This is a genomic window from Bathymodiolus thermophilus thioautotrophic gill symbiont (assembly GCF_003711265.1).
Lineage (GTDB): Bacteria > Pseudomonadota > Gammaproteobacteria > PS1 > Pseudothioglobaceae > Thiodubiliella.
Window position 1 is genome coordinate 2479873 of the sequence record NZ_CP024634.1, and the last position, 57078, is coordinate 2536950.

A 57078-nucleotide genomic window follows, 5' to 3' on the forward strand; every position below is an offset into this window, starting at 1 on the left:
CAATTGCCACACACCATCAAATGCAGCTTGAGAAGCGCTAATAATATCATCGGCTAAATCCTGATCATTGCTCATCAGTCCAGAACGATGCTTGCCAAGTGCCATAATTACTGCCCCTGTAAGCGTCGCAACATCAATGACCACATCAGGATTATATTTTTCAACATAAGTTAACGCATCACATAAAATCAAACGCCCTTCAGCATCGGTGTTAAGGATTTCAATGGTTTGCCCTGACATACTTTTAACCACATCACCCGGCTTAGAGGCATTGTGTGCTGGCATATTTTCAACTGCTGGCACCACAACGGTTAAATTAACTTTGAGCCCCATCTCAACCACTGCTCGCATGGTACCAAGTACAGATGCTGCACCGCACATATCATATTTCATTTCATCCATTGCCGTGCCGGGCTTTAGCGAAATACCACCACTGTCAAAGGTTACGCCTTTGCCCACTAACACAATCGGATTCGCATTGCCGTTGCCGTTGTAGCTCAAACTGATTAACTTAGGTGGCTCAATAGAGCCCTTAGAAACTGACAAGAGCGACCCCATTCCCAATTTGCTCATCTCTGCTTCTTCTAAGATTTCACATGTCAAACCAAATGTTTTGGCCAAATCTTGTGCTGTATTTGCCAAATAAGTTGGCGTGCAAATATTCGGGGGCAGATCGCCCAATGTGCGTGTTAACGCCATACCACTTACAATTGCTAACGCTTTATCAATATCGGCTTGCTTGCCATGCTCAAAGGTTACGCTTTGTAAAGTATGCTCTTCGGGTGCGTTTAAATCAATTTTTTGCACTTGATAATCATTATTTGCCATCGCTTGGGTAGCAATTTGCACAAAATCATCAACTTCAAGTGTGGGCACAAATAAAGCTGTTATGCCAAACTGATTAGCCGTTTTCGCTAAAGTTAGCGCCAATTCTTTTACCGTTTTACCATTAGGTGTCTGACCCCCAAGCCCAATCGCCAATTTGTTAGTCCCCTCAAACACTATTTTGTTTAATTTAAGCGCTTCGTCAAAGGCGACTTGCGTCCCTACAGTGGATTTATTAATTCTAAAGTTCATTATTGTGCAACCGTTGCTATAAAATGCGTATAATTTTATCATCTTAATTACTTCCATATAAAAACTATGCTCAAGAAAATATTACTTTCCCTCGTTATCCTTAGTACTCAATCTATTGCTGGCAATAACGATATTATTAAAAACCTCTCGCCTCTCTTTGGAGTAATTGACAAGCAAGATATTATTAAAACACCTCTTGACGGCATATATGAAATAATTTTCAAAAATCCCATCAGTTCGCAATTCATTTCAGCTGATGGCAAGTACTTAATTAAAGGCGATATTATTAACCTAAAAACGCTTACTCCTTTAGATTCTAGCGCTCGTGTTAATGCACTCAAAAAAGACCTACTTGACACTATTAGCGACAAAGACAAAATTATCTTTAAAGCCAAAGAGGAAAAATATGTCATTCATGTCTTTACCGATGTTGATTGCCCATTCTGTAAAAGACTACATCAACAAATGTCCAAGATGAACGCCTTAGGTATTACAGTAAAATATCTTGCCTCACCATTGGCATCGCTACACCCAACTGCACAAGGGAAAATGGAAAAAATTTGGTGTGCAAAAGACAAAGCGAAAGCAATGAACGACTATAAAATCAAAAACATTGTTCCTGATGTTAAAAATTGTAGCAATCCAGTGGCACAACAATTATCATTATCCCAACAATTGGGTGTGAATGGTACACCTGCTATTTTCCTCTCTGACGGTACACATATCCCAGGCTATATGCCAGCTGAAAAGCTGCTAAAAACCATTAAACAAAAACTTGGAAAATAACACTCGAACTGTTGCCCTACAAGCGATTTACTCAGTTGTTTTAGAAAAAAAATCACTCTCTGCTTTTGTTTATCCAGAAGAAGTGAGTGCCTTAACAAAATCTTTGGTTTTTGGTACTATTCGTTTTTACCATCAGCTTAATGACATTGTTTCTGGATTGTTAAAACATTCACTAAAAAAAGAAGATTTGGACATTCATTGTCTGATGTTGCTCGGTGCTTATCAAATACTGCATTCTAATGTAGCAGCCCATGCCAGCATTTTTGAAACCGTTAATGTGACCAATGAACTTGACAAACCTTGGGCAAAAAAATTAGTCAATGCCATTCTTAGGGAAATCGATCGACAAAAAAGTGTATTACAAAAACAAATACACTACTCACATCCAACTTGGCTGTTAAAGAAAATCAAACAATATTATCCTAACGATTTTGAGCAGATATTTCAGCAAAATAACACTCAAGCACCCATGACACTTCGCATTCACCCTGATTTTCATAAACAAAGCTTACTTGCGGTTGCACCACAAGCTCAAATTTTAGACAAAGCAGTCAATGTTTATGCCATTCAAGACTTTGACAAAGGCGCCTGCTTTGTGCAAGATGCATCAGCACAATTAGCTGCACCACTACTTGATCCAAAAAATGACGATTTAATCCTAGATGCCTGCTGTGCACCAGGTGGAAAAACCACTCATCTTAGCGAACTTGCACCGCAATCTAAAATTATCGCACTGGACAATAACCCTGATAGGCTTAAGCGTGTACAAGAAAATATTGACCGATTTAAGATTAAGAATATCACACTTCTTCAAGGCAAAGCACAAAATCAAGACTGGTGGGATGGCAAGTTATTCGACAAAATCTTACTTGATGCACCCTGTTCAGCCACTGGTGTTATTCGTCGTCATCCCGATATTAAACTCTTACGAAAGCCTAAAGATATTAGCGCCTTAGTAGATTTACAAAAAAACATTCTAAACAATCTATGGATGCTACTTAAACCAGGTGGAACGCTATTGTATGCCACTTGTTCCATTCTAAAAAACGAAAATGAAACTCAAATTGCGCAGTTTTTACAAACCCATGATGAGGCAATAGAAGAAGAAATCACCCTTGACTGGGGCTATAAAGCCACTCATGGCAAGCAACAAATCCCCTGCTATGAATTTGATGGTTTTTATTATGCTAAATTAAAAAAAATTAATCATTAAGTGTCATTCCTTTTATAGGGTTTTACCATTTTCGAAAATAAAATGAATAATATGAGAGCTTTGCATAAATATGAATGATTAGCAAAATTCAATTTTTTTCCCACTTGGTAATTTTCTTAAACCTTGCCCTAGTAGAGCTAAGGCTGGGTTTAAAAAATTACCGAGTCGGTGAAAAGTGGATTCTTGATGATTATTTATACAAAGGTCTCAATATAATACTTGGGATGAGGGCAAGTGCCAGATTGTTTGGTTTATTTTTGAAAATAGTGTTCTTTGTTTGACAAATAACAAAAAACAAAGAGCCTTGGAGTTGGACAACAAAATAGGCGCTTAAAGCGCCTATTTTTTTTATTGAGTCAACGAACTAAATATTACTTTTCTAAAGCAATATCCAACACTTCATCAATCCACTTAACTTTAATTACCTTAAGTTTGCCTTTAATTTTTTCAGGCACTTCAGAAAGTTCTCGTTCGTTATCATTCGGGATAATAACCGTTTTAATGCCACCACGAAGCGCAGCAAGCATTTTTTCCTTCAATCCGCCAATGGGTGTAATTTCTCCACGAAGAGTAATTTCTCCAGTCATAGCAACATCAGCTTTAACTTTACGACCCGTTAATACTGATACCAAGGCTGTGCACATTGCTGCCCCTGCACTGGGGCCATCTTTTGGCGTGGCACCGTCAGGCACATGGATGTGAATATCCAACTTTTCCTGAAAGTCATTGGCAATTTTGAGTTCTTTGGCACGAGTGCGGGTAACGCTCATTGCTGCTTGGATGGATTCTTTCATCACATCACCGAGTTGGCCTGTGTAATTAAGTTTGCCTTTGCCTTTATAAATAGCAGCTTCAATGGTGAGTAAATCGCCACCCACTGATGTCCATGCCAAACCTGTTACTTCACCAACTTGGTTGTTCTCTTCTGCTAAACCAAAACGATGTTTATGTACGCCAAGATATTTTTCCAATGTTTTGTCGCTAATAATGGCTTTGGTTTTGCGTTTTTTCAATACTACCTCTTTGACCACCTTTCGACAGATAGTACCAAGGGTTCTGCTTAAATTACGCACGCCTGCTTCACGGGTATAATAACGAACAATATCAAGAATAGCAGAATCTTCAAAGGCAATTTCATCAGTGCTAATGCCGTTATTTTTCATTGATTTTTTAATTAAATGACGCTTGGCAATCTGCACTTTTTCATCTTCGGTATAACCAGACAGTTCGATAATTTCCATCCTATCTAATAGCGGTTGTGGCAAATCTAATGAATTGGCCGTTGCCACAAACATCACTTGAGACAAATCATAATCCACCTCTATGTAGTGATCGCTAAAAGTGTGATTTTGCTCCGGGTCTAACACTTCTAACATTGCACTAGAAGGGTCGCCTCGATAATCTGATGCCATTTTGTCAATTTCATCAAGCAAAAATAGTGGATTTTTTACTTTTACTTTTTGCATTTTTTGAATAATAGAGCCCGGCATTGCACCAATATAAGTGCGCCTGTGTCCACGAATTTCCGCTTCATCCCTAACGCCACCAAGTGCCATACGCACATATTTACGATTGACTGCTTTGGCAATTGACTCACCAAGAGAGGTTTTACCAACACCTGGAGGGCCTACTAAGCATAGAATATTTGCTTTATTGTGGGTAACACGCGTTTGCACTGCAAGATGTTCTAGAATGCGCTCTTTAACTTTATCTAAGCCATAGTGGTCGTCATCTAAAATCTTTTGTGCTTTGGCTAAATTTTTATTGATGTGTGTTTGTTTTTTCCACGGCATATCACAAAGATTTTCAATATAAGTGCGAATGATTGAGGCATCGGATGAGTGCGATGACATTCGTGAGAGTTTTTTCAGCTCCCCTTCTGCCTGCTTTTTGGCGTCTTTTGGCATCTTGGCTTTATTGATTTTTTCCTGCAAGTCTTCAATTTCATTTTCATCTTCTGCTTGCCCCAATTCTTTTTGAATGGATTTCATTTGCTCATTCAAATAATAATCACGCTGATTGGATTCCATTTGTTTGCGCACACGAGACTGGATTTTTTTCTCAGTGCCTAAGACATCAATCTCACCCTGAATGGCTGATAAAATTTTATCCAATCGAGTTTGTGTATCACTACTACTCAAAAGTTCTTGCTTCTCGGCAGTTTTAAGGGTCAAATTAGCAATAATAATATCGCTAAAACGCTCAACATCGCTCACATCTTTGAGCATATTAAGCACTTCTTCTGGGATTTTCTTATTAAGTTTAATGTAGGATTCAAAGTTTTCTAATGCTAAACGCATCATCGCCTCAACTTCAACATTTTCACCGATCTTGAGCGTGAGTTCACTCACTTTAACTTCAGTATAGCCGTCAGCTTCAATAAATTCTTCAATCTCAGCACGCTTAACACCTTCAACCAATACCTTGATGGTGCCATCAGGCAACTTCAACATTTGTAAAATAGTTGCTAAAGTGCCAACTGTGTGTAAATCTTGATTTTTCGGTTCTTCGGTTTTCTCGTCTTTTTGTGCCACTAAAAAGATATATTTATTGGTACCCATTGCTTGAGTAATAGCATTAACAGAACTTTCTCTACCAATAAAAAGTGGCATTACCGTATGCGGAAAAACCACCACATCCCGTAATGGTAATAGTGGCACTAACTCCTGATTCAAATTTATTGCACTTACTGTGTCTTCTGTTCCCATAATAGCGTTACGCCTTTTAAACTTAGTAATTTAGATAGATAGTGATGAGTTACATTAATTTCAAGTACCCATTGCCCAAAATCATCCACTTTTTCATTATGGATATAGCCAATATTGTGAATTTCACTGCGAATATAGGCACTTTTTACATCAATTTGTATTTTAGCACGCGTCATCATACCACTCAATTGTTCAGCTAATGCTTGATAAAGAAACTCAATGCCATCACCTGTATGCGCAGAAATCCACACACGGAAAATTCTACCATTTTCATCTCTATCCAATCTGGGTTCAAAATTGTCCAAACAATCAATTTTATTCATCACCAAAATACTCGGGACTTTGTCGGCCTCAATGTCAAAAATAATGGCCTGTACTTGCTCGATTTTCTCCAGCTTATATTCGTCAGCGGCATCAACTATATGCAATAACACATTTGCCTGTCGGGTTTCTTCTAAGGTTGACTTAAAGGCTGCCACTAAATCGTGTGGTAAGTTTTGAATAAAGCCAACTGTATCAGCAATTACCGCTTCACCAGATGCAGGTAATATCACTCGTCTAATAGTGGAATCCAAAGTGGCAAACAATTGATCGTTAGCGAACACTTCTGCCTTGGTTATGTAATTAAACAGCGTGGATTTTCCAGCATTGGTGTAACCTGCTAAGGCAATCATTGGCAATGCATTTTTAAGGCGTGATTTTCTACCTAGGTCACGCTGTTTATGTACTTTTTCTAAGCGCTTGCTAATGTTTTTAATGCGAACGGCAATCAATCTTTTATCTGTTTCAAGTTGTGTTTCACCTGGACCCCGAAGACCAATGCCACCTTTTTGTCGTTCTAAGTGTGTCCAGCCACGCACCAATCGTGTCGATAGATGCCTCAATTGTGCTAATTCTACTTGTAATTTACCTTCAAATGAACTTGCTCTAAGGGAGAAAATATCCAAAATTAAACCTGTTCGGTCCATCACTTGACACTCAAGGTCTTTTTCTAAATTGCGTTCTTGCGATGGCGACAGTTCAGAAGAGAAAATAACCAAATCTAACTCCAGTTCTTTCACCAATGCCGCCAGTTCTTCTACTTTACCTGAGCCAATAAAATGTTTGGCTTTGGCATTATTGCGAGCGACCTTTAAGTCTCTAATAACATTCAGTCCAGAAGATTTTGCCAATTCTAAAAATTCATCCCTGCCATTGTGAATGTGTCGATTGGTAGGAAGTTCTACATAGACCAGCAGCGTTCGTTCGCCTTGACCAACTGCTTCTTTTTGTTTATCAAATAATTCCAAAGTTTACTCGGTGTTAAGTGCTTATGATGCTTTTTTAGGTTTATCGATTTTGGTAATGGCTTTGGGTTTTTTAGCCGACTTATACATCATTAGTGGTGATTTTTTCTTTTCAACCACAGTTTTATCAATAATAATTTCTTTGACATCGCTGAGTGATGGTAATTCAAACATGGTATCGAGCAGCATATCTTCCAGAATAGAACGCAATCCTCTGGCGCCTGTTTTACGCTTAATGGCTAATTTAGCAATTGCCAATAAGGCTGATTTTTTAAAAGTTAATTTAACATTTTCCATGGAAAATACTTCTTGGAATTGCTTAACCACTGAATTCTTAGGCTTGGTTAGAATTTCCATTAACGCCCCTTCATCCAATTCGGTGAGTGCCGTTTGCACTGGCAAACGACCCACCAATTCTGGAATTAAACCATACTTAATTAAATCTTCTGGCTCAATCAAACCGAACAAATCAGTCAGCGTTTTTTCTGCTTTTAGGTCTTTTACATCCGCAGAAAAACCAATGCCTGTGGCTTTTTCAACACGCCTACCAATCACTTTATCTAAGCCATCAAACGCACCACCACAAATGAATAAAATCTTTGAAGTATCCACATCAATAGTTTCTTGATTTGGATGCTTGCGTCCGCCTTGTGGTGGCACTGATGCGATAGTACCTTCAATCAGTTTTAACATGGCTTGTTGCACGCCTTCACCTGATACATCACGGGTAATAGAGGGTGAATCTGAGCGACGGGAAATCTTATCAATTTCATCAATAAAAATAATACCTCGCTCTGCACGCTCTGCATCAAAATCACATTTTGACAACAAACTCTTAATCACATTTTCAACATCATCACCCACATAACCTGCTTCGGTTAAAGTTGTTGCATCTGCAACGGTAAATGGCACATCCAAAAGTCGTGCTAAAGTTTGGGCCAATAATGTTTTGCCTGAACCTGTAGGGCCAATCATTAGAATATTAGATTTATCTAGCTCAACATCGTTAGAAATATACCCATTTTTTAAGCGCTTGTAGTGGTTATAAACAGCAACTGATAAAACTTTTTTTGCATGCTCTTGACCAATCACATATTCGTTTAAAAAATCACGCAATTGTTTAGGCGTATAGTTCCAATCTTGATGATTGTCAATGACTTCTTGCAAAACTTGCTCTTCAAGTAAAGTATGGCAAGATTCAATACATTCGTTACAAATATAAACCTCTGGGCCAGCAATTAAGCGATCCACCTCGGATTTAGCTTTTCCACAAAACGAACAATTCAATTCTTCAATATTCTCTGCCATAATTGCGCCCCCTATTTTGATTAACGCTGAGTTAAAACTTTGTCAATTAAGCCATATTTGGCTGATTCAGCCGCTGACATAAAATTGTCTCTATCGGTGTCATTTTGAATTGCTTTGATAGATTGACCCGTGTGAGTTTTTAAGATGTTGTTGAGTTTTTCTCTAACTTTAAGAATTTCTTGCGCATGGATATCTATGTCACTGGCTTGGCCAGAAAAGCCACCCAATGGCTGGTGAATCATCATTCTTGCATTTGGCAAGGCAAAGCGTTTGTCTTTGGCGCCAGCGGTTAATAACAAAGCGCCCATACTTGCTGCTTGACCGATACAAAGTGTTGAAACATCAGGCTTAATGAATTGCATGGTGTCATAAATAGCCAAACCTGCAGAAACCGAACCCCCTGGCGAATTGATATATAAATGAATGTCTTTCTCAGGGTTTTCAGATTCTAAAAATAGCATTTGCGCAACAATGACATTCGCCATATAGTCCTCAACTGGGCCAACCATAAAAATAACGCGTTCTTTTAAAAGACGCGAATAAATATCATAGGCACGCTCACCACGGGCAGATTGCTCTACCACCATTGGAATTTGATTTAGATTCTGAATTGTCATTATGCTTGTGCTTGGGTTGCTTCTTCAAAAGTTACTTTTTTAATCGTTACCTTGGCATCTTTTAAGATTAAATCTTGTACCATTTTCTCTACAACCATCAACTCAATGGAGGTCATTCTAGAGGGGTCTGCCTTGTAGTAATCTAACATTTGTTGGGCATTTTCACCGTAAGATTTTGCCATTTCTGCTAATTTAGCATCTAATTGCTCTTTAGTGGCTTCAATCTTATTGTCGGTTGCAATTTGGTTAATCAACAAACCTAACTTAACGCGTCGCTCTGCTTCAGGATTAAAAGTAGATGCTGGCATATCACCTTTAGCAGGTATACCTTGCTGCTGTAAACGCTGTTGCATTTCTTGCAATAAACTTTTTGCTTCTTGATTAATGCTGGCTTGTGGCACATCAAAACTATTGGCTTCCAACAACACGCCAAATAAAGCATCTTTGTTTTGATTGCCCAAACGATTAGTCACTTCAACGCTCATTTGCTTTTTCATACTTGCTTTTAAAGCATCCATATCTTTTTCACCAAATTTTGCCGCAAACTTGTCATCTAATTCTGGTACTGTAGGCTCAGCAACTTCTTTCATCTCTACTTCAAAAACCACAGCTTTGCCTGCTAATTGTGGTGCATGATATTCTTTTGGAAAGGTTAAATCTAGCGTGGTAGAGTCACCAGAAGTAATTCCTTTAAGTCCTTCTTCAAAACCTTTAATCATTGACCCTTTGCCCAACACCATTTTAAAATCACTGGCAACGCCACCTTCAAAAACTTTACCGTCAATCATACCTTTGAAGTCAATTGTTACTTGGTCGCCTTTTTTAGATTTACGCTTAACTGCCTTGTATTCCATGGCTTGCTCGGTCAAGCCTTTTAAAGTTTTGTCCTCGTCAGCTTGAGTAATTGTTACTTCCGACTGTTCTACTTGTAACTTGGAAAAATCAGCAACCTTAATTTCTGGATAAACCTCAAATGTGACTGTGTAAGTAAAAGTTTTCTCTCCTTCTGCATCAATTTCAGTAATGTCTGGTCGTGAAGCGGGCGTTACCTTTACCTCTGTCAATGCATCAAATAAAGTGTCATTGACGATTTCATTAACCGCATCTGAACTGGCACGGGCGCCAAATTGTTTACGCATAATGGCAATAGGTACTTTGCCTTTTCTAAAGCCATCAATGTTGACTTGTGATGCCATTTTTTGCAAAACTTGATCTGTTTTTTTCTTAAACGCATCAATTGGTAATTCAACAGTGAATGATCTTTTTAGTCCGTCTAGTGTTTTTAATGAAGTTTTCATTTTATTATAAATCCAATTTTTTTCTTAATAAAGGGTCTATTATACCCGAATTGCAAGTAACAAAAAAGGCGACAAGACTGCCTTTTTTAAACATTTGAGAATAATTTATTCTAAGCCAGAAGAAATATAAGCAGCAATAGCATTAATCTCTTTACTGGTTAAATTCTTAGTAAAGTTAATCATCATACCTTCGTAATCATTTGTTCTGCTTGGCAGGGTCTCACCTGTTTGTATATTAAATGAATGTTGACGGAATAATTTAAGTTGCTTAGATAAATATGCCGCATGTTGTGATGCGAGCGCTGGAAAGCCTGCTGACGGTATGCCCCTGCCTTTGGGGCCATGACAAGCAATACAAGCTGTAACACCTGATTTTTTCTTGCCACCACGATAAAGGGTTCGACCTAATTTAAACAAAGCATTCGATACTGGCACACCTTTAGAAGTTTTTTGCGTGGCAAAATAGGCTGCTAAATTAGCCATATCTGCTTCACTTAACGGTGCAACTATACCTGCCATCACGGTATCAATACGAGCGCGAGATTTAAAGTCTTTAAGTTGTTTTAGTAAATAGCCTTCACTCTGTCCTGCTAATTTTGGAAAAGTAGGCACAACTGAATTGCCATCAGCACCGTGGCAACCAATACAGGTTATCGATTTTGCTTTACCTTTAACTGCATCACCTGCAGCGAAAGTAGAAGTTGAAAACAAAGCAAACGCTGCCAAAAAAATTAGTGCTAATTTATTCATCATGTTTTTTCCTTTTTTACAAAAAAATAAGCCGACATTATACTTAATATCGGCTTATCATAATACAGAATTTAATGCTAAATTACTGCTTAGCCAACCAATCGGCAATTATTTGCTCTTTACCTTTAGACAATGCTGCCATAGCACTCATTGTTGGGTCTTTACGCGCACCAGATTGGAAGTCTTTTAACTGTTTAACAATATAAGCAGCTTGTTGGCCAGCAAGATGAGGGTAAATTGGGGCTATTGATTTTCCTGCAACGCCATGACAACCAGCACAGCCGCCAGCAGTATAAGCCGCCTTGCCATCTGCTTGAACCATAGAACTCATTGACATTACTGTCGCTGCTACTGCTAAAACTTTTTTTGTTGTTGTTAAAAACATACTATCTCCTTAAATTTAAAAATATATAATGGTAACCTGAAATTACCAATTGTAAATTATACGCTTACTCAAACTAAATGAACAATAATTATCATCGAGCAAAATTCCTACTTTCTTGTCCTTCACTCAAAGGCACGCCACCAGACCAAGGTTATGAAGTGATTTTCGCAGGTCGTTCAAATGCAGGGAAATCCAGTGCTATTAATACCATTACTTTACAAAAAAAGTTGGCAAAAGTTTCACGCACACCGGGGCGAACTCAGCATTTGGTCTTTTTTGAATTAGATGAAGATCGCCGTTTGGTTGATTTACCTGGTTATGGTTATGCCAAAGTGCCTGAACATATTAAAAAACAATGGCAAATTGACATGGGTGAATATTTTGCAAAACGCCAATGTTTAGTAGGCGCTGTGCTGGTTATGGATGTTCGTCGTCCGCTAACGCCATTTGACCAAATGATGTTAGATTGGTGTGTGAATGTTAATTTGCCCACGCAAATCATTCTAACCAAATCTGACAAAATTAAAAAAGGCGCTGCTAGCAATGCATTGCTTCAAGTTAAACGCGCAATTGAGCCCTATCCTTATGTCAATGTGCAGTTATTTTCCAGTTTAAAAAAACAAGGTTTGGACAGTTTGGGCGCTAGACTAGATACTTTTTTTGCTTATGTGGATTAACGCTGATACAAGCAACATCACCCAAGATGATACTATTATCTTAGCAAACAACCGCCAAGTATTGGCATTTAAAAAAACTTGGGGTGGGCAAAAAGGCAATTCCGCTTTACCAAAATCTCTATCTTGGTATCAATACTTACAAGAAACTTGGCGTATATTGCAGCCCAATTCAGAAAAACGCTTAATTTCAAACAGTGAATCTCGCACGCTAATTGAACGCTCAATGTTAAAGTTGGGACAGACTGAAATCGACAGTCGTTTATTAGACGAAGTCATTAAGAACAATGATTATTGCCAGGCACATCTAATTGAATATACTCAATTATCACAAACAGGCATACAAAATTACGAATTGTTTGTTACTTGGATGCAAGATTATCAACAAACCAAACTTAGTCACCATTTATTAGACGCCAATGATTTGCCTGCCTTGCTTATTGAGCAAAGTGCCGAACTTACTCAACCCTATATTTACGGCTTTAAAACACTCACACCTGTGCAAGCGCTATTATTAGATAAAATTGGCTATCAAACACTTGAAGAAGGGCAAAAACAACCGCAGAGTGACAATCAAATCTTTCAAACAAGTTACGATGAAATATTGTCTGCTGCCAAATGGGCAAAGGCTTTAAATGTACAGCACCCAAACAAGCACATTGCCATCGTCTGCCCAACTTTGAATCGTCAACACCATCAAATTAAGTCTATTTTTGACCAAGTATTTACCAACACGCTAATTGAAACAGGGCAAAAATCCTACAATATTTCTTTGGGTTTGCCGCTGAATGATTACCCCTTAATTCGCCATCTTCTTGCTGTCTTAAAACTTTGTGAGCAATTGCAAAACAACCGTATTGATACCGAAGTGTTTAATGCTGTTATTACTTCACCTTATATTGCTTACGCACAAGAAGAGCAATCAGCTCGTGCTTTACTGGTAAACCGTGTCTTGTTTTTTTCAAAAACCTGTTTCAAATTTTCTCATTTGGAAAAACACTTGGATATGACGCCACAAGTAAAAATAATGCTTGAATCCATCATTGCACAAGCATCCAAGAAAAAACAAACGCACGATCAATGGTTATTGTTGTTTGATAACTACTTACAGATTTGGGGCTTTGTTACCGACAGAACCCTGTCCAGCACTGAATATCAATTATTTAACAAATATCAAACTGCCCGTTCTGAGCTTAATCAACTGGCACAATTTGGTGGAAAAATCAATATGGCAGAAGCCCTTTTTGATTTAAAAAAATGGCTTTCGCAAGTAATTTTCCAAGCACAATCAGCAAAAACCCCCATTCAAATACTCGGCAGTTTGGAGGCAGAGGGGCTGGTTTTTGATCACGCTTGGGTGTTAGGAATGACCGATGGATTCTTGCCCGTTGCACTCAATTCACCCCGCTTTATTCCCAGCGATATCGCCCAACAGCACCAAATTCCACACAGTAGTTTTGCATTAATTACCAAAGATGCACAAGATACCTTTAATAATTTAGCAAGTTTATCGGACACGGTTATTTTTTCTTATGCCAAAACCCATTCTGAAAGTGAACAACAGCCATCACCTTTGCTTAAATTTAATAAGGAAACTCAAGCGTGCAAACACAAATATCAAAATGTAGCATTAGCATCATTATTAGATGCCGAAGCCAATTCTTTATTGGACACCCAAATAAATAATGGCGTCAATGTTTTAAAAGACCAAATGGCTTGCGAGTTCAAAGGCTTTGCACATCGGCTTAATACCCAGACCTTTAACCGTCCACACATTGGTTTAAATAGAATGGAACAAGGCAATATTATTCACCTTGTCTTACAATATTTTTATCAAGAAATCACCACGCAAGAGGCACTTTTATCGTTGAGCAACGATGCTTTGGATGCACTGATTCAACAAAAAATAATGGCTGCTCTTAAATACTACGATGAATCTGGTTTCAAAAAAATAGAAAAAATAAGAGTTTTAAGACTGATTCATCAATTTGTCAAAATTGACAAACTAAGAGAATCATTTACCGTCTTATCCACTGAGGAAAAAATTAAAACCAATGTTGCTGGATTAGAATTCACCACCCGACTAGACAGGCGAGACGAAATGAGCAACGGTGATAAAATTATTTTTGATTACAAAACAGGGAAAACCGTCGTCGGTCATTGGTGCGCTCAAGCCATTAAAGAACCACAATTACCCATCTATGCAATCAGCAAAGACACGCAGGGTATTGCTTTTATCCAATTGAACGCCGATCAAGTGAGCATCAAAGGTTTGTCAAAAGATGAGGAATCCCTCCCTAAGCAATCTACTAGAAATTCCTGTAAAGAATGGAATGAACAGGTTGTTATTTGGAGAGAATCACTAAGTACTGCCAGCCAAAATTTTCAACAAGGCAAAGCACAAATTTTGCCAAACAAAACCGCTTGCCAATATTGTGAATTTGATTCACTATGCCGCATTGAAAAATAACACCAATACACCCCAGTGCTTCGATTTTTTTTAAAACTCCAGCAAAGAAATAACTGATATCAACATCTAAAATTTTAAAGATTTTTTAATGCATTGAGGTCTTTGCATAAGTATGGATGATGACGATAAGGTCAGTTTGCAAATGCGACACTGGCACTATTGGATTTAGTGTGCAATCGGTTTGTCAACAAAAAGATAATCTCTAAGCTCTTTATCAAAGGTCTTATCCTTGCGTCTAATCCACTCTAAAATCATTGACGCATGTTCTTTTTCTTCATCACGATTATGCGCTAAAATTGCCGATAATTCTTTGTCTTGACACGCATCAATACGCTGATTGTACCAATCAATTGCCTCTAATTCCTCCATTAAAGACACAATTGCTTTGTGCATGTCTTTGGTTGCCTGGGTTAAGTTTTCTTCTGCTTCGTGGTAGCCTTCATTTGCCATAATTTTCTCCTAAAAAACCTTTGCATAAATATTGTTCCAATTCATCAGCACCGCCAATATAATCTCCGCCAATGAAAATCTGTGGTGTGCTGCTTTTGCCACTCATTGCACGCAGTGAACGAGAAGTAATACCCGCCCCTAACTCAATAACTTCCACATAAATCCCTTGTTTATTTAATAAATCTAAGGCTCTTTGACAATGCGGACAGCCTTTGCGACTAAACATTGTGGCTGATTTTGGCACAACAGCATCAGCATTAATATAGGTGAGCATGGTATCTGCATCAGAAACTTCAAATGGGTCGCCGTCAACTTCTGGCTCAATAAACATTTTGTCAATCACGCCATTTTTAACGAGCATTGAATAACGCCATGAACGCTTACCAAAACCCAAATTATTTTTATTCACCAACATCCCCATACCATCGGTAAATTCTCCATTGCCATCGGGCAACATTGTGATATTTTCCGCTTCTTGGTCTTTTTTCCATTCATTCATTACAAAAGTGTCGTTCACAGATACACATACGATTTCATTAACGCCATTGTCTTTAAAAATTGGGGCCAGTTCATTAAATCTTGGTAGATGTGATGATGAACAAGTGGGTGTGTAAGCACCCGGTAATGAAAATACGATAACCGTTTTATTGTTAAAAATATCACTTGTTGTAACATCTAGCCATTGGTGCTTATCTTGCGTTTTAAAAGTTATAGATGGAATATTATTTCCGGTTTTATCAGTTAGCATAATTGCTCCTTTTGATTAACAAGTATCATCTTACATAAATTTAATTATTAAGTAAAATGAATAATATTGATTATAATAATCGATAAAAACGATTGTAAAATTGGCAATTTTTTAAACTCAACATTGACCCTAACTAGGACAAGGTTTGATAAAACTGCCAATTTGGCAAAGATTGAATTTTACTAATCATCCATATTTATGCAAAGGTCTCATTAAGTTTATTTTTATAATCAAACGCTAAAAATGTTTATTAAGGTGTTTAATATAGCCACTTTCAATCCAACTGGTATCACCTGAAATTACATCATCAGCATGAAAAGTGGGAATTTGATTGCGAATACTTAAATAATGGTTGGTCATTATTAAGGGCTGCAACAAATCATCAATATGTGTGGCATTTTTTAAAACAAAGCCTTTTCCTAAATCACTATTTTTCATGTTAGAAGTCGTTACAATCATAAAATGAGTTGCCGGCACTTGTCCACCTTCACCGTATTCATCGGTAATAATAAAAGTTTTCTTATAAAGCAAAACTTCATTAAGCCATTGAACAAGAGGGGCTGGCATATTAAACCACATTATTGGTGTGATATAAATAACAGCATCTGCCCATAGTAATTTATCAAGCTCCCTGTCCCTATCCAAGGTAATTTTAGTCACATCTGAAACTTTGATTTTATAGCCTCTTTTACTCAGCGTTTTGTCCGTTAAATAACTCAAAAAACTATTTAGTTGTCCTTTGGCGTCAAAAATTGAGTAACCTGCTGTGACTAGTAATATTTTTTTCATTTTATGCCCTTATATTGAAACTTTTACACAAATATAAATAATCATCAAAATCCACTTCTCACCCACTTGGCATTTTTTAAACCCAGATTTAACCCCATTAGGACAAGGTTTGGCAAAACTACCAATTTGGTAAAATTGAATTTTGCCAATCATCCATACTTATGCAAAGACCTCATATTTTTAGTAAAATACGCTCCAAAGAGCGTCTTGTTTTAACCATGTTCTTATTATAATCTTCGGTAGGATGAGAGTAACCAATCGCTAAAGCCACTTCACATTGATAACCGTCTAATTCCCGCTTAAATTCCTGATTAACCAACTCAATATCTAACCCCTCCATCGGCGTTGAATCAATTCTCAAGCGAGCTAAAGTATGTAGCGTATTGCCCAATGCTAAATATAGTTGTGCTTTTGTCCAAGCGGAAGTATCACCATTTTTATCGGTATTTAATTCAGCAAAGAAAAATCCAGCAAAGGCAGACTCTCTATCTTCAGGTTTGGTTCTGCCGTCCTCAATACCTTTGTCCACTACTTCGGCATAGTTTTCACGAGTGTATTTTGGGTTATGAGCAAAAAGAATAGTTTGTGAACTATCAAAAATATGTGGCTGGTTAAACTGATATTTATTGACAAAAGTGCGACTCATTCTCTCCCTTGCCTCTTGACTTTCTATCACGATAAATCTCCAAGGTTGAGAATTGATTGAAGAAGCGGATAAACTTATTGCTTTGTAAATAATATTTAAATCTTCGTCAGAAACTTTTTTGGTTGAATCGTATTTTTTGGTTGAATGTCTCCATAGTAAATCTTTAATAATTTCGTGTTTCATAGTATTTTTTCCTTTATTTTATAATGTTACGAGACCTTTGCATAAATATTTAATGATCTTCCAAATGTCAGTTGCTTGTTACCTTTAATAATGTGCATTACTCCTTTTGGCTGATATGGCGTCATCTTACATAAATTTAATTATTAAGTAAAATTAATAATATTGATTATAATAATCGATAAAAACGATTATAAATATTATGACACCTTCACTTAAGAATTTAAAATATTTACTAGCACTTAAACAACACCTGCACTTTTCTAAAGCTGCAAAAGCTTGCTTTGTTAGTCAATCAACTTTAAGTTCAGGAATTAACAAATTAGAAGAAAATCTTAACGCCAAGTTGGTTGAAAGGACAAATAAGTCTGTTTTATTTACCCCCTTAGGAGAAAAGGTCGCAAAAAAAGCGCAGGAGGTTATTTTTTCTATGCAAGATTTGGTCAAAATATCACAGTTAGATTTTTTTAACTCCAGTATTAAAATTGGCGTTATTCCAACAATTTCTGCTTATTTATTACCTGATTTTTTATCTAAGTTAAAACAAAAATATCCAAAATTAAGACTTGTTGTTACTGAAGATACCAGTCAAAACTTAATCGAAAAAATTGAGAAAATGCAACTAGATTTTGCTATTTTTGCTTTTCCTTTTGAAGAATCTAAAATTGTTATTCAACAAACTGTGTTTACCGATGAATTGGTGCTGGTCAAACACAAGCACCATCAACACAAAAGCATTGCTGATGGCAGTTTATTATTATTAGAACAGGGGCATTGCCTAAGAAAGCATATTCTAAACAATGCTCAAATTCACAAAAAACATATATCTGAGTTTTCTTTTTCTAGTTTAGAGACTTTAGTGGCAATGATTGATATGCGTTGTGGCGTCAGTTTTTTACCAAAAATGGCAATTGATAATGGTATTTTAGACAAATACCCAAATTTAATTATTGATAAAAATCAAAAAAAACTTTCTCGAGGCATTGGCATTATTTATCGTAAAAACAACCCTTGGCAGAAAAATATTATCATACTTTCTAATTTTTTAAAACCTTTGCATAAAATATAGATGGTTAGCAAAACTCAATTTTTGCCTAATTGATGATTTTATTAGACCTTGTTCTAATGGGGTAAGGTGGGGTTTAAAAAATTTCCAAGTGGGTGAAAAGTGGATTCTTGATGATTATTTATACAAAGGCCTCAATGATAGATAATTTTTGCTGCTGAATTACCTGGGCAATATTATGCTTATCAAGACTAGAAGTATCAATTGCATTCAACAAATCTTTGAGTTCAACTATGCGACTAACATCAATACCTATCAATGCAAAAGTTGTCAGTAGTTCTGCAAATCGCTCTTGTCGTCTAAGTGCATCAGTTTTTGCAAAAAAATTAAATACTTCATCGCTAGATTGAGTTTTAAACTTAGCGGCAAATTGATAAGTTGTATTCACCAGTTTTGCCAGTTGTTCATATTTTTTTGGGCATTTAATATGTTTGCACAATGCATCAAGCGCCTTTGGGTCTTCATCTTTCAGCCATATGCTAAATTTAATAGCCGGCTCACTCGTGGGTAGATTATCCAAAAATTCAAAAGCATTTTGATGGTTTTGTGGAGGACAAGATTTAAGCGGTGAAAACACTTTTTCATACGCCCCGCAAGCGGACAATACTTTAAAAAAAGCAGCGGGTGTATCACCAGCTAAGGATTTGTCTAATTCTTTAAAAACCCGTTCAGGCGTTAGGGCATCCACCTCGCCCGAAACAACCATATCTTTCATTAATTGATGCGTTTCGTGTGCCACCTTGAAGCCAAATGCCTTAAATTGTGCAGCAAAGCGTGCTACACGCAAAATGCGCACAGGATCTTCAACAAAAGCAACAGACACATGTTTAAGCAATCCATTGTCCAAATCAACTTGCCCATTAAATGGGTCAAACAATTCATCATTTTTTTGTGCAATGGCATTGATGGTTAAATCACGGCGGGATAAATCTTGCTCAAGGGTAACAGATTTAGAAGTGTCAAATTCAAAGCCTTTATAGCCTTTGCCGACTTTACGCTCAACTCTGGCAAGCGCATATTCTTCTTGCGTTCCGGGGTGTAAAAATACCGGAAATTCTTTGCCTACTTGCCGATAACCCAAATCTAACATTTCCTCAGGGGATGAGCCAACAATAAGCCAATCTTTCTCAGTATGCTCATTGGCAATACCTAATAATTGATCACGAACCGCACCGCCAACTAAATACTTTTTCATACTTGTAATAAATCAAAATAAGATTTGCCTATAATACACGAATTGATTTTATCTAAAGGGCAACTCTAATGCACATTCATATTCTTGGTATTGCTGGTACATTTATGGGCTCTTTGGCGCTGATTGCCAAACAAATGGGGCATCAGGTAACTGGAATGGATCAAGGTGTGTATCCGCCAATGAGCATTCAACTTAATGAACAAAATATTAATTACACACAAGGATACAGCGTAGATGATTTGCCACTAGCAGATGTTTATATTATAGGCAACGCCTTATCACGAGGTAATGAATGTGTGGAGGAAATTCTCAGCCGACAATACACTTATACTTCAGGCGCACAGTGGTTAAGTGACAATGTATTACACAATAAATGGGTGCTCAGCGTTGCTGGTACACATGGAAAAACGACGACTGCCAGTATGTTGGCGTGGATTTTAGAAGATGCGGGTTACAATCCGAGTTTTTTAATTGGTGGTGTGGTTGAAAATTTTGGCGTCTCTTCACGGTTAACTGATTCTAATTTTTTCGTGATTGAGGCAGATGAATACGACACTGCTTTTTTTGATAAGCGTTCAAAGTTTGTGCATTACCATACTAAAACTTTGGTACTTAATAATCTTGAGTTTGACCATGCCGATATTTTTGATTCACTTAAAGATATTCAAAAACAATGCCACCATCTACTTCGTACTGTGCCAAAAGAAGGGCTGATTGTGCATCCAAAAAATAATAAAAATATTGATCAAGTGATTACCATGGGGCTTTATTCAGAACAACAAACATTACCCAATGCAACGCTATCAATCAGTGAAAAAGGCACCTCATTCAAAGTTGAAGGTGAAACAGTTGATTGGCATTTACTGGGTCAACACAATATGCAAAATGGACTGTGTGCCATTTATGCAGCACATCATGTAGGTGTGCCATTTTCTGTGGCCTGTAAGGCGTTAAATAACTTTCAAGGGGTTAAGCGCCGTTTAGAAGTCAAGTACCAAACTCAAGCAATTACTTTATACGATGATTTTGCCCACCACCCTAGTGCCATACAAACCACACTTGAGGGTTTGCGCAAAAAAATAGGCGATGACAAGATTATTGCCATTTTGGAGTTAAGATCCAATACCATGAAAGCTGGCATACATCAACAAAGTCTAGTTGCAGCATTAAGTGCTGCTGATCAAATTTTTATTCTAAAACCTGATACTCAAATATGGGACATCGGCACTTTATTTGATGAATCAATGTTATTTAACTCAGTTGATGAGATTGTTGAAGAATTGGCAAAAATACCACACGGTCATTTTGTGGTAATGTCCAATGGGGGATTTGACGATATTTTTAATAAAATTACCTTTAAAGAGACCTTTGTATAAATATGGATAATTAACAAAATTCAATTTTTTCCAAACAGGGCTAAGGCTGGGTTTAAAAAATCGCCAAGTTAGTAAAAAGTGGATTCATGATGGTTTATTTTTTTAAAAGTGGTATTACAACAACTAAAAACTCAAAACAACCATACTTAATACAGCCAAAAGCAAGGCAAAAAGCTTTTTAAGTTGACCGCCATCTATGCTATGTGCAACTTTAGCGCCAAATGGTGCAAAAATTACACTCATTAGCGCAATACTCAACAACGCTTCAATATGCACAAAACCCAAACTGTTCTCAGTATTCGTATGCCAACCAGCCATAATAAAACCCATGCTACCTGCCATTGCAATCGGTAGTCCAGTAGCCGCCGAAGTAGCAATGGCATTTTTAACGGCAACTTTATTATAAGTTAAAAATGGCGTGGTCATTGTGCCACCACCAATCCCAACAATGGCTGAAATAAAACCGATAACATAGCCTGTTGCCACCCAAGTCCATCGACTTAAATTATCTACATGCCCAGAAGCACTAATGCCAAACCACATAATTAACGCCACTACTATTTCAAAAATTGCAAAGAAAATTCGCAGAAAATCAAAACTCAAATATTGAGCAATCATTGCACCACTAAAGGCACCCAATAAAATACTTGGCGTCAGTTTAATAAAATAATGCCAATAAATTGCACCGTGACGATGATGTGCCCAAACGCTGGAAAGCGAAGTAAAAACAATCGCCGCTAACGCCGTACCCACAGCTGTTTGCATTAAAATAGATTGCTCAACACTTCCTGCCAATAAATACAATAACGCTGGTACGATGATCAAACCACCGCCAACACCCAGCAAACCTGCCATAAAGCCAGAAAACATACCAAGCAGTAGTAATAGAATTAGTTCAAACAAGTGCGCACCTCAATAATAATACCATTTTTAAAAATAAACCAGACAATTTAGCATTCATTCTTACCTCAAGTGCCCCTCTACATTAGACATGAGTGCCGAATAAAGGGCAAATTTTATTCAGTTGTATTTTTATAGAACCTATCCTAGCAGGGCTAAGATGGGCTCTACAAAAATTTACAAATGAAGACCCCTGCATAGCACCCTAAAACCAACCATCAAAACCCAAAACCCTCAATTTTTGACTTTTCAAAGTCAAAAAACATATAAAACCCAGCTTTCATTAAAAAAATCATCAATATCAACTATAAATCGCTCATTTTTTACTCTTTTTTGTACTGTTTCCACAAAAAAGACACAATAATCCCTAGGTTGTATTTAATCCCTTGTTAATATAAACATTCGCCGCTCTAACTAGATTATAAGCAATAGCTTTAAGATTAACTTCGCTGGCAACTTTCTCTAAACCAATATAACGACTTCTTGCCAAACCATAAGTGCGTTTGAGCGTACCAAAGGTGCGCTCAACCACAAACCTTCTTTTGCTGATTGCTTTATTGCGTAATTTATTCCAATGACTCATTTGCTTGCCTTTGGGTTTTTTGCGCATAATACCATCTCTTAACTTTTGTGCTTTAAGTGCTTCACTATTAGCTTGAGAGGCTGCTCCTTTGTCGTATAAAACTCTTACGCCTTTTTGATTGCCTGCCTGTTTAACATTTTCTTCAAAATGAGTCATTTCACTATCATTAGCAGGGTGCGTAGTGGCTTTGTTAATTAATCCATTGGCATCAGTTGTTACTACTGATGAATATCCATAAGTGTATTTTCCCGCCTTAAATGTCCATCTTGCATCTTTATCATCTGAATATTGAATTGGGTTACTATCAATCTCATAAACCTCACCAGTTTTGTGTGTTGTAATAATCTTCTTAGTGCGTCTAGCACTTTGAATTAAGGTTGCATCCATGGCAACATGTTTGCCATTAGAGAGTTTGAGTTGATTATTCTCAAGCATAAGATTGATGCTACTCAAAAGTCTATCAAATAGATTTTGTTTGATTAGTTTGGTTCTAAATCTGCCAATGGTTGTAGCATCAGGTTTGTTGCCACTTAGGCTAAAGTTGCAAAAGTTAATAAAGACTAAATCTCTACTAAGACTATCAGCCAACTTCTCATCAGAGAGATTGTGCCATGTGCCTATTAATAGCGCTTTAAACAGACTAACAGCAGAATAGTCAACTTTAATATGAGACAGATCTTTGGCTATAACTTCCCAATCGATAACTTTGTTAATGATGTCTAGTTGGGAGTTTGGTATGTTGATAAAACTATCAGCAAAGGTTTGTTCTTGAGTGGTTTTAACTCGCATTTTTTTGTAAGTGTCTGATAATTATAGTATTTTATCATAAATTCTAATGTTTGCATAAGGTTTTGAGGGTTGATTTGTGATTTTTTGTTGGGTTTTTTAGTTTAATGCAGGGGTCTTAAATGGAGGGAAGTTAGATTGTGTGCCATTTTATTTTTGAAAATAGTATTGGTTAATATTTATGTCTAATACAAAGGTCTTAAGTGGGTGAAAAGTGGGTGCTTGATGATTATTTATATTTATGCAAAGGTCTCAAATTATTGCTAACTCTTGATCTACCCACAGTTTTGCAGTAGAGGCATTGGCATTACTATACACATCATAAACAACCCCATCGACACTCTCTACACTTGACTTGCTAAATCCAGTTACCTCAACTTCATCACCTGAATTACCAATCACTTTAAGAACATTGGTTGTGCTGGAAATATCCAGCAAATCATTCAGATTAAGTTTCAAAGTATTATCACCTGAACCTGTCAAATCAATAATCTCAATGTCTTGAATGCGGCCACTGTCTATTCGCGTAAGATCTAGGTTTAGATTAGCACCTGCTAATTTTAGTGTATCAGTATTACCACCCCCATCAACACGGGCGAGCAAATGACTGCTAAGCACCTTGCTGTAGAGTTTAGCAAGGTTATCTGCATTAATAACAATAGTGTCATTACCCTTGCCTGCGTTAAAGACATCGGTGCCACCGTTACCCGTTAAAATATCATCACCTAAACCAGCAACAAACAACTCATCAACAGAAGCACCTGTTAGCGTGTTGTTAGCATCATCACCTTGAAAATCAATGGCATGGACAATGGAACCTTTGCCAGCACTAATATCTGTTAAATTAACAGCCTCTGTATCGGTTTTACCAAACACAACGAAAGATTTCCCTGCTTTGTCTTTATTATTGAAGCCTGCTTGATAAGCACCAATAATCAAATCATCCAAACCATCGCCATTGACATCGCCTGCTGAGGAGACTGAGGTGCCATTCCGATCCCCAGCATTCTCGCCATTGATAACAAAACCACCTGTGCCAGCGGCTATGGTTGATAAATTAACAGCGTTCACATCAACTTTGCCAAACACAACATAGGATTTACTTACATCGCCTTTACTATTGGTACCTACCTCTTTAACACCAACAATCAAATCATCTAAGCCATCGCCATTGACATCACCTACTGAGGAGACTGAATAACCACTCCAATCAGCAGCATTCTCACCATTGATAACAAAGCCACCTGTGCCAGCGACTATGGTGGATAAATTAACAGCGTTCACATCAACTTTGCCAAACACGACGAAAGATTTACCTGCTTTGTCTCTACCATTGGGGTCTGCCCTACAAGCACCAACAATCAAATCATCTAAGCCATCACCATTGACATCGCCTGCTGAGGAGACTGAAATGCCATTGTAATCCCCAGCATTTTCGCCATTAATAACAAAGCCAGTTTTGTCTGAAGCCATGGTGGATAAATTAACAGCGGTTTTACCAATTTTGCCAAACACGACATAGGATTTACCTGCATCGGTTTTATCACCAAAATTTGCATAAGGAGCGCCAACAATCAAATCATCCAAGCCATCGCCATTGACATCGCCTGCCGAGGAGACTGAAAAGCCACTGTGATCCCCAATATTTTCGCCATTAATAACAAAGCCGCCTGTGCCAGCGACTATGGTGGATAAATTAACAGCGGTTTTATCAGCTTTGCCAAACACGACATAGGATTTACCTATAGAGTTTTTATTACTAAGACTTGCATAAGAAGCACCAACAATCAAATCACCCAAGCCATCGCCATTAACATCGCCTGCTGAAGAAACTGAGTGACCACTCCAATCTCCAATATTTTCGCCATTAATAACAAAGCCGCCTGTGCCTAAGGCCGATAAATTAGCAACGACTCCATCAGATTTACCAAACACGACATAAGATTTACCTGCATCAGTCCTGCCATCGGGATCCGCCTTATTAGCACCAATAATTAAATCATCTAAGCCATCGCCATTGACATCGCCTGCTGAGGATACTGAGGTGCCACTAAGATCATAACCCTTCTCACCATTAATAACAAAGCCGCCTGTGCCTAAGGCTATGTCCGATAAATTAGCAACGGCTCCATCAGATTTACCAAACACGACATAAGATTTACCTGCATCAGTCTTACCATAGGGATCCGCCTCATTGGCACCAATAATTAAATCATCTAAGCCATCGCCATTAACATCGCCTGCTAAAGAGACTGAGCGTCCACTATAATCCCTAGCACTTTGACCATTAATAACAAAACCTTGTGCAAAAATCGGGGTTATTACCGACACAACAACAGTCTGATCCGTTGTGTTGCCTGCAACATCAGTGGCAATAATGTTCACTGTGTCATTATGCACTGTCGTTTGTATGGTCTTATAAGTGACTATTCCAGTATCAGCAGTAATCGCAAATTTACTGGTGTTTGCATTTTTTATATGATAAGTAATGCCGTCATCTGCATTACCACCACTACTAAGATTGCTTGCTTGAGCATCGTAAACAACGGTTTCGATAGTAGTATTTATTTCCAAATCAGCAGTCGCTGCACTGGTAAATAAAGGATCTGAGGTATCTACAACAATAGTGGAGGTGTTCTTAACAATCGAGGCATTGCCCGCTATATCAGTTTGCTTAATCTGCATGGCATCAACACCATAGGTGCCCTCATTCAGCGTAAAACTATTGCCTGTGCCATTAGTAAAATCAGTGCCGCCATTGATGGAATACTGCCAAGTTGCATCTTCTTTCAAGCCAGTCACTGTAATTGTGCCATTATTGGTAATGTTATCGTTGTCTAACGAACCTGTATCTGTAAAAGAAAATATTGGAGCCGTTAGTGGGGTGGTGTCTACAACAATAGCAGAGGTGTTCTTAATAACACTTGAAGTGTTGCCCGCTACATCAATTTGCTTAATCTGAATGGTATTAACGCCATAGATATCTTCATTCAGCGTAAAACTATTGCCTGTGCCGTTAGTAAAATCAGTGCCACCATTAATGGAATACTGCCAAGTTGCATCTTCTTCCAAGCCAGTAACTGTAATTGTGCCATTATTGGTAATGTTATCGTTGCTTAATGAGCCTGTATCTGTAAAAGAAAATATTGGAGCCGTTGGTAAGGTAGTGTCTACAACAATAACCAAGACATTCTTAACAACACTTGAAGTGTTACCCGCTACATCGGTTTGTTTAATCTGAATAGCATCAACATTATAGGTGCCTTCATTCAGCGTAAAACTATTGCCTGTGCCGTTAGTAAAATCAGTGCCACCATTAATGGAATACTGCCAAGTTGCATCTTCTTCCAAACCAGTAACTGTAATTGTGCCATTATTGGTAATGTTATCGTTGCCTAATGAACCTGTATCTGTAAAAGAAAATATTGGAGCTGTTGGTGGAGTGGTGTCTACAATAATAGCAGAGGTGTTCTTAACAACACTTGAAGTGTTGCCCGCTGCATCGGTTTGTTTAATCTGAATAGCATCAACATTATAGGTGCCTTCATCCAGCGTAAAACTATTGCCTGTACCGTTAACCCAGTTAGTGCCACCATTAATGGAGTACTGCCAAACTACACCCTCTTCCAAACCAATAACTGTAATTGCGCCATTACTGATAATGTTATCGCTATCTGATGAACCTGTGTCATTCGCTAAAGTGAATGTGAGTTCAGGTGCTGTTGTATCCCCACTATCACTGCCACTGACAGCAACCACAACGGCTACAACCACAACGGCAGCCACGATTCCTATATTTGAAGTAATAACATCAGAGAAACTTTGATTATCGTCTGTGCTTATTACTGCACTAGATTCTGTGGCAACAATGGATTGTTTGCCATAAAAATAGACGACTTGGGTGCCATCTTCTAAAGTAAAGAAGGCATCAGCAACAATATGATAAAGTCCACCGTCTTCGATGGGTAGAGAAACCAAGCAAGATAAATCAGTCTCACAAATAGTAAAATAGTTGTCAAAGATAATAATGCTTTCTTCTAATACCACCTCTAAATCATTATCAACCTTTTTGGCAATTAGGCCGGTCTTTTTAGTATCAACATCTTTGGGGTTTAATTGGTAAGCTATGCCAGCTTGAGTTTGAATGTGCTGAATACCCTTGGCAAGGGTAACCACTTCTTCGTTAAGTTTATTGGCAGCTTTTTGTGCTTCATTTTGTAGTGCCACAACTTGTTGTTGTGTTTTTGCTTGAATATCTTGCATACTTTGCCCTCATTTTACTTTTTGTGACACAACCATATCTTGATTAATTTTTTAAAAAAAAGACCTAATGGTATTTTTAATATGTAATTTTTTTTATTAACACCTGCGCTTATTCCAGTTTAATATAGACTAATGCTGTCATATCACATTCATTCAATCCAATACTTGGACTTCAATTGTCTAATATTCTAGAATTTTTAAGAGAGTTTAGATCTGATTAGTTTTGACACCACAGCCATGTCAGCCTTACCCGCTAATTGACCCTTGAGCAACCCCATTAACTTACCCATATCTTGCATAGAAGATGCATTGGAATCAGCAATCACTTTATCTACGACTACAGAAATTTCATCTTCTGAAAACTGTTCAGGCATATAGTTATTGATAATAACAAGCTCCGCCTCCTCAACCTTAACCAAATCGCTACGATTGGCTGCTTGAAATTGTGAAATTGAGTCTTTACGCTGCTTAACCATTTTTTGAATAACAGCCAACACCTGTGTATCATCTAACTCAATACGCTCATCTACTTCTATTTGCTTGATTGCACCTAGAATCATACGAATGGCCTTTAAGGCGTCTTTATCTTTGGCTTTCATTGCTGACTTCATATCGTCAGTAATGCGGTTTTTTAATTCAGGCATAAAATTTTATAATTTGTTACCAAAAAAACAACTAGTACATACGCTTTCTGTGGATACGATTTTTAGCCATTTCTTTGTGTGTGCGCTTGACTGCTGCTGCCTTCATGCGCTTATTCACCCAAGTTGGCTTTTCATAAAATTCTTTCTTACGAACATCAGTAATAACACCTGCTCGGTCACATGTACGACGAAAGCGTCTTAGTGCAATATCAAATGGTTCGTTTTCTCTTACTTTAATTGAAGGCATAGGGGTTTCCTTTATGAGTCTGTAGAATCGTTAGCCTCTGTGCTATCGAAATCAACTAATTGAACAATCGCCATTGGCGCTTTATCGCCAGTACGAAAACCAGCTTTAAGAATACGGATATAACCGCCAGGGCGGCTTTTGTAAAATGGGCCTAGCTGAGTAAACAACTTGGCAACCATTGCATCATCGCGTAATCTTGCAAATGCGTGACGACGATTGGCAACACTGTCTATTTTGGCTTTGGTAATTAACGGCTCAACAACACGACGAAGTTCTTTTGCTTTTGGCAAAGTCGTCCTGATTGTTTCATGAAGAAATAATGAATTTGCCATATTCTTAAACATCGCCTTACGATGAGAAGAGTTACGATTTAGTTGTCTACCTGACTTTCTATGTCTCATTATAAAATCCTTTATTATTCGCTCATTAAATCAACTGGTGGCCAATTTTCAATGGCTGTGCCTAATTCTAGACCTTTATCAGTTAATACTTCTTTAATTTCATTCAACGACTTACGGCCTAAATTAGGTGTTCTTAGCAAGTCTTGCTCAGATTTTTGAATTAGGTCGCCAATGTAGTAAATTTGCTCGGCTTTCAAGCAGTTTGCACTACGCACTGTCAACTCTAATTCATCAACCGCTGCCAACAATTGTGGATCAAAATCATCTGAAGTTGGCAACGCCTCTTCTTCTTCAACTAATTCCAATTCAACAAATGAAGACAACTGGTCTTGTAAAATTGTTGCTGCACGCTTAATTGCTTCTTCGGCATTAACGGAACCATTGGTTTCTAATTCAATATTAAGTTTATCAAGATTAACCTTTTGATCAACACGAGCCGCATCAACCGTAAAACTAACACGCTTAATTGGTGAAAAACTTGCATCCAACTGCATGCCACCAATGGCTGATGCTTCATCATCACGCGCAACAGCTGCATCATAACCAATACCAGTACCGATCTTAAGTGTCATACGCATATGACCGCCAGCGTTTATGGTGGCAATAACTTTGTCTTTATTAAAGACAACAACATCGGTGCCATTTGCTTCAATATCAGCCACTGTAATTTCACAAGGGCCTTTTTTATCAATGACAACCTCTGCTGATTCAGAAGTGTTTAAAGCAACTGAAACTTCTTTAAGGTTTAATAAAATATCCAGCACATCTTCTTGAACATCATCAATGGCTGAAAACTCATGCATCACCCCTTCAATCGCCACTTCAGTAATTGCCGAACCCACCATAGAAGACAATAAAGTTCTTCTCAATGCATTACCTAGCGTATGACCAAAACCCTTTTCCAAAGGCTCAAGAACAACCTTATATTGATTATTCGCCGTCTCTGTTAATTCAACCAACTTCGGCTTTAAAAAATCTCTTGCATTTCCTTGCATAATATGTCCCTTATTTTGAATATAATTCAACAATTAGATGTTCTGCAATATCAGATGACAAATCATCACGAGCAGGCACATTTTTAAACACACCTTTCAGTGCTTTGGTGTCAACTTCAATCCATTCTGCTTGCTCGCCTTGTTGGGCTAATTCCACAGCTAATTGAATGCGACTTTGTTTTTTTGCTTTTTCTCTAATAGAAATTTCATCATTAGCACTCACTTGATAAGAAGGAATGTTAACCACTAAACCATTTACTAAAATAGACTTATGAGAAACCAATTGCCTAGATTCAGCACGCGTGGATCCAAAACCCATGCGATAAACCACATTATCAAGACGACACTCCAATAAAGACAAGAGGTTTTCACCTGTTGAACCTTTCCTTTGAGAGGCTTTTTTGTAATATGAGCGGAATTGCTTTTCTAAGATGCCATAAATGCGTCTAACTTTTTGCTTTTCGCGTAACTGCAAGCCATACTCAGTACCTTTGGCTTGACGAGCAGTTGCACCGTGCATACCTGGTAATTGTGTTACTTTACATTTAGAATCTAATGATCTAATGCCACTTTTTAGAAATAGGTCCGTGCCTTCGCGACGAGCTAATTTACAAGTGGGTCCAGTATATCTAGCCATAATTTATCCTTATACTCTGCGTTTCTTAGAAGGACGACAACCATTGTGAGGGATTGGCGTTACATCTGTGATTGATTGAATTTTTAAACCTTGTGCATTCAAGCCACGAATGGCTGAATCTCTACCAGGTCCAGGGCCTTTAACACGAACTTCTAAATTCTTCATGCCAAAAGCCAGTGCTTTCTCACCACAATTGCCAGCAGCAACTTGTGCGGCAAATGGTGTTGATTTTCTAGAACCTCTAAAACCAGAGCCACCTGAGGTCGCCCAACAAACTGCATTGCCATGACGATCTGTAATCATAACGATGGTGTTGTTAAATGTTGCATGGATATGCGCAATACCGTCAGTAACGACTTTTTTTGATTTTTTCTTTGTTGGAGCTTGTGCCATAATAAATTCCTATAATTATCTAATTAAACGACGAGGACCCTTACGAGTTCTAGCATTTGTTTTGGTTCTTTGACCACGAAGTGGCAATGATTTTCTGTGACGAATACCACGGTAGCAACCCAAATCCTTTAAGCGCTTGATGTCCATTGCAATTTGACGACGAAGATCACCTTCAACTTCAAATTTTGCAACCGCGCCACGTATGAGTTCTAACTGATCTTCAGCCAAATCCAAAACTTTTGTGCTTGGGTCTAATTTAAGCTCTATACAAATTGCTTGTGCACGGGTAGCACCAATGCCAAAAATTGACTGTAAGCCAATAACAATGTGCTTATGTGTTGGAACATTTATTCCTGCTATTCTAGCCATTTACCTTTTCCTTATATCCTATATCTTTAAGTTTTATTAAAATCTGCCCTAATAATTTCTTATTTAAAATAGTAACAAATTAAAATTTTCAAAACGAGCAATTATACCTTGTTAACTTTGCTCTGTCAATTCCCAATTAGCCTTGTCTTTGTTTATGTCTAGGCTCTTTGCAAATAACACGCACGACACCGTGACGCTTGATAATTTTACAATGGTTACAAATTTTCTTAACTGATGCTCTTACTTTCATAATACTTACCCCTCTAGTTTAAACCTGATTTTTTCATTAATGACTCATACTGGTTGGACATTAAATGTGATTGCACTTGTGTAATAAAATCTATTACTACAACAACAATAATTAACAAACTGGTGCCACCAAAATAGAACGGTACATTCCAATATAAAATCAAAAATTCTGGTAGCAAACAAACCGCAGTAATATAAACTGCACCTGTTGCTGTCAAACGCGATGTTACTGCGTCAATATAATCTGCTGAATGCTGACCTGGGCGAATACCCGGAATAAAGCCACCAGACTTGCGTAAATTATCCGCCATGTCTTTTGCATCAAAAGTTAATGCGGTATAGAAAAATGTAAAAAACACAATGGCCAAACCATAAAACATAACATACAATGGCTGACCGGGAGAAATACTCGCAGTCAAATCAGCCAACCAACCCATACCTTCTGATTGAGAAAACCAACCGCCTAAAGTTGCTGGAAATAAAATAATTGAAGAGGCAAAAATTGGTGGAATAACACCTGCCATATTAATTTTAAGTGGCAAGTATGAACTTTGTCCGCCTACCATTTTACGACCTTGTTGACGCTTGGCATAATTCACAGTAATGCGGCGTTGCCCACGCTCCATAAAGACAACAAAAGCAGTTACCAATAATGTCATTGCTAATAATACCACCAGCAAAATAACCGCCAATTCACCCGTGGAAACCAACGACAATGTCGAGCCTATCGCCGAAGGCAAGCCTGAAACAATGCCTGCAAAAATAATCATAGAGATTCCGTTACCGATACCTTTTTCTGTAATTTGTTCACCTAACCACATTAAAAATAGTGTGCCTGTAGTAAGCGTTACCACGGTTACCAAACTGAATGTAAAGCCAGCATTGGTGACCAAATCTACACCACCAGCACTTTGTGATTGCAAAGCAATGGAAATACCATACGATTGAAATACTGCCAGTACCACTGTACCTAAGCGTGTGTATTGTGTAATCTTACGCTTGCCCGTTTCCCCTTCTTTTTTAAGCTGCTCTAACTTTGGCACCACCGAAGTCATTAACTGAATAATAATTGATGCTGAGATATAAGGCATAATGCCCAATGTAAAAATAGACAATCTTTCTAGTGCACCACCAGAAAACATATTAAACATATCCAAAATTGTACCCTGCTGATCTTGCACAAGTGATGCTAATGCAGTAGACGATATAAATGGAATAGTAATGTGTGTGCCCAATCTAAAAACGATTAACGCACCCAATAAAAAGAGGATGCGCTTCGATAAATCTTGAGAAATTCCAGATTGACTCATAAGATTACTCGCTTACCGAACCTTTGGCCGCTTCAATTGCTGCTTTTGCGCCTTTAGTTACCTTAATGCCTGTCAATGTTACTGCTCTAGTAATTTCACCAGAAAGCATAACTTTAACACGCTTAATATTTTTGGTCACCAAGTTGTGTTGCTTCAACACTTCAAGAGTAATTTCTTTTTCGTCTAACTTATTAAGTTCAGACAAGGTTACTTGAGAAGTGATAATTGAAACGCGCGAAGAGAAGCCCACTTTAGGTAAACGACGCTGTAATGGCATCTGACCACCTTCAAAACCAACTTTAGAAAACCCGCCTGAGCGAGACTTTTGACCTTTGTGACCACGACCACAAGTTTTACCAAAGCCACTGCCGATACCACGACCAACACGCTTTCTGTCTCTTTTTTCGCCTTCTGCAGGTGCCAATGTATTGAGTTGCATAATATTCATAATTTAATCCTTGTTTACCTTAGTCTTCAATCTTAAGTAGGTACGATATTTTATTAATCATGCCTCTTACTTCAGGCGTATCAACCAATTCTACTGTATGATTAATACGCTTAAGTCCAAGACCTGTTACTGTTGCACGATGAGAGGGTAAGCGACCATGAAAACTCTTAACCAGAGTTACGCTTACTGTACTTTTTTTAGTTGCAGTTTTTTTTGCTGCTACTTTTTTCTCTTCAGTCATTATGCCTCTCCCCTGATTTCTTCAACAGTTTTACCACGCTTGGCTGCAACTAATTGCGGAGATGACATTGAGGTTAAGCCTTCAATTGTTGCACGAACAACACTGATAGGGTTGCGTGTACCGTTGCATTTTGCCAAGATATTGTGCACACCAACTGCCTCTAATACACTACGCATTGGGCCACCAGCAATAACACCTGTGCCTTCTGATGCTGGTTGCATATAAACTTTGGCAGCGCCAACATTAGAAGTAATAGGGTAATAAAGTGTACCATCTTTAAGTGGCACACTCTTCATTGCCTTTCTTGCTTTGTCCATTGCTTTTTGGATGGCAACAGGCACTTCACGAGCTTTACCCGTACCATAACCTACTTTACCATTGCCATCACCTACAACAACCAATGCAGAAAAGCCAAAGATGCGACCACCTTTAACTACTTTTACAACGCGACGAATATTGACCAATTTTTCAATATAATCATCACCTTCTTCTTTATTATTTTTTCTAAAATCTGCCATTCTCTATGCCTTTTTATAATTTTTTTTAAAAGTCCAAGCCACCATCTCTAGCTGCTTCTGCTAATGCCTTAATACGACCATGGTATTTGAAGCCAGATCGATCAAATGCAACCTTTGTTACCTTTACTTTTTTCGCTGCCTTGGCAATCTCAGCACCAATCTTTGTTGCTGCTGCTACATTGCCCCCATTCTTCTCTTTTAAGCTAGAAGCAAAAGCCAAAGTTTTTGTGCCACAAGCACTAATCACTTGCACATAAATATGCTGGGCAGTTTTGTGCACACATAAACGCTCAACACCTTTCTCAGCATGCTTTGCTCTAAACTTAGTTGCTCTTCTTAAACGCGCTTGTTTTTTAGAAAGTTTCATACAATTACCTTAATTAATTATTTCTTCTTAGCTTCTTTACGAACCACATACTCATCAGTATAACGAACACCTTTGCCTTTATAAGGCTCTGGTGGACGAAAGGCACGAATTTCAGCAGCCACTTGACCTACTTTTTGTTTGTCCATACCCTGAACAACAATCTCAGTCTGAGAAGGTGTCTCAGCAGTAATACCTTCTGGTAATGCATACTGAACAGGATGTGAAAAACCCAATGTTAAATCTAATACCTTGCCCATTGATTTGGCACGATAACCAACGCCAATTAGGGTTAATTTTTTTATCCAACCTTCTGAAACGCCTTGAATCAAGTTCGCCATATTGGCTCTAACAGTACCCGCTTGCGCCCATGCTTTCTTTTCATCTTTCTTATCAACTTTGGCAATGGCAAATGTTAAAACATTGTCTGTATTGGTAATTGTTACCAATGGATGAACATTCATCTGCATTTGGCCTAACTTACCTTTAACTGCCACTGAAGAATCCTTTAACGATACTTCAATACCTGCTGGAATTTCGATTGGTGCTTTTGCAACTCTAGACATCTTATAACTCCTTTAAGAAACGCTACACAAAACTTCACCACCCACATTTTGGGTTGCTGCTTTTTGTCCAGTCATTACACCTTTGGGTGTTGAAACAATAACAATACCTAGTCCATTCATAACACTTGGCATTTCAGTACTCTTTGCATATACACGCAAACTTGGCTTTGAAATTCTTTTCAACGAATCAATAACAGGTTTTTCATCATAATACTTTAACTTAATAGTCAAAGTCTTAGTGGCTTTTTCACCAGCAACACTAAACGATTCAATATAACCTTCTTGCTGCATCACACTTGCGATAGCAGACTTTAAACTTGATGCTGGAATGTTAACTTCTTTCTTTTCAACCATATGTGCATTACGAATGCGGGTTAACATATCAGCTACGGGATCAGACATACTCATAATCTATTACCTCCTACCAACTTGCTTTAGATAAACCAGGAACTTCGCCGTTCATGGTGCGTTCTCTAAGTTTGATTCTAGCCAAACCAAACTTACGATAAAAACCGTGTGGACGACCTGTCAAACCACAACGACTGCGTTGTCTGGTTGGCGAAGCGTCACGCGGCAATGCCTGCAACTTAATCGTTGCTTGAAAGCGTTCTTCGTCAGAAGTATTTACGCTTTTAATAATTCTCTTTAACTCAAGGCGCTTAGTGCGGTATTTTGCAACCAACTTAGTGCGCTTAAGGTCTCTGTTTATCATAGACTTTTTAGCCATTTTCTTTATCCTTAAATGGGAAATTAAACATTGCTAATAGTTTCTTAGCGTCTTCATTATTTTGTGCACTAGTAGTAATAGCAATATCCATACCACGCACTCTTGTTACTTTTTCGAAATCAATTTCAGGGAATACGATTTGTTCAGTTAAACCCATGTTGTAATTGCCACGACCATCAAATGATTTCTCATTTAAGCCACGAAAGTCACGAATACGCGGAATTGCGATATTAACTAAGCGATCTAAGAATTCATACATCTTTTCTTTGCGCAATGTTACTTTACAACCAATAGCATTACCTTCTCTTAACTTGAAACTCGCTACTGATTTGCGTGCAATACAGGTCATTGGTTTTTGACCTGAAATTAAACTCATTTCTTCTAATGCGCTTTGCAAAATTTTCTTGTCACCTAGCGCACTACCCAGACCCATATTAATGGTAATCTTTTCAATCTTAGGCACTGCCATTGGATTCTTTTGGTCCAACTCTTTTTGTAGAGCGGGTAGAATTTCTTCTTTATATTGTTTTTGTAATCTAGACACGGTATTTTCCTTTTAACTGTTTCAAACGATTGATTCGCCGTTTGATTTAAAAAATCTTTCCTTGTTACCCTCTTTGTTGGCACGAATACCAACTCTATCTGCTTTTTTAGTCTTCGCATTGTAAATTGCTACATTTGAAATTGCCATTGGCATTTCTGTATCAATAATACCACCCGTAACACCCGCATTTGGATTGGGCTTAACATGCTTCTTAGCAATGTTTAAACCTTCAACCACAACTTTAGCATTTGTTACTTTAGTTACAGTACCCATTGAGCCTTTGTCTTTACCTGCAATAACAATAACTTCGTCATTCATTCTAATCTTTTGCATTATAGAACCTCTGGTGCTAATGAGACAATTTTCATAAATTTTGCACTGCGCAATTCACGGGTTACAGGGCCAAAGATGCGTGTACCCACTGGCTCAAGTTTTGTATTTAACAACACAACTGCATTATTGTCAAAACGAATGCGTGAGCCATCAGCACGACGAACACCTTGTGCTGTACGAACAACAACGGCATCATACACATCACCTTTTTTGACTTTAGCGCGAGGTGCGGCTTCTTTAATACTTACTTTGACCACATCACCGATATTTGCATAACGACGCTTAGAGCCACCTAATACTTTAATACACATTGCTTTGACACCACCACTGTTGTCGGCAATATGAAGTTTTGTTTGCATTTGAATCATATTTTATTCTCTTTTAATATGCTAATAATTAATCAATCGCAACTGATTTTTCAAGGACTTCTAGCAACGCCCAACACTTGGTTTTAGAAAACGGTTTCGCTTCAACAACTCTTACCGTATCGCCTAAACCGCATTCATTATTTGCATCATGTGCATGTACTTTAGTACTGCGCTTGATGTACTTCTTATAAATTGGGTGTCTTACTTTACGCTCAATTTGAACCGCAATTGTTTTATCACGACTATTACTAACAACTTTGCCTGTTAATACGCGTTCTACTTTATTCTCGCTCATACTCGTTTCTCTCTAATAATAGTTTTAACTCGTGCAATCGACTTTTTAATCTTGCTTAATTTAGATGCATCATCTAACTGTGCACTTTTATGCTTCATACGCAATTCAAAATGATCTTTTAAAAGTGTCATTAAAGTTTCGTTAAGTGTAGAAGTATCTTGACTTCTTAATTCTTTTGCATCCATTACATTGCCATCCTTTTAATTACTTTCGTTTTTACTGGTAATTTAGCTGCTGCTAGTGCAAACGCCTCTTTTGCAACAGTCTCATCAACGCCTTGCATTTCAAACAACATTTGACCTGGTTTGATTTGTGCAATCCAATATTCAACACTACCCTTACCTTTACCCATACGCACTTCCAATGGCTTTTTAGTAATAGGCTTATCTGGAAACACACGAATCCAAATTTTACCCTGACGCTTCACATGGCGCGTCATTGCTCTACGAGCGGCTTCAATTTGTCTGGCAGTCATACGACATCTACCCACAGCTTGTAAGCCAATTTCACCAAAACTAACCTTATGGCCAGTTGCAAGACCGCGGTTACGGCCTTTCATCATTTTTCTAAATTTTGTACGTTTAGGTTGTAGCATTTCTCAATCCTTTATTTCTTACCGATTTGATTAGTAGCACCACGACGAGCAACCTCATCTAATGTGCCTTTCTTATGGTCTAAAATTTCACCTTTAAATATCCAAACCTTGATACCGATTACCCCATATTGTGTATTTGCACCATAATGTGCGTAATCAACATCCGCTCTAAAAGTATGCAATGGTACACGACCCTCTCTATACCACTCAGAGCGTGCAATTTCTGCACCGTTTAAGCGACCACTAACCATTACTTTAATTCCCTGAGCGCCTAAGCGTGTGGCATTACCTAATACACGCTTAACTGCACGCCTATACATCACACGCTTTTCTAATTGTTGTGCAATATTCTCTGCTACCAAACGCGCATCCAACTCTGGCTTCTTAATTTCTTCAATACTAATATGTACTGGAATGCCCATTATCTTGGCAACAATAGCCTTTAGATCTTCAATATCTGCGCCTTTTTTACCAATAACAATACCTGGGCGTGCAGTATGAATAATAACTTTTGCATTATCTGCAAGACGCTCAATCTGAACACGACTAACAGAAGCGGATTTTAATTTCTCAAATAAGAAATCTCTCACTTTAATATCAGACAATAAGTACTTAGAATAATCTTGAGAATTTGCATACCACTTAGAATCCCAATCTTTAACGATGCCTAATCTAATACCTTTTGGATTTACTTTTTGACCCATAATTAACCTGCGCTTACGCCAACTGTAATGTGGCTTGTTCTTTTTAAAATACGATTCGCTCTACCTTTTGCTCTAGGGCGAATTCTTTTCATTGTTGAGCCTTCGTCAATATAAACGCTGCTCACCTTTAATTCATCAATGTCTAGTCCATCATTGTTTTCAGCATTTGAAATCGCCGAATTCAACACTTTCTTAACAAGTACCGATGCTTTTTTATTGCTAAACGATAAAATGTTAAGTGCCTCCTCTACTGATTTTGAACGAATTTGATCCGCTACCAATCTCGCCTTAAAGGCTGAGGTTTTTGCATATTTATGTATTGCTTTAACTTCTTTCATTTCAACCTACCTATATTTATGCTTTACGATCGCCTGAATGTGCATGGAATGTTCTAGTCGCTGCAAATTCACCCAGTTTATGACCTACCATTTGTTCGTTAACTGATACTGGCACATGTGCTCTGCCATTATGCACTGCGATTGTTAAGCCAATCATTTCAGGCACAATTACCGAACGCCTAGACCAAGTTTTAATTGGTTTTCTATCGTTATTCTCTTGAGCAGTTAATACTTTTTTGATTAAATGCTCGTCAACAAATGGACCCTTTCTTAATGATCTAGCCATAATTACCCTTATTTATTTCGACGACGTACGATAAGTTTATCAGTACGCTTATTACTACGTGTTTTATAACCCTTAGTTGGTGTACCCCAAGGAGAAACCGGATGACGACCACCACTAGTTTTACCTTCACCACCACCATGTGGGTGATCAACTGGGTTCATCACTACACCACGAACAGTAGGTCTGACACCTCTCCAACGAGTAGCACCCGCTTTACCAAGTTTTCTTAAACTGTGCTCTTTCTTAGATACTTCGCCAATGGTTGCACGACAATCTGCCAATACTTTACGCACCTCACCAGAACGCAATCTCAAAGTAACATAAGTACCTTCTTTTGCAATTAACTGTGCTGAAGTACCTGCACTGCGTGCCATTTGTGCGCCCTTACCTGGCTTAAGTTCGATGCAATGAATAACACTACCCAGTGGAATATTCGCACATGGCATTACATTACCAACTTTAATAGCAACGCTATTACCTGAAACAATTTCTTCACCTACTTGTAAACCGTTTGGTGCAATAATATACTTTCGCTCACCATCTGCATATAAAACCAAAGCAATATTTGCACTACGATTTGGATCATATTCTAGACGCTCAACTTTTGCAACAATATCGTCTTTATTGCGTCTGAAATCAATAATGCGATAACGACGCTTATGGCCACCACCCTTATGTCGAACCGTAATTTTTCCACGGTTATTACGACCACTGATTCTATTCTTGCTTTCTGTTAGCGGTGCATAAGGCGTACCTTTATGCAAATCTTTATCAACAACATTAACAACAAATCGTCTGCCAGGTGAAGTTGGTTTTCTTTTAATTACTTGTGCCATAATCTCTCTCTTAAGATGCGCTTACGTCAATCATTTGGCCTTCAGACACTTTTACCATTGCCTTCTTCCAATTAACACGACGACCAATTTTGCCTTTATAAACTTTTTTCTTACCTTTAACAACAGAGGTGGTTACATTTTCTACAGTAACACCAAATAGCGTTTCAACTGCTGCCTTGATTTCTTTCTTATTACTATCAACACGCACTTTAAATGCATACTGATTTTGTACTGACAACAATGATGTTTTCTCAGAAACAATAGGTGCCAATAAAGTTTTCAATACTTTTTCTTGATTCATAATTGTGCCTCAATTTTCTTTAATGCTGCTTCAGTAACCACAACATTTTCATAACCAATTAAACTCACTGGGTCAATACTTTGTGTGTCACAAACGCCAACATGATATAAATTACGCGAAGAAAGATATAAATTTTCATCTAACTCATCTGTCATTAACAGTGCATCTTTCACATCTAAAGCCTTAAGCAATGCTGTAACATTTTTTGTTTTCGCATCTTTGACTTCAAAATCTTTTACCACTTTCAGGCGCTCAGTACGCACCAACTCTGAAAAAATAACGCTAATTGCACCTTTGTACATTTTCTTGTTAACTTTTTGAGAAAAACTCTTTGGCTGTGCAGCAAATGTTACGCCACCTGAACGCCAAATAGGTCCACGAGAAGTACCTGCACGAGCACGACCAGTACCTTTTTGTGCCCAAGGTTTTTTACCGCCACCACTCACTGCTGAGCGATTCTTTTGCGCTTTAGAACCTTGGCGACCCGTCGCCATATAAGCCGTTGTTATTTGGTGAACCAACGATTGGTTGTAATCTCTTGCAAATACCTTATCCGCAACTTCAGCAGAAGTGGACTTATTGGTGCTTATATCTAATACTTTTAATTTCATTTTAACAACCTTATTCTTTTGTTTCGGCTTCTGGTGCTACATCAACAGCATCTTTCTGCTCTTGAAGTTGCTTACTTATGCCGTTATTTACTTTATCTTTTTTAGTAGATAAATTAACTTTAACAAAACCTTTGTTAGCACCAGGGATTGAGCCCTTTACTAAAATTAAGTTTCTCTCATTGTCAACACGAATCACTTCTAAACATTCTTGTGTTACCTGCTCATCACCCATGTGACCAGCCATCTTCTTGCCTTTAAATACACGACCAGGATCTTGACACTGTCCAGTAGAGCCAATTGCTCTGTGAGAAATCGAGTTACCATGTGTGGCATCTTGCATTGAAAAATTATGACGCTTCACACCACCCTGAAAACCCTTTCCTTTAGATTGCCCAGTAACATCAACATAATGACCTGCGCCAAAAGTTGATAAATCAAAGCTCTTTACACCTGCAATTTCATCAGCATTTGCTCTAAATTCCCAAAGACCTAAACCAATCTCTTGTTCAGCTTTTGCATAATGACCTTTAGTTGCTGATGAAACACGACGCAACTTCGCCTGACCTTTCTTATTAACTTTAGCACCCGTAGTAACCTGTACAGCGCTATAGCCATCTACTTCTACTGTTTTTGTCTGAACAACACGATTAGGTTCAACTTTAATAACACTTACTGCAGTCGCCGAACCATCGTCAGCCAAAATACGCGTCATTCCTAATTTTTGTCCTACTAAACCAATTGCCATGATTCTATTCCTATTACTTGTGTTTGTTAATTAAGCTGAATTGCTACATCAACGCCTGCTGCTAAATCTAATTTCATTAATGCATCAACTGTTTTATCAGTTGGGCTAATAACATCCATTAATCTAACATATGTTCTTAATTCGTACTGATCTCTTGCTTTCTTGTTGACATGTGGAGAAGTTAAAACTGTAAAACGCTCCTTCTTTGTTGGCAAGGGAATCGGACCTCTAACACTAGCACCAGTGCTTTTTGCTGTTGCTACAATCTCGATGGCAGACTTATCGATTAAACGATGGTCAAATGCCTTTAATTTAATTCTAATATTTTGATTGCTCATGTTCTGAATCCTATTAATAAGTACAACTTATGTTTCAACGAAAAAGCGAACATTATACAAGAATATTCGCTCTTAGATTAATTAATTTATTTTTAATCTGTCACCTTAGCAACAACACCTGCACCAACGGTACGCCCGCCTTCTCTGATGGCAAATCTTAAGCCTTCTTCCATAGCGATTGGTGATAATAACTCTACTTCCATCTTCACATTGTCACCCGGCATAACCATTTCTACATCTTTTGGTAATTGGCAAGCGCCAGTAACATCAGTTGTTCTGAAATAAAATTGTGGACGGTAGTTATTGAAGAATGGTGTGTGTCGTCCGCCTTCATCTTTGCTTAAAATATAAACTTCTGCTTCAAACTTTGAATGCGGCTTGATTGAACCTGGCTTGGCCAATACTTGACCACGCTCTACATCTTCGCGTTTAGTACCACGAAGTAGAACGCCAACATTATCACCTGCTTCACCAGAATCTAATAATTTACGGAACATTTCAACACCTGTACAAGTTGTTGTTTGTGTGTCTCTAATGCCAACGATTTCAATTTCATCATTAACATTAACAATACCTGCTTCAATACGACCTGTAACCACGGTACCACGACCAGAGATTGAGAATACATCCTCAATTGGCATAATAAATGGTTTGTCTGTATCACGCTTAGGTGTTGGAATGTATGAATCTAATGCTTCAACCAATTTAACGATAGAAGGAACGCCAATGTCTGAAGTGTCGCCTTCTAATGCTTTTAGTGCAGAGCCAAAAATAACGGGGGTGTCATCACCTGGGAAATCATATTCGGTCAACAGTTCACGAATTTCCATTTCTACCAATTCTACCAATTCTTCGTCATCAACCATATCGGCTTTGTTCATATAAACAAGAATATACGGAACACCTACTTGCTTAGACAAAAGGATATGCTCACGAGTTTGTGCCATAGGGCCGTCTGTTGCTGCAATAACGATAATAGCGCCATCCATTTGGGCGGCACCAGTAATCATATTCTTGACATAGTCGGCGTGTCCGGGGCAGTCAACATGGGCATAATGACGAGCTTCTGATTCATATTCTACATGCGCTGTTGAAATGGTAATACCACGCTCTCTTTCTTCAGGGGCATTATCAATATCTGCATAGTCGTTAAATTCACCGCCATTGATTTCTGCCATAACTTTAGTGATGGCTGCTGTTAGGGTGGTTTTACCATGGTCAACATGACCAATAGTGCCTACATTAACATGGGGTTTGGTTCTTTCGAATTTTTCTTTTGACATATTATTGCTCCTTGTTACTTTATATTATTTATTTAATTTTTCGATGACATCATCAGCAACATTTTTTGGTGCTGCGGTATATTTTGAGAACTCCATTGAGTAACTTGCGCGACCTTGAGTTGCGGAACGAAGGTCATTTGCATAACCAAACATTTCAGCCAATGGAACATCTGCTTTTAACTGCTTGCCATTCGGGAGATCTTCCATTGCACCTACCAAACCACGGCGTCTATTTAGATCGCCCATCACATCACCCATATATTCTTCAGGTGTAACAATCTCAACAGCCATCATCGGCTCAAGTAATTGTGGATTTGCCAATCGAACGCCTTCTGCTAAACACTTACTAGCAGCAATCTTAAATGCCATTTCGTTTGAGTCTACATCATGGTAAGAACCATCATAAACAGTAACCTTCATATCAACCAATGGGAAGCCAGCCAATACACCGTTTTCCATTTGCTCTTGAATACCTTTGTTAACCGCAGGAACATATTCTTTAGGAATAACGCCACCTTTAATCTCATCAACAAATTCATAGCCAGCACCCGGCTCTTGTGGCTCAATGCGTAAATATACATGTCCATATTGACCACGACCACCTGATTGTTTAGCAAATTTGTGCTGATGCTCAACCAAAGTTGTAATCGCTTCACGATAAGCAACTTGTGGTGCGCCGACATTACACTCAACATCAAACTCACGCTTCATACGATCAACAATAATATCCAAATGAAGTTCGCCCATGCCTGCAATAATAGTTTGACCCGACTCTTCGTCACTTGATACACGGAATGAAGGATCTTCAGCGGCAAGTTTACCTAAGGCAATACCCATTTTTTCTTGGTCTGCTTTGGTTTTTGGTTCAACTGCCAAAGCAATTACTGGCTCTGGAAATTCCATTCTTTCCAAGACAATTTTCTCTTTCATGTCACACAGGGTATCACCTGTAGTCACATCTTTGAGTCCAATGGCGGCTGCAATATCGCCAGCACGAACCTCTTTAATTTCATCTCGTTCGTTTGAGTGCATTTGCACCATACGACCAATACGCTCTTTTTTGCCTTTAGATGAATTATAAACAAAATCACCTGCTTTTAACACGCCTGAATACACACGGAAAAATGTTAAATTTCCTACAAATGGATCGGTTGCAATTTTAAATGCTAATGCTGCGAATGGTTCGCTGTCATCGGCTTTACGCGGTGCACGAGTTTCCTCTTTATCATCAAGAATACCTTCAATCGCATCCACATCTAGCGGTGACGGCATATACATAATTATTGCATCTAATGCTGCTTGCACACCTTTATTCTTAAAGGCTGAACCACAAAACATTGGAATAATATGATTGCCAATACACTGAGAACGAATGCCTTCTTTAATTTCATCATCTGACAATTCGCCTTCTTCTAAGTATTTTTCCATTAACTCATCATTGGCTTCTGCTGCAGACTCAACCATAAATTCACGCTTTTCTTTTGCTAAGTCTTGTAAATCTTCTGGAATGTCTTTAGTTTCGTAGGTGGCACCTTGATCTTCTTCGTTCCAATAAATGGCTTTCATGGTAATTAAATCAACCACACCTTTAAAGTCTTCTTCTGCACCAATAGCGATTTGCATTGGTACCGGATTTGCACCTAAACGGGTTTTAATTTGCGCACAAACGCGCAAAAAATCTGCACCAGCACGATCCATTTTGTTAACAAAACCAATTCTTGGTACATTGTATTTATTTGCTTGACGCCACACAGTCTCAGATTGAGGCTCTACACCACCAACCGCACAAAACAAAGCTAGCGCACCATCTAATACTTTAAGAGAACGCTCAACTTCAATCGTAAAATCAACATGTCCCGGAGTATCAATAATATTGATGCGATGCTCTTCAAACTGCTCATCCATACCTTTCCACATACAAGTGGTTGCAGCAGAAGTAATGGTAATACCACGCTCTTGCTCTTGCTCCATCCAGTCCATGGTAGCGCCACCATCATGCACTTCACCAATTTTGTGTGTGCGACCTGTATACAAAAGTACACGCTCAGTAGTAGTAGTTTTACCAGCATCAATATGCGCCATAACGCCAACATTACGGTAGCGACTCAGTGGGTGATTTCTTGCCATCTTCTTATCCTTTTATGTCTACCAGCGGAAGTGAGCAAACGCTTTGTTTGCCTCTGCCATTCTGTGTGTGTCTTCTTTCTTTTTAAATGCAGTGCCACGATTTTGGACAGCGTCCAAAACTTCGCCTGCTAACCTTAGCTTCATGCCTTTTTCACCGCGTTTGCGTGATGCTTCAATAATCCAGCGCATTGCTAGTGCAATTTTACGCTCAGATCTAACTTCAACGGGTACTTGATAAGTGGAGCCACCAACACGACGAGATTTAATCTCAACTTGTGGTCCAATATTTTCTAGTGCTTGCTTAAAAGTCTCAATTGGCTCGGCATTACCTTTGGCTTCAATTGTATTTAACGCATCATAAACAATCTTCTCAGCTACAGATTTTTTGCCATCTAACATTAAGATGTTAACAAACTTAGCCAATACTAAATCGCCAAACTTTGGGTCTGGTAGGATTTCTCTTTTTGGTGCGGATCTTCTTCTCATAGTTTTTCTCTTGTTTTAATATTTAGTTTATTTCTTTGGTTTCTTGGTGCCATATTTAGAGCGACCTTGCATTCTGCCATCAACACCAACCGTATCTAATGCGCCACGAACAGTATGGTAACGCACACCTGGTAAATCCTTTACACGACCACCACGAATTAAAATCACCGAGTGTTCTTGTAAGTTATGACCTTCGCCACCAATATAAGTCGTTACTTCAGCAGCATTGGTTAATCTAACACGGGCAACTTTACGCAATGCTGAATTAGGCTTTTTAGGTGTTGTTGTATATACACGAGTACATACACCACGCTTTTGTGGGCAGCTGTCTAAGGCTGGAACACCACTCTTTGTAACCTTCTTTTTACGCGGTTTGCGTACTAATTGATTCACTGTTGACATAAATACATTACTCCAATAAATTACTAAATATTTGTTTATAAAATTAATCGCTCTTTCGTTTTCACGGGCAATAAAGGCAAGCATTATACTGTGCTGAATTACCCCCGTCAATATGTTTTCTTAATTTTTTTACTAAGAGTGGCCTTTGCATAAATATAAATAATCATCAAGAATCCGCTTTTCACCCACTTGGTAATTTTTTAAACCCAGCCTTAGCCCTGCTAGGACAAGGTTTAAGAAAATCACCAAGTGGGCAAAAATTGAATTTTGCTAATCGTCTATATTTATGCAAAGGTCTCAAAGAAAGTTTTGTATAAAATATTAGGGATGAATAAAATTCATTTTTTCTAAACTTATTAACTTTTCTAAACCTTGTTTTAGTAAGGCTTAGACTGGATTTAAGAAAATTTCCAAGTAAGTGAAATAGGCACTTAGATAACCACTCATAATTTTATACAAAAGTTTCAGCTCAGTCTGTCTAATAAAAAACGACTGGCACGATTTAACATCTCAAACACATCATCAAAACGCCCTTCAAAATATGGATCGGGCACGCCTTTTCCGTTATTTTTCGGAATATTATCAAGCATTAAAGAAAGTTTGTGCTGATGTTCTGATGGGCAAATGTCTTGCAAGTCTGTCAAATTACTAACATCCATCGCAAAAATATAATCATAATGATAAAAATCTGACTCATGTACTTGCCTAGCACGCTGCACAGACAAGTCCACATTGTGCTTATGTGCCACAACTTGAGAACGAGTATCGGGTTGCTCGCCAATATGATAAGCATGCGTTCCTGCGGAATCAATTTCAAATAAATCTTGTACGCCTCGCTTTTGCATTTGCGAATAAAAAGCGCCCTCAGCAGTTGGTGATCGGCAGATATTACCCATACACACAAACAAGATTTTGATTTTTTCGTTACTCATTGTGCTTATACTTAGATAAAATCCAACATTATATCTATTAAAAACTATTGTCTATGCCAAACACATTATTAAACTTTGCTAAAAAGGTCATTCTCACTGAAGCACAAGCAGTTAGTCAATTGGCTGATAGGCTTGACCAAAGTTTTATAGATGCTTGCACACTCATTCAAAACTGCACAGGTAAAGTGATTTTAATTGGCATGGGTAAGTCGGGACATATTGGCAATAAGATTGCTGCCACTTTTGCCTCCACTGGCACCCCTGCGTTTGCCGTCCACCCTGGCGAGGCAGGGCATGGTGACTTAGGTATGATTGAACAAAACGATGTTGCTATTTGTATTTCTTACTCAGGCGAATCTGATGAAATTATGACACTGGTGCCAGTGATTAAACGCCTTGGTGTTGCTATTATTGCTATGACAGGCAATAAAAACTCTGCTATTGGAAAAATCAGCGATGTGCATCTTGATGTGAGTGTTGAAAAAGAAGCTTGTCCACATAATTTAGCCCCCACTTCTTCCACCACAGTAGCGCTTGCCATGGGCGATGCTTTGGCAGTGAGTTTGCTTAATGATAAAGGTTTTAGCCCCGATGATTTCGCCCGTTCGCATCCCAGTGGGGCACTCGGCAGACGCTTACTAACTTTTGTCAATAACATTATGAAAACCAATGACGATATTCCTATTGCCAACGCCGACACCAAACTGCTTGATGCTCTGCTGATAATGAGTCAAAAAGCCTTGGGCATGGTGCTAATTACCAATGAAAATACCCTACAAGGCATTTTCACCGATGGCGACCTACGCCGTGTATTGGAAACCCATTCTAATATTCAAGACTTAACTATTGGCGAGGTTATGACCTCAAATTGCAAATCTATTCTAGCCGACAAACCCGCTATGGCAGCAGTTGCAATAATGGATAAATTCAACCTAAATTCACTACCAGTCGTTGATAAAAACAATCAAGTTCTTGGTGCAATCAACACCCATACTTTAATGCAGGCAAAGATTATTTAAACTGAAATTTACCAATGGCAAGAAACTGCACTTTTGCACCTCTCAAGGTCTGGAAAATTACAACTGAATAAAAAAAATTCCCTGTATTCAATACCTATCTCTAATACAGAAGAAGCCCCTAGTTTGTTAATCGTTCTACACCCCAGTAAATACCAATAAATGCTATGATGAATGATGCTGGGATAACAGCAAGTTGTCGATAATTAAGTTTGGCTATTTTGAGCAATAATAGAACAGCAACAACACTTAGAACGATAATAACTTGTGCCAATTCAACGCCAATATTAAAACTGATTAAGGTAGTTACAAAATTGTCATTCGTCATTTCAAAAGATTTAAGCATACTGGCAAAACCCAATCCATGAACCAAACCGAATAAAAATACAATGATGCTTTTGCGTTTAATAGATTGGTTAGGCAGTAAGTTTTCAATTGCTACAAACGCAATAGAAAAGGCGATTAACGGCTCAATAATCCGCCCTGATATTTCTATAATGCCTAACATTGCCAAACCTAGTGTTAAGGTGTGTGCTAGGGTAAAAGTGCTCACTAGCAATAACAGTCTTTGCCACAAGAGTGAGGAAAGTGCCATGCCGATAATAAATAAAATATGATCAAGCCCTAAGGGAATAACATGGTTGAAACCAATATTGATAAATTGCAATATTGTTTGCACAGTTGTCATTGGTTGCGGGTGGTTAATATCAATTATGCCACTTGATACACCGTTACGCAACCAACGCCATTGGCTCCAATTATATTCATCTTTTTTATATATTTGATGGCGTAATGCGCTGTCGCCATAGGATTTGTTGTATTGCCATGAGAGAGTTTTTGGCCATTCGCTTAGTTGGGTTGAGTAAGTAAGTAGCGTTTTTCTCGGGCGTTTTTTGTAACCCACAATGTCAATCTTTGTTGAAACGAGTTTTAAGTGCTGAGGTTTTTTATTAATAGTTAATAAAATATGGCTTAAAAATTTAGACTCAAAAGCCTTAAAGCGTGCCTGCAATGCCTCAGGTGCTAGCGCACGAAGTGTATCATATTGTGCCGAACTTGGTGCATCTGTAGTATTTTTATATTGAGTGCCAATATCCGTCATTGCCGCTTCAAGGCTTAAATCAATCACAACGCTGACTTTTTTATCCGCATAAATTGAAATTTCCACTAGCGCAGGTTTAACCACATCAGCAACTGACACGCCTGCCAATAAATACAGTAAAAAAACAAATTTCATTTATTTATTTTGTTTTTTGTCTATTTTTGCTTGTTTTTTGCGATTAATCTTATCCCAGTCAATATTTTCACAGGCATTACAATGGCGATTAACAATGCCTATTTTGACCAATAATGCATAAATTTTACAGCCGACACAAAAACCTACAATTGCCTCTAACCACATAAATAACAAACACATCCACACTAAGTTTAACGCTAGCCAAGAAGGAATGTAATTTTCATCAGCAGGAATATTAGTCCCTAACAAACTGTTAACCCAAAGTGCAACTGCGTCTGGGTTAAAAAAGATGATACACACAGAAATAAAACTTGACCCCAGCATCCAGGCACAACGCTTAGGGCCAATAGGACCCCATTCAGATTTCCTACCAGTAGCCAAAAAACTGGCCAATAAAATCGTGGGAGAAAATCGTGAGCCAATAATGGACATACCCAGCAACATTTCAATCAAAGCATAAATTAATAATTTAGTCTGAAAACCATATTCATAAACACGCTTCACTGCCTCTACTTGATAAACGATACGGTCATCCCAATTAGTCTCAAGCGTATCAACAGAAGTGGTATTAAGCACCACATCCCATGACGAGCCATACACCACATCAATCAAAGTAAAAACCATATAAATGGGGATAATCAATAACATACCCGCACGAATGCGTACTGCGGTGTTATTAATATGAATAGATTCCTCGCCTACATCACGAAACCAAAGGTTTTTAAAAGTATTTTTAATCAAGGTTATCATGTAATCTTAAATGATTTTTCCTGAATAATTTTCAATACCTGGATTATTTTTTACGCCTTTAATGGTTGGATGATTGACTTTTTTAAGATTAAGATGTTTTTGTTTGCGGAGATAATCTGCTGCCACATCCCACATTAAACGACCATTGCCCACCGAACCAACTTGCGCCCAACCCGATACTTTATAAGATTTATTTGGGTCAATCGCCGTCCCCTCGTCATCAACAATATTGCTGATGCGATTACCCAAACTTTTAGCAGGATCAATTGTGTAATCCAACCCACCTATACGCACCATATCGCCACCTGACTGTAAATATGGGTCTTGCACAAATAAGTTTTCTGCAATACCTTCTAAGATGTCTTTAAGTTGCGCACCTTTTAATTCATTAACATAAGTTTCGCCGTAAGTCATTGAAGTATTGGTCATTAAATCTTCCATAGTAACATCATGCCCTGCTGGTACGCTGGTACCCCAACGCACGCCAGCTGACATGGCAAAGTCTGCGTTATGTTCTTCACGCAATGAATTAACCAACACTTGATCCCAAGTCCCCATAAAGTTACCACGGCGATAAAGGGTTTGCTCAGTGGTACAAAGTTTTTCGGTCAAAATTGCATCAAAAGTTTTACCAACACGCTTTGGATTGTTGCTCATTGTACTACTGCGTGCTTCAACCACATTGCGGTCGTATTTGGTTTGACGCATTTTATTAATATATGACACCATCGCTGCATCAGGCTTAATCAAATTGGTAATAATGGGCAACATCTTATAGTTATAGCCAACCACTTTATGGTCTTTAATATCCAAATCCATCACCCCAATATACTTACCCGAACACCCTGCATTAGTTACCACGGTTGTCCCACCTGCATTTTTTACTTCAATAGGTTTTGGCATACCGTCATGCGTATGACCACCAAAAATCGCATCAATACCACTAATGCGTGATGCCATTTTAATATCCACATCCATGCCATTATGAGAAACCAAAATCACCGCATCAGGCTTTTCATTTGCACGAATATCAGCCACCAGTTCAATCATCTCATCTTCACGCAAGCCAAATGACCAATCTGGGAAAAAGTATTTTTGTGGATTGGCGTTTGAAGTTCTAGGAAAGGCTTGTCCAATGACTGCAATACGATGTCCGCCCACATTTTTAATCACATAAGGCTTAAATGGTAGAGCGTCGTCCTCGTTATAAAGTCCTCTGCCATCATATTTTTCCGTCATAGAAATGTATTTATCACCCAGCAAAGCGTCTTCTAAAATGCGCACATTTTGACCCAGAAAATCCCCTTTAAAAAAACCAATATTCTTAAGTGTCTCTTCTTCTTTGTAGGTGAATTCCCAATGCCCAACCATCACATCCACTCCCAGCATATTACACGCCTCAACCATATCGGCACCCCGCGTCCAAAGCGATGTGCCAGAGCCTTGCCAAGTATCACCCCCATCAACGGTAAGTGTATTCTGCACACCACCTGCACTCTCACGCAACGAATCTAAAACAGTTTTAATCTGACCAAAGCCACCCGTTTTGCCGTATTTAGCCGCCAATTCTTCAAAATTATTGTAAGTAAAAGCATACGCTTCAGGTGAACCGGGTTTAACGCCAATTTGTTTGAGTAACTTATTACCCACTACATGAGGCAATTGCCCAAAAGTTGAGCCAAAACCTAAATTAACATTTGGCTCACGGAAATAATTCGGCAATAAATTACCATGGGTATCAGTAATATGCAAAATACGCGCATTACCTGTTTTTGCCACCTCATACTTATTTTCCTGAGTAGCTAACTTATCTGCATCATTGCCACAACCACCAATCAAGCCAGCCGTCGAACCAGCACCCAAAACCTTTATAAAATCTCTACGCGTCAAAGCCATTCTTCGTTCCTAGTCATTGCAAAAGGAAATAATTTTACTGCGTCTAACCCTAAAGTGCAAAACTATCACTAAATTATAATATTCTAAAATAGACTTAATATCTTTAAGACATCCCAAAACTTAAGTATAAAAAACAGCATTTTTCAATAACAAAAAAACCATAGGCATCCCTCTATAAAGCATTTAAAGTAAGGCTTTTACATAAAATATAGATGATTAGGAAAAATCAATTTTTGCTCAACTTGGTGATTTTCTCAAACCTTGTCTTAGCAAGCACCAAGGCTGGATTTATCCCCTTAGAGGGCTCTAGGTGTCGCTGGAAAAATTACCAAGTTAGTGAAAGTGGACTCCTGATGATTGCCCATATTTATACAAAGATCTTAAAGTAACCCCTGTATTATTGATTAAAAAAATAGATATTTAACCACAAGTTCAGATTAGAAGAAATCAACAAAGAACAAAGGCTTGGAATTGACTTGTAACTGATAAATGAACTCCATTTGACCCTATAAGCGTTAAACACTTATCAAGATTAATAAAGAACCAACAATGGGATCAAACTAATCGCCAACAGAATAAGAAATCTTAGGTTGCCGCCTAGATATAATTAAAACACCCGACAAATTTGCCAGGGTGTTTTAATTGCAAATCTTTTGCATAAGTCTTTACTTAAAGTATGATACCTATACCTATCTCTCTCAATATCGTGTCTTTTATATTCAGTGTAGAATTACCCGCTACCACCTTTGCTCCCCTTACATCTCCTTGCAACAGTTTTTGTATAATTTGTGCATCAAAACTACTGTCGGTTGCCACCTTGATATCTAACTTCGCCGCCTTCCAAATATCTCCAAAAAAACCTGCTCCTTTCACTTTTTGCATTGAAGATTCGCTCATCGCAAGTGAACCAGTATTTTGTAGAAATACTGGGGAAGAAACAACTGGGTTTTGACTTAGATTGGAATTTGCCATGCTAACACCCGAAGATACTACTCCTGTGACAATCACAATTGGTACCAATATTTTTTTTAAATTAAACATATACTCTCCCTATTAAGATTACAATTGATTAGTTCAATCAAACTTTTGCGAAAAACTCGCATGTAAATGTAATTAATTCTATTAGGAATTAATCAATTTATTTGAAAATAATAACACACTTCCCTCTAAAGAAAAAGTTTTTTTATAAAAAAGTTTTTGTGTAAATAATTTTTCTAGGACACTCAGTAGTTTTCACTCATTACTAACTGCGAATCCATGGTATTGGATGTCTTATGTGGTAACACTACTTTAGAATGCCAATTGATAATAGTTATCATATACGCTATGCCACCTGCAACCCCGATGTAAATGATGTCTGTAGACCAAACTTGATTGGCATGGTTAATACCAGGACCTTGAAGTTTGTAACTGTGCTTCTTGTGTGTTTTGATTGATATAGTTGCATTAACTTGTTTAACTACCAATACTGCCTTTAAGCCCAGTTTTTAATGATAGCGTACAATCGTATTTAGGCTTACCTTGTAGCCGTCTTCAAGCAATTGTTAATGTACTTTTTTTCGCCGTAAATGGATATGCGTTCAAATACTTTGCTAATGTGATTTTTGACGGTTTGCTTATTTTTTCGCTTGATTTAACGGTTCTGAAATAAGGAAAGTTAAATTGCTGGGATTTCATAAAAGCCTTCTTTAGTAAGAAAATATTTTTTTTGAAAAATATTCATTTTTTAAAAAAAAATATGTTATTATTGGATTTAAATTAATTAATTCCCAACGGAGTTAATTACATTTTATGCGAATTTTTCGCAAAAGTTTGATTGAGCTGATCAATTGTAATTCTAAGGGGCTATATGTTTAATTTAAAAAAAATATTGACAGGGGCTGTTATTGCTACAGGGTTAGCATCTTCAGGTATTAGCATGGCAAATTCCAATTCTTCTCCAGCATTTCTACAAAATACCGGTTCACTTGCGATGAGCGAATCTTCAATGCAAAAAGTGAAAGGAGCAGGTTTTCTTTCAGATGTTTGGACAGCGATGAAGGTAGATATTAAAATAGCAACCCATCCTATATATGCTGTAAAAATTGCACGCAAACTGCTTAACGGGGATGTAAAAGGGGCAGAAAAGGTAATGTTCAAGAATAATGTTGAAATGAATGCAGGAACGCTGTGGAAAAATTCTTACCTATACAGCATAAAAAAAACAATTGGCCTTATACCCCTATAAAAAACTTGTAATTTATGCAAAGGTCTCAAAGAAAATTGTGTTTTTAATTTACTAGAGGTAAAAAATAAAATATATTTTCATAATTCTGGCTTTCCTAGGAATTTCTTTTTCTGTTTTTTCAGAAAAAAATTTTAAAAATTGGCAAGATTTAAAATTTAAAAATGTCACACCACAACTGTACGATTTTAGTTGTGGTGTGGCTGCGTTAACGACACTATTCAATTATCAATTTGGTAGGAATACTAAGGAGCAAAAACTTTTACTTGGTTATTTAAAAAGTCTGTCGAAAAAACGGCAGAACAAAATAACAGAGCTTGGACTTTCTCTTTTTGAGTTAAAAGAAATCGGAGAATACTCTGGGTTCCAAGTTTATGTTGTTAGAATTCCATTTCAAGGCTTGGTAAAAACAAATAAACCGGCGTTGGTTTATATTGAAAATGAAAAGTTCAAGCACTTTGTCGTGTTTCGTGGATTTAAGCAAGGTAAAGTTTTTCTAGCCGACTCTTCAATTGGTAATCGTTCGATCCTTCCCAAAGATTTTATAAAATTGTGGAAAGGAACCGCAGCGTTGTTTCTTGTCAGTAACAAAGAAAAAGATTTGAATATCTTAGATATTCATAATAAAGAATTAATTTTCCCTCAATATAGAGCAATAGAGGGCATGTTGAGATAATTTACAAGCGAGGTGTTGGCTCGCTTTTTTTAAAATATTGCAAGATCTTTGTATGAGTGTGGACGATTAACAAAATTCAATTTTGCTAAAGTGGTGATTTTATTAAACCTTATCTCAACAAGAGACCCCTGTATTAGACATAAATATGAACTAAAGGCCAACTTTTATTCAACATCCATGTCTAAATGTAGGGGTCTCGTCGTATGTTTTCTTTTTAATTAAAGGGGTAAAAAATGAAAAAAACCTTTAAAGCAATCATTACTGGTATTTTGTTTTTAGTTTTTTCACAAAATTCTCTTGCAGAGGAGGAGGGTAAAGTTGGGATCAAATCAAAAGATGATTTAAAAGCCTATTTAGAGATGTTTAGAAATTCTCATTCTTTGTTGAAAAAAGGAAAATTTAGATTTACAGAATCACTGTCTTATCAATTTGATGGAAATTCAACACTTTTTACGGAAGAGTCTTTAAGGGTTATTAACTTATATTCTAGTTTAGAATACGGGTTAACAAAAAACATTGGCATCTATGGGGTTTTTTTGTATTCTAATGCTTCTAAAAATGTAAAAACAGCCTACACCAATAATGAAGAAACAATCGTCGCCAATATTAAAGAATCTTCTAATTCTAGATTTTCAAAAATTGGCATTAAAAAAGTTATATTTTTGGAAGAAAATAACTTTCCAGAATTGGTGTTAGACTTCTCATTTTCTGGCAAAAATAAAGAAAAAAATAAAACGATTTCCTCTAAAATTAATTTGATAAAATCTTTCGACCCCATTGTTTTATTGGGTAGTTTTGGCTTAAATTATGAGACTGATTCATATAAAAAATCTGTTGCTTTGGTCGGAGGAATTGGTTTTGGAATCAACGACAAAATAGCATTGGGCTCTGATTTATCTTGGTCTATTCCAATTGGCAATAATTTTGATTCAAAAAAAGATAACGCTATGCTTTCGGGTAGAGTTATTATCACTTCTGCACAAGATACTTTTGAACCATCGGTAAGCTTTGGTTTGACGGAATTTTCTCCAGATATGTCTTTAGGAATTTCTTGGTCAAGAAGATTCTAAAGGAGATGATTCTGCTGTTTAGGGAGAATACAACTAATACTATTGAATTATTAAACTCAATGATCAAAAAAAACCATCAAAAAACAGAAAGATTTTTAATAATAACAAGGTCTTTGCATAAATATAAATAATCATCAAAATCCACTTTTTACCCACTTGTCAATTCTTTAGGCCCAGCCTTGGCATTGCCAGGATAAGGTTCAAAGAAATTGCCAATTGATCAAGAATTGAATTTTGATGATTATTTATACCAAGGCCTCAATTTACATCTATACCATTTTCTAAAATAAACCAAACAATATAGCGCTTTATAATCACCCAAATATTAGTGGTAAAAATACCTAATTATTGATAGCGTGGATATTTTGTTACTGTTAATACTTGAGATGAGGATAAACGCCAGATTGTTTGCTTTATTCTTGAAAATAGTATTACAAAGAGCCAGTACCGCAAGCACCTTCCGACTCAGAATCACCTGTCAAATCCCACACAAAATCTTCCTCTTGAGGTGCATTTTCTACTTTATTTTTCCAACCTCGAGACATATAATATCCACTATTTCCAGATTCAAGTTCAATGCGATCCACTCCTGCCTCTTGATATCTGCGAACTATATGACCCAAGAGTGATGACCCTCCTCCCTTAACAATTGTCGTCTGACCGCCTACCAGTCCCTCAGGGTTTGCCACAAGTATTCTAATTTGAGGGGTTACCCCTACTGTATTGTCAGTGTAGGCTATAGCCTCCACCTCCCCTTTGTAAAGGGCAACATGGACTTCTTGTTGCATGGGCGTTAGACTGGTTTCAGAATATTCCAAATCATTATTAACATCTGTAGACATAACAGTTGAGAGTTTTGAGGAATGACTAGCCTCAGAGGGGCCAAAATTAATGTCAAATGCTCCCCATTTAGACAAAATGGGCTCAATATCTTCTTTGTATCCTGCAATATCTTCTGCGATTTTTAAATCATAGGTTTTAAATTGAAAATCATTGTCTAAATCAAACACTTTATACAATTC

Annotated in this window: 67 protein-coding genes (1 of these 67 only partly in view); 10 read left to right on the top strand and 57 right to left on the bottom strand. The window is 37.8% G+C overall.

Annotated elements, in window-relative coordinates:
- A protein-coding gene (locus MS2017_RS08950; protein WP_122952255.1) for a leucyl aminopeptidase crosses the window boundary here: on the bottom strand, positions 1 to 1077 show its 5' portion. It extends 240 nt beyond the left edge of the window; the window shows 1077 of its 1317 coding nt (coding positions 1-1077); it begins with the start codon at positions 1075 to 1077; its stop codon lies beyond the left edge, outside the window.
- A 66-nt stretch (positions 1078 to 1143) separates the two neighbouring features.
- Here MS2017_RS08950 and MS2017_RS08955 point away from each other — a divergent pair, with 66 nt between their 5' ends.
- Both MS2017_RS08955 and rsmB read left to right on the top strand, forming a co-directional pair.
- Positions 1144 to 1863, top strand: coding sequence for a DsbC family protein (locus MS2017_RS08955; protein WP_071563686.1), 720 nt, complete (start codon positions 1144 to 1146; stop codon positions 1861 to 1863).
- Entirely contained in the window at positions 1853 to 3076 is a 1224-nt protein-coding gene (gene rsmB / locus MS2017_RS08960) for a 16S rRNA (cytosine(967)-C(5))-methyltransferase RsmB (RefSeq protein WP_122951962.1), read from the top strand. The genes MS2017_RS08955 and rsmB overlap by 11 nt, the downstream gene beginning before the upstream one ends.
- A gap of 371 nt (positions 3077 to 3447) precedes the next feature.
- Here the strand turns inward: rsmB and lon are convergent, their stop codons facing one another.
- The 7 genes from lon to MS2017_RS09000 form a co-directional block, all read right to left on the bottom strand.
- The gene (lon, locus tag MS2017_RS08970; RefSeq protein ID WP_122951964.1) at positions 3448 to 5784 is read right to left on the bottom strand and encodes an endopeptidase La; all 2337 of its coding nucleotides are present in this window, start codon (positions 5782 to 5784) and stop codon (positions 3448 to 3450) included.
- A complete protein-coding gene (hflX, locus tag MS2017_RS08975; RefSeq protein ID WP_122951965.1) occupies positions 5763 to 7073 on the bottom strand; it encodes a ribosome rescue GTPase HflX in 1311 nt (436 codons plus the stop codon). Before hflX ends, lon begins: the two co-directional genes overlap by 22 nt.
- A 21-nt stretch (positions 7074 to 7094) precedes the next feature.
- Complete coding sequence (gene clpX, locus MS2017_RS08980; protein ID WP_071564374.1) at positions 7095 to 8378, bottom strand: ATP-dependent Clp protease ATP-binding subunit ClpX; 1284 nt, start codon at positions 8376 to 8378, stop codon at positions 7095 to 7097.
- A gap of 20 nt (positions 8379 to 8398) precedes the next feature.
- Positions 8399 to 8995 carry an ATP-dependent Clp endopeptidase proteolytic subunit ClpP gene (clpP, locus tag MS2017_RS08985; RefSeq protein ID WP_071564377.1) on the bottom strand — a complete coding sequence of 199 codons (597 nt, stop codon included), beginning with the start codon at positions 8993 to 8995 and terminating at the stop codon, positions 8399 to 8401.
- Positions 8995 to 10293 (bottom strand): trigger factor, encoded by a 1299-nt coding sequence (tig, locus tag MS2017_RS08990; protein WP_122951966.1) that lies wholly within the window; start codon positions 10291 to 10293, stop codon positions 8995 to 8997. The genes clpP and tig overlap by 1 nt, the downstream gene beginning before the upstream one ends.
- Before the next feature lie 105 nt (positions 10294 to 10398).
- Positions 10399 to 11046 (bottom strand): c-type cytochrome, encoded by a 648-nt coding sequence (locus tag MS2017_RS08995; protein ID WP_337925546.1) that lies wholly within the window; start codon positions 11044 to 11046, stop codon positions 10399 to 10401.
- 79 nt (positions 11047 to 11125) lie between these two features.
- A complete protein-coding gene (locus MS2017_RS09000; protein WP_071564381.1) occupies positions 11126 to 11428 on the bottom strand; it encodes a c-type cytochrome in 303 nt (100 codons plus the stop codon).
- Positions 11429 to 11505: 77 nt separating this feature from the next.
- On the opposite strand from MS2017_RS09000, the gene yihA reads away from it, so the two are divergent.
- Together yihA and MS2017_RS09010 are read left to right on the top strand one after the other, a co-directional pair.
- On the top strand, positions 11506 to 12105 hold the full coding sequence (gene yihA / locus MS2017_RS09005) for a ribosome biogenesis GTP-binding protein YihA/YsxC (protein ID WP_071564383.1): 600 nt from the start codon (positions 11506 to 11508) through the stop codon (positions 12103 to 12105).
- Complete coding sequence (locus tag MS2017_RS09010) at positions 12095 to 14572, top strand: PD-(D/E)XK nuclease family protein (protein WP_122951968.1); 2478 nt, start codon at positions 12095 to 12097, stop codon at positions 14570 to 14572. The genes yihA and MS2017_RS09010 overlap by 11 nt, the downstream gene beginning before the upstream one ends.
- 165 nt (positions 14573 to 14737) lie before the next feature.
- On the opposite strand, the gene MS2017_RS09015 is transcribed toward MS2017_RS09010, so the two are convergent.
- The 4 genes from MS2017_RS09015 to MS2017_RS09030 all read right to left on the bottom strand — a co-directional run bounded on the left by MS2017_RS09015 (position 14738) and on the right by MS2017_RS09030 (position 17388).
- A complete protein-coding gene (locus MS2017_RS09015; protein ID WP_071564386.1) occupies positions 14738 to 15022 on the bottom strand; it encodes a ferritin family protein in 285 nt (94 codons plus the stop codon).
- Entirely contained in the window at positions 15012 to 15770 is a 759-nt protein-coding gene (locus tag MS2017_RS09020; RefSeq protein ID WP_122951969.1) for a glutathione peroxidase, read from the bottom strand. The genes MS2017_RS09015 and MS2017_RS09020 overlap by 11 nt, the downstream gene beginning before the upstream one ends.
- Before the next feature lie 237 nt (positions 15771 to 16007).
- Positions 16008 to 16559: an NAD(P)H-dependent oxidoreductase gene (locus tag MS2017_RS09025; RefSeq protein ID WP_122951970.1), complete on the bottom strand. Its 552-nt coding sequence runs from the start codon at positions 16557 to 16559 to the stop codon at positions 16008 to 16010.
- Between the two features lie 172 nt (positions 16560 to 16731).
- A complete protein-coding gene (locus MS2017_RS09030) occupies positions 16732 to 17388 on the bottom strand; it encodes a nitroreductase family protein (protein ID WP_122951971.1) in 657 nt (218 codons plus the stop codon).
- 199 nt (positions 17389 to 17587) lie between these two features.
- Here MS2017_RS09030 and MS2017_RS09035 point away from each other — a divergent pair, with 199 nt between their 5' ends.
- Entirely contained in the window at positions 17588 to 18454 is an 867-nt protein-coding gene (locus MS2017_RS09035) for a LysR substrate-binding domain-containing protein (protein ID WP_122951972.1), read from the top strand.
- A gap of 118 nt (positions 18455 to 18572) precedes the next feature.
- Here the strand turns inward: MS2017_RS09035 and MS2017_RS09040 are convergent, their stop codons facing one another.
- A complete protein-coding gene (locus tag MS2017_RS09040) occupies positions 18573 to 19646 on the bottom strand; it encodes a tRNA nucleotidyltransferase/poly(A) polymerase-related protein (RefSeq protein ID WP_122951973.1) in 1074 nt (357 codons plus the stop codon).
- A 68-nt stretch (positions 19647 to 19714) separates the two neighbouring features.
- On the opposite strand from MS2017_RS09040, the gene mpl reads away from it, so the two are divergent.
- Positions 19715 to 21022 (top strand): UDP-N-acetylmuramate:L-alanyl-gamma-D-glutamyl-meso-diaminopimelate ligase, encoded by a 1308-nt coding sequence (gene mpl, locus MS2017_RS09045; protein ID WP_122951974.1) that lies wholly within the window; start codon positions 19715 to 19717, stop codon positions 21020 to 21022.
- A 123-nt stretch (positions 21023 to 21145) separates the two neighbouring features.
- Here mpl and MS2017_RS09050 read toward each other — a convergent pair whose 3' ends face one another.
- From MS2017_RS09050 to MS2017_RS09235, 38 genes are all read right to left on the bottom strand, one after another.
- Positions 21146 to 21925: a sulfite exporter TauE/SafE family protein gene (locus MS2017_RS09050; RefSeq protein ID WP_122951975.1), complete on the bottom strand. Its 780-nt coding sequence runs from the start codon at positions 21923 to 21925 to the stop codon at positions 21146 to 21148.
- A 364-nt stretch (positions 21926 to 22289) separates the two neighbouring features.
- The gene (locus MS2017_RS09055; RefSeq protein WP_122950936.1) at positions 22290 to 23294 is read right to left on the bottom strand and encodes an IS5 family transposase; all 1005 of its coding nucleotides are present in this window, start codon (positions 23292 to 23294) and stop codon (positions 22290 to 22292) included.
- A 249-nt stretch (positions 23295 to 23543) separates the two neighbouring features.
- Entirely contained in the window at positions 23544 to 27554 is a 4011-nt protein-coding gene (locus MS2017_RS09060) for a beta strand repeat-containing protein (protein ID WP_122951976.1), read from the bottom strand.
- A gap of 197 nt (positions 27555 to 27751) precedes the next feature.
- Positions 27752 to 28198, bottom strand: coding sequence for a GatB/YqeY domain-containing protein (locus MS2017_RS09065; protein ID WP_122951977.1), 447 nt, complete (start codon positions 28196 to 28198; stop codon positions 27752 to 27754).
- Between the two features lie 31 nt (positions 28199 to 28229).
- Entirely contained in the window at positions 28230 to 28445 is a 216-nt protein-coding gene (gene rpsU, locus MS2017_RS09070) for a 30S ribosomal protein S21 (RefSeq protein ID WP_010646224.1), read from the bottom strand.
- A gap of 11 nt (positions 28446 to 28456) precedes the next feature.
- The gene (rplQ, locus tag MS2017_RS09075; RefSeq protein WP_071564498.1) at positions 28457 to 28846 is read right to left on the bottom strand and encodes a 50S ribosomal protein L17; all 390 of its coding nucleotides are present in this window, start codon (positions 28844 to 28846) and stop codon (positions 28457 to 28459) included.
- A gap of 14 nt (positions 28847 to 28860) precedes the next feature.
- Positions 28861 to 29841, bottom strand: coding sequence for a DNA-directed RNA polymerase subunit alpha (locus MS2017_RS09080; protein ID WP_071564520.1), 981 nt, complete (start codon positions 29839 to 29841; stop codon positions 28861 to 28863).
- A 10-nt stretch (positions 29842 to 29851) separates the two neighbouring features.
- Positions 29852 to 30478 (bottom strand): 30S ribosomal protein S4, encoded by a 627-nt coding sequence (gene rpsD / locus MS2017_RS09085; protein WP_071564499.1) that lies wholly within the window; start codon positions 30476 to 30478, stop codon positions 29852 to 29854.
- 9 nt (positions 30479 to 30487) lie between these two features.
- Positions 30488 to 30871: a 30S ribosomal protein S11 gene (rpsK, locus tag MS2017_RS09090; protein ID WP_010646231.1), complete on the bottom strand. Its 384-nt coding sequence runs from the start codon at positions 30869 to 30871 to the stop codon at positions 30488 to 30490.
- A gap of 15 nt (positions 30872 to 30886) precedes the next feature.
- Entirely contained in the window at positions 30887 to 31240 is a 354-nt protein-coding gene (gene rpsM / locus MS2017_RS09095) for a 30S ribosomal protein S13 (protein WP_071564500.1), read from the bottom strand.
- A gap of 136 nt (positions 31241 to 31376) precedes the next feature.
- Positions 31377 to 31490 carry a 50S ribosomal protein L36 gene (gene rpmJ / locus MS2017_RS09100; RefSeq protein ID WP_071564501.1) on the bottom strand — a complete coding sequence of 38 codons (114 nt, stop codon included), beginning with the start codon at positions 31488 to 31490 and terminating at the stop codon, positions 31377 to 31379.
- A gap of 13 nt (positions 31491 to 31503) precedes the next feature.
- On the bottom strand, positions 31504 to 32799 hold the full coding sequence (gene secY / locus MS2017_RS09105) for a preprotein translocase subunit SecY (RefSeq protein WP_071564502.1): 1296 nt from the start codon (positions 32797 to 32799) through the stop codon (positions 31504 to 31506).
- Positions 32800 to 32803: 4 nt separating this feature from the next.
- Positions 32804 to 33238 carry a 50S ribosomal protein L15 gene (gene rplO, locus MS2017_RS09110; RefSeq protein WP_122952256.1) on the bottom strand — a complete coding sequence of 145 codons (435 nt, stop codon included), beginning with the start codon at positions 33236 to 33238 and terminating at the stop codon, positions 32804 to 32806.
- Positions 33239 to 33266: 28 nt separating this feature from the next.
- Positions 33267 to 33488 carry a 50S ribosomal protein L30 gene (gene rpmD, locus MS2017_RS09115; protein WP_071564503.1) on the bottom strand — a complete coding sequence of 74 codons (222 nt, stop codon included), beginning with the start codon at positions 33486 to 33488 and terminating at the stop codon, positions 33267 to 33269.
- Positions 33488 to 34006 carry a 30S ribosomal protein S5 gene (rpsE, locus tag MS2017_RS09120; RefSeq protein WP_071564504.1) on the bottom strand — a complete coding sequence of 173 codons (519 nt, stop codon included), beginning with the start codon at positions 34004 to 34006 and terminating at the stop codon, positions 33488 to 33490. The genes rpmD and rpsE overlap by 1 nt, the downstream gene beginning before the upstream one ends.
- A gap of 25 nt (positions 34007 to 34031) precedes the next feature.
- Positions 34032 to 34373, bottom strand: a complete 342-nt coding sequence (rplR, locus tag MS2017_RS09125; RefSeq protein WP_122951978.1) for a 50S ribosomal protein L18 — start codon at positions 34371 to 34373, stop codon at positions 34032 to 34034.
- 17 nt (positions 34374 to 34390) lie between these two features.
- Complete coding sequence (rplF, locus tag MS2017_RS09130) at positions 34391 to 34936, bottom strand: 50S ribosomal protein L6 (RefSeq protein ID WP_122951979.1); 546 nt, start codon at positions 34934 to 34936, stop codon at positions 34391 to 34393.
- A gap of 12 nt (positions 34937 to 34948) precedes the next feature.
- Complete coding sequence (rpsH, locus tag MS2017_RS09135) at positions 34949 to 35344, bottom strand: 30S ribosomal protein S8 (RefSeq protein ID WP_071564507.1); 396 nt, start codon at positions 35342 to 35344, stop codon at positions 34949 to 34951.
- A gap of 13 nt (positions 35345 to 35357) precedes the next feature.
- Positions 35358 to 35663 carry a 30S ribosomal protein S14 gene (gene rpsN / locus MS2017_RS09140; protein ID WP_071564508.1) on the bottom strand — a complete coding sequence of 102 codons (306 nt, stop codon included), beginning with the start codon at positions 35661 to 35663 and terminating at the stop codon, positions 35358 to 35360.
- Positions 35656 to 36207 carry a 50S ribosomal protein L5 gene (gene rplE / locus MS2017_RS09145; protein ID WP_122951980.1) on the bottom strand — a complete coding sequence of 184 codons (552 nt, stop codon included), beginning with the start codon at positions 36205 to 36207 and terminating at the stop codon, positions 35656 to 35658. Before rplE ends, rpsN begins: the two co-directional genes overlap by 8 nt.
- A 21-nt stretch (positions 36208 to 36228) precedes the next feature.
- Positions 36229 to 36540, bottom strand: coding sequence for a 50S ribosomal protein L24 (gene rplX, locus MS2017_RS09150; protein ID WP_076982506.1), 312 nt, complete (start codon positions 36538 to 36540; stop codon positions 36229 to 36231).
- A complete protein-coding gene (rplN, locus tag MS2017_RS09155) occupies positions 36540 to 36908 on the bottom strand; it encodes a 50S ribosomal protein L14 (protein WP_071564509.1) in 369 nt (122 codons plus the stop codon). Before rplN ends, rplX begins: the two co-directional genes overlap by 1 nt.
- 28 nt (positions 36909 to 36936) lie before the next feature.
- The gene (gene rpsQ, locus MS2017_RS09160) at positions 36937 to 37203 is read right to left on the bottom strand and encodes a 30S ribosomal protein S17 (protein ID WP_071564510.1); all 267 of its coding nucleotides are present in this window, start codon (positions 37201 to 37203) and stop codon (positions 36937 to 36939) included.
- Positions 37200 to 37388, bottom strand: a complete 189-nt coding sequence (rpmC, locus tag MS2017_RS09165; protein ID WP_071564511.1) for a 50S ribosomal protein L29 — start codon at positions 37386 to 37388, stop codon at positions 37200 to 37202. Before rpmC ends, rpsQ begins: the two co-directional genes overlap by 4 nt.
- Positions 37388 to 37798, bottom strand: a complete 411-nt coding sequence (gene rplP / locus MS2017_RS09170) for a 50S ribosomal protein L16 (protein WP_071564512.1) — start codon at positions 37796 to 37798, stop codon at positions 37388 to 37390. Before rplP ends, rpmC begins: the two co-directional genes overlap by 1 nt.
- An 11-nt stretch (positions 37799 to 37809) precedes the next feature.
- Positions 37810 to 38502: a 30S ribosomal protein S3 gene (gene rpsC, locus MS2017_RS09175; RefSeq protein ID WP_071564513.1), complete on the bottom strand. Its 693-nt coding sequence runs from the start codon at positions 38500 to 38502 to the stop codon at positions 37810 to 37812.
- A 2-nt stretch (positions 38503 to 38504) separates the two neighbouring features.
- Positions 38505 to 38840 (bottom strand): 50S ribosomal protein L22, encoded by a 336-nt coding sequence (rplV, locus tag MS2017_RS09180; RefSeq protein ID WP_071564514.1) that lies wholly within the window; start codon positions 38838 to 38840, stop codon positions 38505 to 38507.
- A 16-nt stretch (positions 38841 to 38856) separates the two neighbouring features.
- Positions 38857 to 39126 carry a 30S ribosomal protein S19 gene (rpsS, locus tag MS2017_RS09185; RefSeq protein ID WP_071564515.1) on the bottom strand — a complete coding sequence of 90 codons (270 nt, stop codon included), beginning with the start codon at positions 39124 to 39126 and terminating at the stop codon, positions 38857 to 38859.
- Positions 39127 to 39134: 8 nt separating this feature from the next.
- On the bottom strand, positions 39135 to 39962 hold the full coding sequence (rplB, locus tag MS2017_RS09190) for a 50S ribosomal protein L2 (RefSeq protein ID WP_071564516.1): 828 nt from the start codon (positions 39960 to 39962) through the stop codon (positions 39135 to 39137).
- A 10-nt stretch (positions 39963 to 39972) separates the two neighbouring features.
- Positions 39973 to 40263, bottom strand: coding sequence for a 50S ribosomal protein L23 (gene rplW, locus MS2017_RS09195; RefSeq protein WP_071564517.1), 291 nt, complete (start codon positions 40261 to 40263; stop codon positions 39973 to 39975).
- Positions 40260 to 40874, bottom strand: coding sequence for a 50S ribosomal protein L4 (rplD, locus tag MS2017_RS09200; protein WP_071564518.1), 615 nt, complete (start codon positions 40872 to 40874; stop codon positions 40260 to 40262). The genes rplW and rplD overlap by 4 nt, the downstream gene beginning before the upstream one ends.
- A 10-nt stretch (positions 40875 to 40884) precedes the next feature.
- Positions 40885 to 41619: a 50S ribosomal protein L3 gene (gene rplC, locus MS2017_RS09205; RefSeq protein WP_071564519.1), complete on the bottom strand. Its 735-nt coding sequence runs from the start codon at positions 41617 to 41619 to the stop codon at positions 40885 to 40887.
- Between the two features lie 26 nt (positions 41620 to 41645).
- On the bottom strand, positions 41646 to 41957 hold the full coding sequence (gene rpsJ, locus MS2017_RS09210; RefSeq protein WP_066043009.1) for a 30S ribosomal protein S10: 312 nt from the start codon (positions 41955 to 41957) through the stop codon (positions 41646 to 41648).
- Between the two features lie 92 nt (positions 41958 to 42049).
- Positions 42050 to 43240 carry an elongation factor Tu gene (tuf, locus tag MS2017_RS09215; protein WP_122951122.1) on the bottom strand — a complete coding sequence of 397 codons (1191 nt, stop codon included), beginning with the start codon at positions 43238 to 43240 and terminating at the stop codon, positions 42050 to 42052.
- A gap of 24 nt (positions 43241 to 43264) precedes the next feature.
- Positions 43265 to 45367 (bottom strand): elongation factor G, encoded by a 2103-nt coding sequence (fusA, locus tag MS2017_RS09220; protein WP_122951981.1) that lies wholly within the window; start codon positions 45365 to 45367, stop codon positions 43265 to 43267.
- A gap of 18 nt (positions 45368 to 45385) precedes the next feature.
- Complete coding sequence (gene rpsG, locus MS2017_RS09225; RefSeq protein WP_071564927.1) at positions 45386 to 45853, bottom strand: 30S ribosomal protein S7; 468 nt, start codon at positions 45851 to 45853, stop codon at positions 45386 to 45388.
- Between the two features lie 27 nt (positions 45854 to 45880).
- Positions 45881 to 46255: a 30S ribosomal protein S12 gene (gene rpsL / locus MS2017_RS09230; RefSeq protein WP_071564929.1), complete on the bottom strand. Its 375-nt coding sequence runs from the start codon at positions 46253 to 46255 to the stop codon at positions 45881 to 45883.
- A 464-nt stretch (positions 46256 to 46719) separates the two neighbouring features.
- Positions 46720 to 47187, bottom strand: coding sequence for a low molecular weight protein-tyrosine-phosphatase (locus MS2017_RS09235; protein ID WP_071564926.1), 468 nt, complete (start codon positions 47185 to 47187; stop codon positions 46720 to 46722).
- A gap of 53 nt (positions 47188 to 47240) precedes the next feature.
- On the opposite strand from MS2017_RS09235, the gene MS2017_RS09240 reads away from it, so the two are divergent.
- The gene (locus tag MS2017_RS09240) at positions 47241 to 48206 is read left to right on the top strand and encodes a KpsF/GutQ family sugar-phosphate isomerase (RefSeq protein ID WP_071564925.1); all 966 of its coding nucleotides are present in this window, start codon (positions 47241 to 47243) and stop codon (positions 48204 to 48206) included.
- A gap of 118 nt (positions 48207 to 48324) precedes the next feature.
- Here the strand turns inward: MS2017_RS09240 and MS2017_RS09245 are convergent, their stop codons facing one another.
- The 5 genes from MS2017_RS09245 to MS2017_RS09265 all read right to left on the bottom strand — a co-directional run bounded on the left by MS2017_RS09245 (position 48325) and on the right by MS2017_RS09265 (position 53552).
- A complete protein-coding gene (locus MS2017_RS09245) occupies positions 48325 to 49440 on the bottom strand; it encodes a HupE/UreJ family protein (RefSeq protein WP_122951982.1) in 1116 nt (371 codons plus the stop codon).
- The gene (locus tag MS2017_RS09250; protein ID WP_122951983.1) at positions 49441 to 50190 is read right to left on the bottom strand and encodes a DUF4395 domain-containing protein; all 750 of its coding nucleotides are present in this window, start codon (positions 50188 to 50190) and stop codon (positions 49441 to 49443) included.
- 6 nt (positions 50191 to 50196) lie between these two features.
- The gene (locus MS2017_RS09255; RefSeq protein ID WP_122951984.1) at positions 50197 to 52086 is read right to left on the bottom strand and encodes a 5'-nucleotidase C-terminal domain-containing protein; all 1890 of its coding nucleotides are present in this window, start codon (positions 52084 to 52086) and stop codon (positions 50197 to 50199) included.
- A 669-nt stretch (positions 52087 to 52755) separates the two neighbouring features.
- Positions 52756 to 53127 (bottom strand): hypothetical protein, encoded by a 372-nt coding sequence (locus MS2017_RS09260; RefSeq protein ID WP_122951985.1) that lies wholly within the window; start codon positions 53125 to 53127, stop codon positions 52756 to 52758.
- Positions 53128 to 53309: 182 nt separating this feature from the next.
- Positions 53310 to 53552 carry a hypothetical protein gene (locus MS2017_RS09265; protein ID WP_122951986.1) on the bottom strand — a complete coding sequence of 81 codons (243 nt, stop codon included), beginning with the start codon at positions 53550 to 53552 and terminating at the stop codon, positions 53310 to 53312.
- Positions 53553 to 53935: 383 nt separating this feature from the next.
- Here MS2017_RS09265 and MS2017_RS09270 point away from each other — a divergent pair, with 383 nt between their 5' ends.
- The 3 genes from MS2017_RS09270 (at position 53936) to MS2017_RS09280 (ending at position 56056) form a co-directional block, all read left to right on the top strand.
- Positions 53936 to 54313 (top strand): hypothetical protein, encoded by a 378-nt coding sequence (locus MS2017_RS09270; protein WP_122951987.1) that lies wholly within the window; start codon positions 53936 to 53938, stop codon positions 54311 to 54313.
- 175 nt (positions 54314 to 54488) lie between these two features.
- Positions 54489 to 54986, top strand: coding sequence for a C39 family peptidase (locus tag MS2017_RS09275; protein ID WP_277424509.1), 498 nt, complete (start codon positions 54489 to 54491; stop codon positions 54984 to 54986).
- 233 nt (positions 54987 to 55219) lie between these two features.
- Positions 55220 to 56056, top strand: a complete 837-nt coding sequence (locus MS2017_RS09280; RefSeq protein WP_071564917.1) for a hypothetical protein — start codon at positions 55220 to 55222, stop codon at positions 56054 to 56056.
- Between the two features lie 431 nt (positions 56057 to 56487).
- Here MS2017_RS09280 and MS2017_RS09285 read toward each other — a convergent pair whose 3' ends face one another.
- Positions 56488 to 57066 (bottom strand): hypothetical protein, encoded by a 579-nt coding sequence (locus tag MS2017_RS09285; RefSeq protein WP_164707690.1) that lies wholly within the window; start codon positions 57064 to 57066, stop codon positions 56488 to 56490.
- Positions 57067 to 57078: the final 12 nt, after the last annotated feature.

Excerpts from the sequence above, each read along its gene's own strand:
- rpmJ (WP_071564501.1), bottom strand. The coding sequence starts at position 31,490 with ATGAAAGTAAGAGCATCAGTTAAGAAAATTTGTAACCATTGTAAAATT.
- yihA (WP_071564383.1), top strand. The coding sequence starts at position 11,506 with ATGAACAATAATTATCATCGAGCAAAATTCCTACTTTCTTGTCCTTCA.
- MS2017_RS09010 (WP_122951968.1), top strand. The coding sequence starts at position 12,095 with ATGTGGATTAACGCTGATACAAGCAACATCACCCAAGATGATACTATT.
- rpmD (WP_071564503.1), bottom strand. The coding sequence starts at position 33,488 with ATGACTGAAGAGAAAAAAGTAGCAGCAAAAAAAACTGCAACTAAAAAA.
- MS2017_RS09035 (WP_122951972.1), top strand. The coding sequence starts at position 17,588 with ATGACACCTTCACTTAAGAATTTAAAATATTTACTAGCACTTAAACAA.
- MS2017_RS09255 (WP_122951984.1), bottom strand. The coding sequence starts at position 52,086 with ATGGCTTTGACGCGTAGAGATTTTATAAAGGTTTTGGGTGCTGGTTCG.
- MS2017_RS09040 (WP_122951973.1), bottom strand. The coding sequence starts at position 19,646 with ATGAAAAAGTATTTAGTTGGCGGTGCGGTTCGTGATCAATTATTAGGT.
- rplD (WP_071564518.1), bottom strand. The coding sequence starts at position 40,874 with ATGAAATTAAAAGTATTAGATATAAGCACCAATAAGTCCACTTCTGCT.
- MS2017_RS09015 (WP_071564386.1), bottom strand. The coding sequence starts at position 15,022 with ATGGCAAATGAAGGCTACCACGAAGCAGAAGAAAACTTAACCCAGGCA.
- rpsH (WP_071564507.1), bottom strand. The coding sequence starts at position 35,344 with ATGAGTATGTCTGATCCCGTAGCTGATATGTTAACCCGCATTCGTAAT.
- MS2017_RS09020 (WP_122951969.1), bottom strand. The coding sequence starts at position 15,770 with ATGCTAACTGATAAAACCGGAAATAATATTCCATCTATAACTTTTAAA.
- MS2017_RS09030 (WP_122951971.1), bottom strand. The coding sequence starts at position 17,388 with ATGAAACACGAAATTATTAAAGATTTACTATGGAGACATTCAACCAAA.
- MS2017_RS08955 (WP_071563686.1), top strand. The coding sequence starts at position 1,144 with ATGCTCAAGAAAATATTACTTTCCCTCGTTATCCTTAGTACTCAATCT.
- rpsC (WP_071564513.1), bottom strand. The coding sequence starts at position 38,502 with ATGGGTCAAAAAGTAAATCCAAAAGGTATTAGATTAGGCATCGTTAAA.
- MS2017_RS09080 (WP_071564520.1), bottom strand. The coding sequence starts at position 29,841 with ATGCAAGGAAATGCAAGAGATTTTTTAAAGCCGAAGTTGGTTGAATTA.
- MS2017_RS08995 (WP_337925546.1), bottom strand. The coding sequence starts at position 11,046 with ATGATGAATAAATTAGCACTAATTTTTTTGGCAGCGTTTGCTTTGTTT.
- tuf (WP_122951122.1), bottom strand. The coding sequence starts at position 43,240 with ATGTCAAAAGAAAAATTCGAAAGAACCAAACCCCATGTTAATGTAGGC.
- MS2017_RS09240 (WP_071564925.1), top strand. The coding sequence starts at position 47,241 with ATGCCAAACACATTATTAAACTTTGCTAAAAAGGTCATTCTCACTGAA.
- rplX (WP_076982506.1), bottom strand. The coding sequence starts at position 36,540 with ATGCAAAAGATTAGAATGAATGACGAAGTTATTGTTATTGCAGGTAAA.
- rpsK (WP_010646231.1), bottom strand. The coding sequence starts at position 30,871 with ATGGCACAAGCTCCAACAAAGAAAAAATCAAAAAAAGTCGTTACTGAC.
- rpsS (WP_071564515.1), bottom strand. The coding sequence starts at position 39,126 with ATGGCTAGATCATTAAGAAAGGGTCCATTTGTTGACGAGCATTTAATC.
- MS2017_RS09235 (WP_071564926.1), bottom strand. The coding sequence starts at position 47,187 with ATGAGTAACGAAAAAATCAAAATCTTGTTTGTGTGTATGGGTAATATC.
- rpsG (WP_071564927.1), bottom strand. The coding sequence starts at position 45,853 with ATGAGAAGAAGATCCGCACCAAAAAGAGAAATCCTACCAGACCCAAAG.
- rpsU (WP_010646224.1), bottom strand. The coding sequence starts at position 28,445 with ATGCCTTCAATTAAAGTAAGAGAAAACGAACCATTTGATATTGCACTA.
- rpmC (WP_071564511.1), bottom strand. The coding sequence starts at position 37,388 with ATGGATGCAAAAGAATTAAGAAGTCAAGATACTTCTACACTTAACGAA.
- MS2017_RS09270 (WP_122951987.1), top strand. The coding sequence starts at position 53,936 with ATGTTTAATTTAAAAAAAATATTGACAGGGGCTGTTATTGCTACAGGG.
- rplP (WP_071564512.1), bottom strand. The coding sequence starts at position 37,798 with ATGCTACAACCTAAACGTACAAAATTTAGAAAAATGATGAAAGGCCGT.
- secY (WP_071564502.1), bottom strand. The coding sequence starts at position 32,799 with ATGAGTCAATCTGGAATTTCTCAAGATTTATCGAAGCGCATCCTCTTT.
- MS2017_RS09260 (WP_122951985.1), bottom strand. The coding sequence starts at position 53,127 with ATGTTTAATTTAAAAAAAATATTGGTACCAATTGTGATTGTCACAGGA.
- rplN (WP_071564509.1), bottom strand. The coding sequence starts at position 36,908 with ATGATTCAAATGCAAACAAAACTTCATATTGCCGACAACAGTGGTGGT.
- lon (WP_122951964.1), bottom strand. The coding sequence starts at position 5,784 with ATGGGAACAGAAGACACAGTAAGTGCAATAAATTTGAATCAGGAGTTA.
- rpsL (WP_071564929.1), bottom strand. The coding sequence starts at position 46,255 with ATGTCAACAGTGAATCAATTAGTACGCAAACCGCGTAAAAAGAAGGTT.
- clpX (WP_071564374.1), bottom strand. The coding sequence starts at position 8,378 with ATGGCAGAGAATATTGAAGAATTGAATTGTTCGTTTTGTGGAAAAGCT.
- rplF (WP_122951979.1), bottom strand. The coding sequence starts at position 34,936 with ATGTCTAGAGTTGCAAAAGCACCAATCGAAATTCCAGCAGGTATTGAA.
- MS2017_RS09000 (WP_071564381.1), bottom strand. The coding sequence starts at position 11,428 with ATGTTTTTAACAACAACAAAAAAAGTTTTAGCAGTAGCAGCGACAGTA.
- rplW (WP_071564517.1), bottom strand. The coding sequence starts at position 40,263 with ATGAATCAAGAAAAAGTATTGAAAACTTTATTGGCACCTATTGTTTCT.
- fusA (WP_122951981.1), bottom strand. The coding sequence starts at position 45,367 with ATGGCAAGAAATCACCCACTGAGTCGCTACCGTAATGTTGGCGTTATG.
- rpsN (WP_071564508.1), bottom strand. The coding sequence starts at position 35,663 with ATGGCTAAAAAGTCTATGATAAACAGAGACCTTAAGCGCACTAAGTTG.
- MS2017_RS09065 (WP_122951977.1), bottom strand. The coding sequence starts at position 28,198 with ATGCCTGAATTAAAAAACCGCATTACTGACGATATGAAGTCAGCAATG.
- rplB (WP_071564516.1), bottom strand. The coding sequence starts at position 39,962 with ATGGCACAAGTAATTAAAAGAAAACCAACTTCACCTGGCAGACGATTT.
- rplC (WP_071564519.1), bottom strand. The coding sequence starts at position 41,619 with ATGGCAATTGGTTTAGTAGGACAAAAATTAGGAATGACGCGTATTTTG.
- rplV (WP_071564514.1), bottom strand. The coding sequence starts at position 38,840 with ATGAAAGAAGTTAAAGCAATACATAAATATGCAAAAACCTCAGCCTTT.
- rpsD (WP_071564499.1), bottom strand. The coding sequence starts at position 30,478 with ATGGCTAGATATACTGGACCCACTTGTAAATTAGCTCGTCGCGAAGGC.
- rplR (WP_122951978.1), bottom strand. The coding sequence starts at position 34,373 with ATGAAACTTTCTAAAAAACAAGCGCGTTTAAGAAGAGCAACTAAGTTT.
- rpsQ (WP_071564510.1), bottom strand. The coding sequence starts at position 37,203 with ATGAGCGAGAATAAAGTAGAACGCGTATTAACAGGCAAAGTTGTTAGT.
- mpl (WP_122951974.1), top strand. The coding sequence starts at position 19,715 with ATGCACATTCATATTCTTGGTATTGCTGGTACATTTATGGGCTCTTTG.
- rplO (WP_122952256.1), bottom strand. The coding sequence starts at position 33,238 with ATGCAACTCAATACATTGGCACCTGCAGAAGGCGAAAAAAGAGACAGA.
- MS2017_RS09025 (WP_122951970.1), bottom strand. The coding sequence starts at position 16,559 with ATGAAAAAAATATTACTAGTCACAGCAGGTTACTCAATTTTTGACGCC.
- rpsE (WP_071564504.1), bottom strand. The coding sequence starts at position 34,006 with ATGGCAGATTTTAGAAAAAATAATAAAGAAGAAGGTGATGATTATATT.
- MS2017_RS09250 (WP_122951983.1), bottom strand. The coding sequence starts at position 50,190 with ATGATAACCTTGATTAAAAATACTTTTAAAAACCTTTGGTTTCGTGAT.
- MS2017_RS09060 (WP_122951976.1), bottom strand. The coding sequence starts at position 27,554 with ATGCAAGATATTCAAGCAAAAACACAACAACAAGTTGTGGCACTACAA.
- rplQ (WP_071564498.1), bottom strand. The coding sequence starts at position 28,846 with ATGAGACATAGAAAGTCAGGTAGACAACTAAATCGTAACTCTTCTCAT.
- MS2017_RS09245 (WP_122951982.1), bottom strand. The coding sequence starts at position 49,440 with ATGAAATTTGTTTTTTTACTGTATTTATTGGCAGGCGTGTCAGTTGCT.
- clpP (WP_071564377.1), bottom strand. The coding sequence starts at position 8,995 with ATGACAATTCAGAATCTAAATCAAATTCCAATGGTGGTAGAGCAATCT.
- tig (WP_122951966.1), bottom strand. The coding sequence starts at position 10,293 with ATGAAAACTTCATTAAAAACACTAGACGGACTAAAAAGATCATTCACT.
- rpsM (WP_071564500.1), bottom strand. The coding sequence starts at position 31,240 with ATGGCTAGAATAGCAGGAATAAATGTTCCAACACATAAGCACATTGTT.
- rpsJ (WP_066043009.1), bottom strand. The coding sequence starts at position 41,957 with ATGAGCAATCAAAATATTAGAATTAAATTAAAGGCATTTGACCATCGT.
- MS2017_RS09055 (WP_122950936.1), bottom strand. The coding sequence starts at position 23,294 with ATGCGAGTTAAAACCACTCAAGAACAAACCTTTGCTGATAGTTTTATC.
- MS2017_RS09280 (WP_071564917.1), top strand. The coding sequence starts at position 55,220 with ATGAAAAAAACCTTTAAAGCAATCATTACTGGTATTTTGTTTTTAGTT.